55 protein-coding genes and 3 tRNA genes (2 of these 58 cut by a window edge) are annotated in these 53997 nt (G+C 64.3%); 29 read left to right on the forward strand and 29 right to left on the reverse strand.

The window, feature by feature from the left end; all coding sequences use genetic code 11:
- Positions 1–2003, forward strand: the 3' portion of a protein-coding gene (locus ACZ1JX_RS02865; protein ID WP_465125294.1) for a glycoside hydrolase family 3 protein. Its footprint begins 415 nt before the window's first position; only the last 2003 of its 2418 coding nucleotides appear in the window; its start codon lies off the left edge, out of view; it ends in the stop codon at positions 2001–2003.
- 2 nt (positions 2004–2005) lie between these two features.
- Here the strand turns inward: ACZ1JX_RS02865 and ACZ1JX_RS02870 are convergent, their stop codons facing one another.
- Both ACZ1JX_RS02870 and ACZ1JX_RS02875 read right to left on the reverse strand, forming a co-directional pair.
- Positions 2006–2608, reverse strand: coding sequence for a LysE family translocator (locus ACZ1JX_RS02870; RefSeq protein ID WP_465125295.1), 603 nt, complete (start codon positions 2606–2608; stop codon positions 2006–2008).
- A gap of 1288 nt (positions 2609–3896) precedes the next feature.
- Positions 3897–3973: transfer RNA gene (locus tag ACZ1JX_RS02875), tRNA-Arg, on the reverse strand.
- Between the two features lie 61 nt (positions 3974–4034).
- Between ACZ1JX_RS02875 and ACZ1JX_RS02880 the strand changes: the two genes are divergently transcribed.
- The gene (locus ACZ1JX_RS02880; RefSeq protein WP_465125296.1) at positions 4035–4760 is read left to right on the forward strand and encodes a queuosine precursor transporter; all 726 of its coding nucleotides are present in this window, start codon (positions 4035–4037) and stop codon (positions 4758–4760) included.
- A 248-nt stretch (positions 4761–5008) separates the two neighbouring features.
- Here ACZ1JX_RS02880 and ACZ1JX_RS02885 read toward each other — a convergent pair whose 3' ends face one another.
- Together ACZ1JX_RS02885 and ACZ1JX_RS02890 are read right to left on the reverse strand one after the other, a co-directional pair.
- Positions 5009–5236 carry a PspC domain-containing protein gene (locus tag ACZ1JX_RS02885; protein ID WP_465125297.1) on the reverse strand — a complete coding sequence of 76 codons (228 nt, stop codon included), beginning with the start codon at positions 5234–5236 and terminating at the stop codon, positions 5009–5011.
- Entirely contained in the window at positions 5236–5370 is a 135-nt protein-coding gene (locus ACZ1JX_RS02890) for a hypothetical protein (RefSeq protein WP_465125298.1), read from the reverse strand. Before ACZ1JX_RS02890 ends, ACZ1JX_RS02885 begins: the two co-directional genes overlap by 1 nt.
- Before the next feature lie 346 nt (positions 5371–5716).
- Here ACZ1JX_RS02890 and rimP point away from each other — a divergent pair, with 346 nt between their 5' ends.
- From rimP to rbfA, 6 genes are all read left to right on the forward strand, one after another.
- Positions 5717–6277 (forward strand): ribosome maturation protein RimP, encoded by a 561-nt coding sequence (gene rimP / locus ACZ1JX_RS02895; protein ID WP_465125299.1) that lies wholly within the window; start codon positions 5717–5719, stop codon positions 6275–6277.
- 3 nt (positions 6278–6280) lie between these two features.
- A complete protein-coding gene (gene nusA, locus ACZ1JX_RS02900) occupies positions 6281–7924 on the forward strand; it encodes a transcription termination factor NusA (RefSeq protein WP_465125300.1) in 1644 nt (547 codons plus the stop codon).
- Positions 7905–8651, forward strand: coding sequence for a DUF448 domain-containing protein (locus tag ACZ1JX_RS02905; RefSeq protein WP_465125301.1), 747 nt, complete (start codon positions 7905–7907; stop codon positions 8649–8651). The genes nusA and ACZ1JX_RS02905 overlap by 20 nt, the downstream gene beginning before the upstream one ends.
- Positions 8652–8656: 5 nt before the next feature.
- Positions 8657–11242, forward strand: a complete 2586-nt coding sequence (gene infB / locus ACZ1JX_RS02910; RefSeq protein ID WP_465125302.1) for a translation initiation factor IF-2 — start codon at positions 8657–8659, stop codon at positions 11240–11242.
- A 431-nt stretch (positions 11243–11673) separates the two neighbouring features.
- Complete coding sequence (locus ACZ1JX_RS02915; protein WP_465125303.1) at positions 11674–12210, forward strand: DUF1697 domain-containing protein; 537 nt, start codon at positions 11674–11676, stop codon at positions 12208–12210.
- Positions 12211–12212: 2 nt separating this feature from the next.
- Positions 12213–12608, forward strand: coding sequence for a 30S ribosome-binding factor RbfA (gene rbfA / locus ACZ1JX_RS02920; protein WP_465125304.1), 396 nt, complete (start codon positions 12213–12215; stop codon positions 12606–12608).
- A 3-nt stretch (positions 12609–12611) separates the two neighbouring features.
- On the opposite strand, the gene ACZ1JX_RS02925 is transcribed toward rbfA, so the two are convergent.
- Entirely contained in the window at positions 12612–13208 is a 597-nt protein-coding gene (locus ACZ1JX_RS02925; protein WP_465125305.1) for a YceI family protein, read from the reverse strand.
- Between the two features lie 82 nt (positions 13209–13290).
- On the opposite strand from ACZ1JX_RS02925, the gene ACZ1JX_RS02930 reads away from it, so the two are divergent.
- The 9 genes from ACZ1JX_RS02930 (at position 13291) to ACZ1JX_RS02970 (ending at position 19989) form a co-directional block, all read left to right on the forward strand.
- A complete protein-coding gene (locus ACZ1JX_RS02930; protein ID WP_465125306.1) occupies positions 13291–13869 on the forward strand; it encodes a thymidine kinase in 579 nt (192 codons plus the stop codon).
- Positions 13866–14417: a GNAT family N-acetyltransferase gene (locus ACZ1JX_RS02935; RefSeq protein ID WP_465125307.1), complete on the forward strand. Its 552-nt coding sequence runs from the start codon at positions 13866–13868 to the stop codon at positions 14415–14417. Before ACZ1JX_RS02930 ends, ACZ1JX_RS02935 begins: the two co-directional genes overlap by 4 nt.
- Positions 14414–15121 (forward strand): site-2 protease family protein, encoded by a 708-nt coding sequence (locus ACZ1JX_RS02940; RefSeq protein ID WP_465125308.1) that lies wholly within the window; start codon positions 14414–14416, stop codon positions 15119–15121. Before ACZ1JX_RS02935 ends, ACZ1JX_RS02940 begins: the two co-directional genes overlap by 4 nt.
- A gap of 2 nt (positions 15122–15123) precedes the next feature.
- Positions 15124–16035 (forward strand): tRNA pseudouridine(55) synthase TruB, encoded by a 912-nt coding sequence (gene truB, locus ACZ1JX_RS02945; protein WP_465126343.1) that lies wholly within the window; start codon positions 15124–15126, stop codon positions 16033–16035.
- 5 nt (positions 16036–16040) lie between these two features.
- Positions 16041–16310 (forward strand): 30S ribosomal protein S15, encoded by a 270-nt coding sequence (gene rpsO / locus ACZ1JX_RS02950; RefSeq protein ID WP_039337765.1) that lies wholly within the window; start codon positions 16041–16043, stop codon positions 16308–16310.
- A gap of 162 nt (positions 16311–16472) precedes the next feature.
- Complete coding sequence (gene pnp, locus ACZ1JX_RS02955) at positions 16473–18785, forward strand: polyribonucleotide nucleotidyltransferase (protein WP_465125309.1); 2313 nt, start codon at positions 16473–16475, stop codon at positions 18783–18785.
- A gap of 96 nt (positions 18786–18881) precedes the next feature.
- The gene (locus ACZ1JX_RS02960) at positions 18882–19415 is read left to right on the forward strand and encodes a hypothetical protein (RefSeq protein WP_465125310.1); all 534 of its coding nucleotides are present in this window, start codon (positions 18882–18884) and stop codon (positions 19413–19415) included.
- 122 nt (positions 19416–19537) lie between these two features.
- Positions 19538–19762, forward strand: coding sequence for a hypothetical protein (locus ACZ1JX_RS02965; protein WP_465125311.1), 225 nt, complete (start codon positions 19538–19540; stop codon positions 19760–19762).
- Positions 19759–19989, forward strand: a complete 231-nt coding sequence (locus ACZ1JX_RS02970; RefSeq protein ID WP_144901745.1) for a hypothetical protein — start codon at positions 19759–19761, stop codon at positions 19987–19989. The genes ACZ1JX_RS02965 and ACZ1JX_RS02970 overlap by 4 nt, the downstream gene beginning before the upstream one ends.
- Positions 19990–20013: 24 nt before the next feature.
- Here the strand turns inward: ACZ1JX_RS02970 and ACZ1JX_RS02975 are convergent, their stop codons facing one another.
- Both ACZ1JX_RS02975 and ACZ1JX_RS02980 read right to left on the reverse strand, forming a co-directional pair.
- Entirely contained in the window at positions 20014–21180 is a 1167-nt protein-coding gene (locus ACZ1JX_RS02975; protein ID WP_465125312.1) for a GGDEF domain-containing protein, read from the reverse strand.
- An 83-nt stretch (positions 21181–21263) separates the two neighbouring features.
- Positions 21264–21965, reverse strand: a complete 702-nt coding sequence (locus ACZ1JX_RS02980; RefSeq protein ID WP_465125313.1) for a GcrA family cell cycle regulator — start codon at positions 21963–21965, stop codon at positions 21264–21266.
- Between the two features lie 96 nt (positions 21966–22061).
- Between ACZ1JX_RS02980 and ACZ1JX_RS02985 the strand changes: the two genes are divergently transcribed.
- On the forward strand, positions 22062–22940 hold the full coding sequence (locus ACZ1JX_RS02985) for an ABC transporter permease (protein WP_465126344.1): 879 nt from the start codon (positions 22062–22064) through the stop codon (positions 22938–22940).
- Positions 22941–22972: 32 nt separating this feature from the next.
- Here the strand turns inward: ACZ1JX_RS02985 and hspQ are convergent, their stop codons facing one another.
- Positions 22973–23353, reverse strand: coding sequence for a heat shock protein HspQ (gene hspQ / locus ACZ1JX_RS02990; protein ID WP_144901742.1), 381 nt, complete (start codon positions 23351–23353; stop codon positions 22973–22975).
- A 187-nt stretch (positions 23354–23540) separates the two neighbouring features.
- On the opposite strand from hspQ, the gene ACZ1JX_RS02995 reads away from it, so the two are divergent.
- A tRNA-Ser gene (locus ACZ1JX_RS02995) sits at positions 23541–23630 on the forward strand.
- Between the two features lie 161 nt (positions 23631–23791).
- Here the strand turns inward: ACZ1JX_RS02995 and ACZ1JX_RS03000 are convergent.
- Complete coding sequence (locus tag ACZ1JX_RS03000) at positions 23792–24622, reverse strand: 23S rRNA (adenine(2030)-N(6))-methyltransferase RlmJ (protein WP_465125314.1); 831 nt, start codon at positions 24620–24622, stop codon at positions 23792–23794.
- 155 nt (positions 24623–24777) lie between these two features.
- Positions 24778–26151, reverse strand: coding sequence for an alginate export family protein (locus tag ACZ1JX_RS03005; RefSeq protein WP_465125315.1), 1374 nt, complete (start codon positions 26149–26151; stop codon positions 24778–24780).
- Between the two features lie 282 nt (positions 26152–26433).
- Here ACZ1JX_RS03005 and ACZ1JX_RS03010 point away from each other — a divergent pair, with 282 nt between their 5' ends.
- Entirely contained in the window at positions 26434–28392 is a 1959-nt protein-coding gene (locus ACZ1JX_RS03010; RefSeq protein ID WP_465125316.1) for a TonB-dependent receptor domain-containing protein, read from the forward strand.
- On the opposite strand, the gene ACZ1JX_RS03015 is transcribed toward ACZ1JX_RS03010, so the two are convergent.
- Positions 28387–28872 carry a hypothetical protein gene (locus tag ACZ1JX_RS03015; protein WP_465125317.1) on the reverse strand — a complete coding sequence of 162 codons (486 nt, stop codon included), beginning with the start codon at positions 28870–28872 and terminating at the stop codon, positions 28387–28389. The two genes, ACZ1JX_RS03010 and ACZ1JX_RS03015, sit on opposite strands and share 6 nt — an antisense overlap.
- A gap of 366 nt (positions 28873–29238) precedes the next feature.
- Here ACZ1JX_RS03015 and ACZ1JX_RS03020 point away from each other — a divergent pair, with 366 nt between their 5' ends.
- The 3 genes from ACZ1JX_RS03020 to ACZ1JX_RS03030 are packed head-to-tail and all read left to right on the forward strand — an operon-like array spanning position 29239 to position 31834.
- Complete coding sequence (locus tag ACZ1JX_RS03020) at positions 29239–30285, forward strand: LysR substrate-binding domain-containing protein (RefSeq protein ID WP_465125318.1); 1047 nt, start codon at positions 29239–29241, stop codon at positions 30283–30285.
- An 11-nt stretch (positions 30286–30296) separates the two neighbouring features.
- A complete protein-coding gene (gene sorA / locus ACZ1JX_RS03025) occupies positions 30297–31526 on the forward strand; it encodes a SorA family sulfite dehydrogenase catalytic subunit (protein WP_465125319.1) in 1230 nt (409 codons plus the stop codon).
- Complete coding sequence (locus tag ACZ1JX_RS03030) at positions 31523–31834, forward strand: cytochrome C (RefSeq protein ID WP_465125320.1); 312 nt, start codon at positions 31523–31525, stop codon at positions 31832–31834. The genes sorA and ACZ1JX_RS03030 overlap by 4 nt, the downstream gene beginning before the upstream one ends.
- Before the next feature lie 69 nt (positions 31835–31903).
- Here the strand turns inward: ACZ1JX_RS03030 and ACZ1JX_RS03035 are convergent, their stop codons facing one another.
- From ACZ1JX_RS03035 to ACZ1JX_RS03070, 8 genes are all read right to left on the reverse strand, one after another.
- Positions 31904–32893 (reverse strand): hypothetical protein, encoded by a 990-nt coding sequence (locus ACZ1JX_RS03035; RefSeq protein WP_465125321.1) that lies wholly within the window; start codon positions 32891–32893, stop codon positions 31904–31906.
- Positions 32893–33693: a hypothetical protein gene (locus ACZ1JX_RS03040; protein WP_465125322.1), complete on the reverse strand. Its 801-nt coding sequence runs from the start codon at positions 33691–33693 to the stop codon at positions 32893–32895. The genes ACZ1JX_RS03035 and ACZ1JX_RS03040 overlap by 1 nt, the downstream gene beginning before the upstream one ends.
- A gap of 1 nt (position 33694) precedes the next feature.
- A complete protein-coding gene (locus ACZ1JX_RS03045) occupies positions 33695–34117 on the reverse strand; it encodes a DUF6152 family protein (RefSeq protein WP_465125323.1) in 423 nt (140 codons plus the stop codon).
- A 14-nt stretch (positions 34118–34131) separates the two neighbouring features.
- Entirely contained in the window at positions 34132–36549 is a 2418-nt protein-coding gene (locus ACZ1JX_RS03050) for a TonB-dependent receptor (RefSeq protein WP_465125324.1), read from the reverse strand.
- Positions 36550–36581: 32 nt separating this feature from the next.
- The gene (locus tag ACZ1JX_RS03055; RefSeq protein WP_465125325.1) at positions 36582–37913 is read right to left on the reverse strand and encodes an SMP-30/gluconolactonase/LRE family protein; all 1332 of its coding nucleotides are present in this window, start codon (positions 37911–37913) and stop codon (positions 36582–36584) included.
- Positions 37914–38092: 179 nt separating this feature from the next.
- On the reverse strand, positions 38093–38911 hold the full coding sequence (locus ACZ1JX_RS03060; protein ID WP_465125326.1) for a DUF6644 family protein: 819 nt from the start codon (positions 38909–38911) through the stop codon (positions 38093–38095).
- The gene (locus ACZ1JX_RS03065) at positions 38908–39537 is read right to left on the reverse strand and encodes a DUF6644 family protein (RefSeq protein ID WP_465125327.1); all 630 of its coding nucleotides are present in this window, start codon (positions 39535–39537) and stop codon (positions 38908–38910) included. The genes ACZ1JX_RS03060 and ACZ1JX_RS03065 overlap by 4 nt, the downstream gene beginning before the upstream one ends.
- A 148-nt stretch (positions 39538–39685) precedes the next feature.
- Complete coding sequence (locus tag ACZ1JX_RS03070; RefSeq protein WP_465125328.1) at positions 39686–40069, reverse strand: reverse transcriptase-like protein; 384 nt, start codon at positions 40067–40069, stop codon at positions 39686–39688.
- Positions 40070–40198: 129 nt separating this feature from the next.
- On the opposite strand from ACZ1JX_RS03070, the gene ACZ1JX_RS03075 reads away from it, so the two are divergent.
- Positions 40199–41488 carry a cystathionine gamma-synthase family protein gene (locus tag ACZ1JX_RS03075; RefSeq protein ID WP_465125329.1) on the forward strand — a complete coding sequence of 430 codons (1290 nt, stop codon included), beginning with the start codon at positions 40199–40201 and terminating at the stop codon, positions 41486–41488.
- 248 nt (positions 41489–41736) lie between these two features.
- Positions 41737–42549, forward strand: a complete 813-nt coding sequence (locus ACZ1JX_RS03080; protein WP_465126345.1) for a ferredoxin--NADP reductase — start codon at positions 41737–41739, stop codon at positions 42547–42549.
- A gap of 64 nt (positions 42550–42613) precedes the next feature.
- Here the strand turns inward: ACZ1JX_RS03080 and ACZ1JX_RS03085 are convergent, their stop codons facing one another.
- The 4 genes from ACZ1JX_RS03085 to ACZ1JX_RS03100 are packed head-to-tail and all read right to left on the reverse strand — an operon-like array spanning position 42614 to position 46462.
- Positions 42614–44929, reverse strand: a complete 2316-nt coding sequence (locus ACZ1JX_RS03085; RefSeq protein ID WP_465125330.1) for a xanthine dehydrogenase family protein molybdopterin-binding subunit — start codon at positions 44927–44929, stop codon at positions 42614–42616.
- On the reverse strand, positions 44926–45084 hold the full coding sequence (locus tag ACZ1JX_RS03090; RefSeq protein ID WP_465125331.1) for a hypothetical protein: 159 nt from the start codon (positions 45082–45084) through the stop codon (positions 44926–44928). Before ACZ1JX_RS03090 ends, ACZ1JX_RS03085 begins: the two co-directional genes overlap by 4 nt.
- Positions 45085–45447 carry a (2Fe-2S)-binding protein gene (locus ACZ1JX_RS03095; protein ID WP_465125332.1) on the reverse strand — a complete coding sequence of 121 codons (363 nt, stop codon included), beginning with the start codon at positions 45445–45447 and terminating at the stop codon, positions 45085–45087.
- A gap of 19 nt (positions 45448–45466) precedes the next feature.
- Positions 45467–46462 (reverse strand): aldo/keto reductase, encoded by a 996-nt coding sequence (locus ACZ1JX_RS03100; protein ID WP_465125333.1) that lies wholly within the window; start codon positions 46460–46462, stop codon positions 45467–45469.
- 117 nt (positions 46463–46579) lie between these two features.
- On the opposite strand from ACZ1JX_RS03100, the gene ACZ1JX_RS03105 reads away from it, so the two are divergent.
- Entirely contained in the window at positions 46580–47482 is a 903-nt protein-coding gene (locus tag ACZ1JX_RS03105; RefSeq protein WP_465125334.1) for a LysR family transcriptional regulator, read from the forward strand.
- Here ACZ1JX_RS03105 and ACZ1JX_RS03110 read toward each other — a convergent pair.
- Together ACZ1JX_RS03110 and hppD are read right to left on the reverse strand one after the other, a co-directional pair.
- Positions 47479–48021 (reverse strand): VOC family protein, encoded by a 543-nt coding sequence (locus ACZ1JX_RS03110; RefSeq protein WP_465125335.1) that lies wholly within the window; start codon positions 48019–48021, stop codon positions 47479–47481. The two genes, ACZ1JX_RS03105 and ACZ1JX_RS03110, sit on opposite strands and share 4 nt — an antisense overlap.
- Positions 48018–49124: a 4-hydroxyphenylpyruvate dioxygenase gene (hppD, locus tag ACZ1JX_RS03115; RefSeq protein WP_465125336.1), complete on the reverse strand. Its 1107-nt coding sequence runs from the start codon at positions 49122–49124 to the stop codon at positions 48018–48020. Before hppD ends, ACZ1JX_RS03110 begins: the two co-directional genes overlap by 4 nt.
- Before the next feature lie 201 nt (positions 49125–49325).
- Between hppD and ACZ1JX_RS03120 the strand changes: the two genes are divergently transcribed.
- On the forward strand, positions 49326–49559 hold the full coding sequence (locus ACZ1JX_RS03120; protein ID WP_465125337.1) for a hypothetical protein: 234 nt from the start codon (positions 49326–49328) through the stop codon (positions 49557–49559).
- Positions 49560–49568: 9 nt separating this feature from the next.
- On the opposite strand, the gene ACZ1JX_RS03125 is transcribed toward ACZ1JX_RS03120, so the two are convergent.
- From ACZ1JX_RS03125 to ACZ1JX_RS03135, 3 genes are all read right to left on the reverse strand, one after another.
- Positions 49569–49644, reverse strand: a tRNA-Thr gene (locus ACZ1JX_RS03125).
- A gap of 29 nt (positions 49645–49673) precedes the next feature.
- Positions 49674–50546, reverse strand: coding sequence for a hypothetical protein (locus tag ACZ1JX_RS03130; RefSeq protein ID WP_465125338.1), 873 nt, complete (start codon positions 50544–50546; stop codon positions 49674–49676).
- Positions 50543–51865 carry a replication-associated recombination protein A gene (locus ACZ1JX_RS03135; RefSeq protein WP_465125339.1) on the reverse strand — a complete coding sequence of 441 codons (1323 nt, stop codon included), beginning with the start codon at positions 51863–51865 and terminating at the stop codon, positions 50543–50545. The genes ACZ1JX_RS03130 and ACZ1JX_RS03135 overlap by 4 nt, the downstream gene beginning before the upstream one ends.
- Positions 51866–51945: 80 nt before the next feature.
- Between ACZ1JX_RS03135 and ACZ1JX_RS03140 the strand changes: the two genes are divergently transcribed.
- Positions 51946–52581, forward strand: coding sequence for a PadR family transcriptional regulator (locus ACZ1JX_RS03140; RefSeq protein ID WP_465125340.1), 636 nt, complete (start codon positions 51946–51948; stop codon positions 52579–52581).
- A 101-nt stretch (positions 52582–52682) separates the two neighbouring features.
- The gene (locus tag ACZ1JX_RS03145) at positions 52683–53129 is read left to right on the forward strand and encodes a hypothetical protein (protein ID WP_465125341.1); all 447 of its coding nucleotides are present in this window, start codon (positions 52683–52685) and stop codon (positions 53127–53129) included.
- A gap of 272 nt (positions 53130–53401) precedes the next feature.
- On the opposite strand, the gene ACZ1JX_RS03150 is transcribed toward ACZ1JX_RS03145, so the two are convergent.
- Positions 53402–53997, reverse strand: the 3' portion of a protein-coding gene (locus ACZ1JX_RS03150) for a glycosyltransferase family 4 protein (protein ID WP_465126346.1). The gene runs 592 nt beyond the window's last position; 596 of the gene's 1188 nt are visible here — the last part of the coding sequence; its start codon lies off the right edge, out of view — the gene reads right to left on this strand; it ends in the stop codon at positions 53402–53404.

A 53997-nucleotide genomic window follows, 5' to 3' on the forward strand; every position in this document is an offset into this window, starting at 1 on the left:
CGGTCCATGGCCATTCCAATCTGCCGGGCGCGACAATCTTTCCGCACAACGTCGGGCTCGGCGCGGCGCACGATCCCGAACTGATCCACCGCATCGGGCAGGCCACCGCCGCCGAAGTCGCGGGCTCGGGCATCGAATGGACCTTCGCCCCCACGCTCGCTGCGCCGCAGGACTTGCGCTGGGGCCGCGCGTATGAGGGCTACTCCATCGATCCCGCCGTCATTGCCGCCTATTCCAAGGCGATGGTCGAGGGGCTGCAGGGGCCTTTGCGCGCCGGTAAGCCGCTTCCCGCCGCCAAGGTCGCTGCGAGCGCCAAGCACTTCCTCGCCGATGGCGGGACCGAGGGCGGCAAGGACCAGGGCGATGCCAAGCTGCCCGAAGCCGAACTCGTCCGCCTCCACGCACAGGGCTATCCCCCGGCAATTGACGCCGGGGCGTTGACGGTAATGGCGAGCTTCTCGAGCTGGAACGGGGTCAAGAACCACGGCAACCGCTCGTTGCTGACCGATGTGCTCAAGGGGCGGATGGGCTTTACCGGGCTGATCGTCGGCGACTGGAACGGCCATGGCCAGATCCCGGGGTGCACCACCACCGATTGCGCGGCCGCGATCAATGCGGGCCTTGATCTCTACATGGCGCCCGACAGCTGGAAGGGCCTGTTCGACAGCACGGTGCGCGAAGTGCGCGACGGCACGATCCCGATGGCGCGGCTTGACGATGCCGTGCGCCGGGTGCTGCGGGTGAAGTACAAGCTTGGCCTCATGGGGGCAAAGCCCGTCGGGCGGGGCGATCCGGCGGCAGTGGGTGCGCAGGCGCATCTGGATATTGCGCGCGAGGCTGTGGCCAAGTCGCTGGTGCTGCTCAAGAATGAAGGTTCGGTCCTGCCGATCCGTCCGGGGGCAAAGGTTCTCGTGACCGGTCCCGGAGCTGACAGCATGGCGATGCAGGCTGGCGGCTGGACGATCACCTGGCAAGGCACCGATACCTCCGCCGCGGACTTCCCCAAGGGCCGCACCATCGGCCGGGCGATCGTCGAGGCGGTCAGCGCGGCGGGCGGCAAGGCCGAGATCGCCAGCGACGTCCCGGCGACCAAGCCCGATGTTGCAGTGGTGGTGTTCGGCGAGCAGCCCTATGCCGAGTTCCAGGGCGATGTGCCCAATCTCATGTTCCATCCGCGCGAGGGTGAGTTGGAGCTGATGAAGCGGCTCAAGGCGCAAGGCGTGCCGGTCGTCGCGGTGTTCCTTTCGGGCCGCCCGATGTTTGTCGGCCCCGAGCTGAACCTTGCCGATGCCTTTGTCGCCGCATGGCAACCGGGTTCGCAAGGGCAGGGCGTGGCCGACGTGCTGGTGGCGGGCAAGGACGGCAAGCCGGTGCGCGACTTTACCGGAACGCTGGCATTCGACTGGCCGCAGGACGCGCGCTCGCCAATGGTCGAACCGCTGTGGCGCGTGGGCCATGGCCTGAGCTATGCAAAGCCCGCCAAGATTGGCCCGGTCAACGAGGACCCGCGCGTCGAACTCGGCTCGGCACTGAGCGAGACGACGTTCATGCGCGCCGGCAAGGTGATCGATCCGTGGCGGTTGGGGCTCGACAGCACCGTCACGATGCGCGCGGTGGACGTTGCCGCGCAGGAAGACGCGCGGCAGTTCACGTGGAGCGGCAAGGGCGATTTCGCGCTTGATGGTCCGCCGGTCGACATGCAACGTCACCTCAACGGCGGGTTTGCGCTGCGGCTTGACTGGCGCCCTGATGCGCGGGGCACGGGGCCGGTGACGGTCTCGTTCGCAGGCGTGCGGCTCGATGTCAGCCAGAGCCTCGGCGCGGTCGGCAAGCCTGGCACCCTGCGCATTCCGCTGACCTGTTTTGCCGCGCACGGCGCGAAGCTGCAGGCGGTTGGCTCGCCCTTGCGGATGGGCGCGGACAAGGGGTTTGTCGTAAGCCTGCGCAATGCCGGGATCGAGGGTGTAGGCGAGACCTACGCCTGTCCGCCGCTGGCGAATTGACCCTAGCGGACCGGAGCCAGCAGGAACGAGGCGGCGACGCCGAGGATGACGAAGGCGAAGACCCGGCGCACGATCCGCGTCCGTGCCGGGTCCGCCAACCAACCTTGCGCGCGGGCGCCGGCGAGCACGATGGCGCAGTGGATCGCGGTGGCAATCGCCGTGCTGATCGCGGCGAGCAGCAGCGCGTTGCGCAGGCCGAGCAGCTCGCCGCCGAGGAACTGCGGGGCGACCACGACGAAGAACATGTAGGCCTTGGGGTTGAGCAGGTTGATCAGTACCCCTGCGGCAAAGGGGCGGGTCGCGCTGCCATTGCCCGGCGCCTGAGGCTTGCCCGCGCCGCGCCATGCCTCGACCGCCAGCCAGACCATCATCGCCGCGCCTGCCATGCGCAGTGCGTTCCACAAGGCGGGCATCGTCGCCAGCAGTGCGGCAAGGCCGAGCGCCGCCAGCACGCCATTGACGAGCAGCCCGATCGCCACGCCCGCCACCGCCGCAAGGCCGTTGCGCCTGCCCTCGGTCGCGGCGAGGCCTGCCAGCCAGGCCATGTTGGGGCCGGGCGTCAGTTCGATCAGCAGGACGGCTAGGGCAAAACCGGTCAGGTCCAAGCGGGGTGCTTTCGGTGGGTGTTGGCCGGATGCTTGGACGCGACGGTGGCGGAGGGCAAGTGTGGTGTTGGGGGCTGGCTGATCTTCTGTTTCGAGGTTGCGCTGTTTGCCCACCCCGCTGCGACCAACTTCACTGCGTTCAGTAAGTCTCGCGGCCCTCCCGCCTGCGGGAGGGCTGGATGAAGCGCTGCGTGTCTCTCCCCTCCCGCAAGCGGGAGGGGCTGGGGGTGGGCATCGCCGATACGCGATAAAGCAAAGCATCCGCTGGCGAGTGCGGACGGTAACGCCGGGGGAAGGCACAGATCGCGCGACCGGTGCGGTGCCGTCGTGGCACGCGCGGGGAGGGCGCGGGACCGGTTGCGAGTGGCCGGGGGGCGGTTCCGGACCCCTTGTCGGCTCAGCCTGAGGGCGGACATATGTGAAAGGACGAAGCTTTGGCAGCGGCTCGCGTGCTGCCTTGGCTTCTGGCAAGCGGCTGCGTGAAAAGAACCTGTCGTTTGTGCTGACACTGTCGCACAATCATGGCGGGTTCCGCATCCGCAGCGTCGCTCAGGGTTCGGCGCCGTGCTATCAGCCCTGGGGTGTCCTGTCTGTCCTTGGGTAACGACAGGGTTTGCCCGGTGGGTCTGGGCTTTACGCCCCGCATTGAACCCGCGCGCACCTGCCGCACCGATCGCGCCGGAGGCTTCGGCAAAAGCCTGACCTCCGAAGAGAGAGGAGCGGGTTGGCCTTTGGCCCTCTCCTGACCTGTGGGCAGGGCGTATAACCTATATGGTTCGTTTTGTCAAGATGGTACGCAAGCGCCGCTCGTCATTCCCGAGCAGAATGACCAAGTGGGAAGGGGTTTCTCGCAGAGACGCAGAGAAGAAGGGAGACGCGGAGAAGGTAAGGGGGGGGGGAAGAGATTGGGGCCTGCGGCACTGTCGAACAGACATGCGGATCACCCACTTTCTCCTCCCTCTTATGAGTTTGGACCCTAAACCCCGTAGCGCTTCTTTCCGTTGCTCGTGATGCAGTAGCGTCCACCGCGCTTCCCCACGCAAACTTTGCCCCCATTGCAGGGGCATTTGCCGTCGTCGGTTGTGTCGCGTGATGTTGCGCCGCCTGCATATCCACGCCGCTTCTTTCGCCTTGCGTCTGCGTCGTTTGGGATGCCGACAAAGGCGGCTGATAGAATGCCAAAGATTAGTGCTCGGCGGTCCATTGTTCTTACCCCATGTTTACTAGAGGCAAATCAGAGCCACAAATCCAGGTGTCCAAAACAGCTTCAAAACCCCGGTTTATATATTGGCGCGCCCGGCAGGACTCGAACCTGCTGCCTCAAGATTAGAAGTCTCGCGCTCTATCCAGATGAGCTACGGGCGCGCGCCGGGTGTCCCATAAGCACGCTTTGCGGATCGTGCAAACCGGGTTAGCACTTGGCCCCATGAGCGATCCCCAGATTTCGAGAATCGACGGCACCACCAGCGCGCGTCGGCATTTCCGCTATTTCGACTATGTGATGGCCGCGTTCGTGGCGATCCTGCTGCTGTCGAACCTGATCGGGGCGGCCAAGCTCGCGCAAGTCGGCGGGTTCACCTTTGGCGCGGGCATCCTGTTCTTCCCGGTGTCCTACGTGATCGGCGACGTGCTGACCGAGGTCTATGGCTATGCCAATGCGCGGCGATGCGTGTGGATGGGGTTCTTTGCGCTGGTGTTCATGGCGTTCATGAGCTTCGTGGTGGTGGCGATGCCGCCCGCGCCGGGCTGGGACGGGCAGGCGGCCTATGAAAGCGTGTTCGGATCGACCTGGCGGATCGTGCTTGCATCGGTCACGGCGTTCTGGGCGGGCGAGTTCGTCAATTCCTTCGTGCTGGCGCGGATGAAGGTGCTGACCGGCGGCAGGATGCTGTGGACGCGCACGATCGGTTCGACCGTGTTCGGGCAGGCGGTGGACAGCCTGCTGTTCTATCCCATCGCGTTCCTCGGCATCTGGACGACGAGCCAGGTGCTGACGGTGATGGTCACCAACTGGCTGATGAAGGTGGTGTGGGAAGCTGTGCTGACGCCGGTGACTTATGCCGTGGTCGGCTGGCTCAAGCGGCGCGAGGGGGCCGACGTCTATGATACGGACACCGACTTCTCGCCCTTTGCGAAGGCGCCGCAGGTTTAGGTTTCAGCTCTCCTTACCCAATGTGACGTCACCCCGGCGAAGGCAGGGGGCCATTGCGCTTGTTGCTTTGCCCAACTGCCGTTTTGGATCCCGGCCTTCGCCGGGATGACGGGGTGGGGTGGATTTGTGGTGGTGAAAGCAAAGGCCCCGCCTCTCCGGGGGGCGGGAGAGGCGGGACTGGGTTGCGGGGCAGTTAGCAGGGTCGGGGGGGCTGGAAGGCTGACCCGCAAGATTCGGTCGGTCTGGGCTCAGTCGGCGATCAGGCCGATCAGCAGGTAGACGATAATCGCCGAGCCGAAGCCGAACACGGTGGCGAGCGCGAAGGCGACGCGGACCAGGGTGACATCGACGTTGAAGTAGTTGGCGATCCCGGCGCAGACGCCCATCACCTTGCCGCGCACCTTGTCGAGGCGGAAGCCGCCCTTGGTGCTTTCGATCGGGCGAGGGGCCGAATCATCGAAGCGAAGCTGGGTCATCAGATCATCTCCTGCATGGCAGCGGCAGGGGCCGCGCCGGTGTGGACGGGGGTGTGGACAGTGCCGGCGATCAGGGCGAGGCTCAGGGCGAAGGCGCTGGCGGCGGCGGCGATGCGGTTGGCAAAAGCGGTCATGGTGTGGTCCTCATGTGAACTGTTGGAAGCCGGTCTGGCTTATGCGAACAGCACAGCATGGGGCGTGCCAAACTGCGGGAATGGCGGAAATCCGCGGTTCTCAATCCTATGATGCGGATCGAGTATCTTTCTGAACGCTGAACAGTGGTGAAATCCACCAAGTTTTGGCGAGTGCTTGTTCTGCAGGTGATTGCAGGCTTCCGGCAAGCCCGATTGCGGCTTGCAATTTTCCCGCGACGAGCCTATCTGCGCCTCATCCCGACATTGTGAAAGCAAAGTCAGGCTGGCACCAGACGGTGCCGGCGCGGACCGGCTTTTGCACGAACGGGGCGCTTTTGGAGATTGCATGGCTGATATCGTACGCATCACCGAGGTTATCGAGCCCGAGGCAAAGGCCCTTGGCTTCGATCTCGTGCGCGTGCGCTATTTCAAGGGCGGCGAGATCGGTGACGAGGAGCACACGCTCCAGATCATGGCCGAGCGTCCCGAAACCGGCCAGCTGGTGATCGAGGATTGCGCCGCCCTGTCGCGTCGCGTGTCCGACCGGTTCGACGAACTGGAAGAAGCGGGCGAGATGTTGCTCGAGGATGCCTATCGCCTCGAAGTGTCCTCTCCCGGCATCGACCGTCCGCTGACCCGCGCGAAGGACTTCGCCGCATGGATCGGCCATGAAGCCCGCGTCGAGCTGTCCGAACTGCAGGACGGCCGCAAGCGTTTCCGTGGGGACCTCAAGGGGTTCGATGCGGAAACCGGAACCATTTCCATCGAGGATGACGGCACGGTCTATGACGTGCCTTTCGCCCTCGTGGCCAACGCCAAGCTGATCCTCACGGACAAGCTCATCGCCGCTTCCCGCCCGCTCGACACCAGCGGCGCGGACGAGATTCTCGAAGAACAGGAAGACTGACCCATGGCCAGTGCGATTTCTGCAAACCGCGCCGAACTGCTCGCGATCGCCAACGCGGTTGCCACGGAGAAGATGATCGACAAGTCGATCGTCATCGAGGCGATGGAAGAAGCGATCCAGAAGTCCGCCCGCAACCGCTATGGTGCGGAAAACGACATTCGCGCCAAGCTCGATCCGCGCACCGGCGACCTGCGCCTGTGGCGCGTGGTCGAAGTGGTGGAAGTGGTCGAGGACTACTTCAAGCAGGTTGACCTGAAGGCCGCCGAAAAGCTGCAGCCTGGCGCTGCGGTTGGCGACTTCATCGTCGATCCGCTGCCGCCGGTGGACCTCGGCCGCATCGACGCGCAGTCGGCCAAGCAGGTGATCTTCCAGAAGGTCCGCGATGCCGAGCGTGACCGCCAGTACGACGAGTTCAAGGATCGCGCAGGCGAAGTCATCACCGGCGTGATCAAGTCGGTCGAATTCGGCCACGTGATCGTCAACCTCGGCCGCGCCGAGGGCGTGATCCGCCGCGACCAGCAGATCCCGCGCGAAGTGCCCCGCGTGGGCGAGCGTGTCCGCGCGCTGATCATGAAGGTCGAGCGCCAGAACCGTGGTCCGCAGATCTTCCTGAGCCGCGCGCACCCCGAGTTCATGAAGAAGCTGTTCGCGCAGGAAGTGCCCGAAATCTACGATGGCATCATCGAGATCAAGGCCGCCGCCCGCGATCCGGGCTCGCGCGCCAAGATCGGCGTGATCAGCCGCGATTCCAGCATCGATCCGGTCGGCGCCTGCGTCGGCATGAAGGGCAGCCGCGTGCAGGCCGTCGTGCAGGAGCTGCAGGGCGAGAAGATCGACATCATCCCCTGGAGCGAAGACACCGCGACGTTCGTGGTGAATGCGCTGCAGCCCGCTACGGTCAGCCGCGTGGTGATCGACGAGGAAGAGAGCCGCATCGAGGTTGTCGTGCCCGATGACCAGCTGTCGCTCGCCATCGGTCGTCGCGGCCAGAACGTGCGCCTCGCCTCGTCGCTGACGGGCTCGGCCATCGACATCATGACCGAGGCGGAAGCTTCGGAGAAGCGCCAGAAGGAATTCGCCGAGCGTTCGAAGATGTTCGAGGAAGAGCTCGACGTCGACGAGACGCTTTCGCAGCTGCTGGTGGCCGAAGGCTTCACCGAGCTGGAGGAAGTGGCCTACATCGAGCTGTCGGAACTGGCGGCGATCGAAGGCTTCGACGAGGAACTCGCCGAGGAGCTGCAGAGCCGCGCTTCCGAAGCGATCGAGCGTCGCGAGGAGGCACTGCGCGAGCAGCGTCGCAGCCTTGGCGTGGAAGATGCGCTGGGCGAACTGCCGCACCTGACCGAAGCGATGCTGGTCACGCTCGGCAAGGCGGGCATCAAGACGCTCGACGATCTGGCCGATCTTGCGACAGACGAACTCATCGCCAAGAAGCGTGTCGAGCAGCGTCGCCGCAACGACAAGGGTCCTCGCGAAAAGAGCGACCGGCCCGAGCGGTCCGAGCGTGCCGAGGACAAGGGCGGCGTGCTGGGCGAGTATGGCCTGAGCGAAGAGCAGGGCAACGAGATCATCATGGCCGCGCGTGCCCACTGGTTCGAAGACGAACCAGTAGCTGAGGAGGCCGCCGATGCGGATTCCTCACAATGAGCCGCTAAGCTCCGACATCGTTGGCAAGGCGCCGGCGGGCAAGACCCCGCCGGAGCGCAAGTGCGTGCTGACCGGGCGTCATGATGCGCGAGGCGATCTTACGCGCCTTGCGATCTCGCCCGATGGTGACGTGCTGCCCGACGTCATGGCGCGTGCGCCCGGACGCGGCGCGTGGATCGGCGTCAACCGCGAAACACTTGAAAAAGCGATTGCCAATGGCAAGCTTAAGGGAGCGCTGGCACGTGCCTTCAAGGGTGCGCCGCTGAGCATTCCGGCAGATCTTCCCGAACGCATCGAGCAGGCCCTGCGCCGACAGGTGACCGACCGTCTCGGCATCGAACTGCGCGCGGGCAACGTGCTGCTGGGCACTGAGAAGATTGCGCAAGGGTGCAGGGCAGGGGCGGTGACGTTCCTTGGCCATGCCAGTGATGCAGGCACCGATGGTCCCAACAAGCTGGCTCAGGCTTGGCGTGTTGGCGAGGGGGCCGAAGGCACGGGCAAGAAGGGCATGATCTTGCCGCTGGACCGGGCGGCGCTGTCTGTGGCATTGGGCCGCGACAACGTCGTTCACCTCGCGCTGACCGATCCCGCCGCGACCGAACGAGTCGCAGCGCCGCTGCAGCGCCTGATGCATTTTCTCGGCCACGAGACCGAAACCGAAATTGACGCCGCCAAGCCCTATCCGGGCGCGGTTGCGGACGACGATATTGATACGAAGGGCGAATGAGTTCGATGAGCGATAGCGACAAGAAGCCGACGCTGGGCCGCAGGCCACTGGGTCTGAAGACCTCGGTCGAGGCCGGAGAGGTCAAGCAGACCTTCAGCCACGGTCGCACCAACAAGGTGGTGGTCGAAGTGAAGCGGCGCAAGCTGATGGGCCGCCCCGGCGAGGCTGCGCCAACCGCAGCGCCCGTCGCCGCGCCTGCCGCGCCGACCCCGGTTGCGCCTCCGCCTCCTCCGCCGCCCCCGCCGCCGCCGCCTTCGGCAAGCCGCGAAACACGGCAGGAAATGCAGGCTCGCCTGCTGCGCGAAGCCGAGGAAGCCCGTCTCGCCGCGCTTGAAGCGGCCAACCGCCGCGAGCAGGAAGAGCGCCTGAAGGCGATCGAGGAAGAGCGTCGCCGTGCCGAGGAAAAGGCCAAGGCAGAGGCTGCTCCGGCACCGCAACCGGCGCCCGAGCCGGAAGCTGCGCAAGCGCCCGAAGCTACGCCGGTTGCCGCCGCGCCTGTAGCCGCAGAGCCGGAAGTTGCTGCCAAGCCCGAGGCTGCGCCCGCAGCCGACGAGCCCAAGGCCGCAGAAGCTGCGCCTGCCGTGCCTGCGCCGCGCCGGTTCACGCCGGTGGCTTCAGCTGCTCCCGCCAAGCGTCCGGAGCCTGCCGCCAAGAAGCCCGCAGTCAACCCGCGTGACCGCAAGACTGAAGACCGCCGTGGCGGCAAGCTGACCGTCACGCGCGCGCTCAACGAGGACGAAGGTGCGCGCGCCCGTTCGCTCGCCGCATTGAAGCGTGCGCGCGAAAAGGAAAAGCGTGCCCACTTTGCGGGCCAGTCGCAGCCGCGTGAAAAGCAGGTGCGCGATGTTGTCGTGCCGGATGCGATCACCGTTCAGGATCTTGCCAACCGCATGGCCGAGAAGGCTGCGGACCTGGTGAAGGCGTTGTTCAAGATGGGCATGATGGTCACCATCAACCAGACCATCGACCAGGACACTGCCGAACTGCTCGTCACCGAATTCGGTCACAACATCCAGCGCGTCAGCGACAGCGATGCCGACATCGATACTTCGGCAGATGTCGATCCGGAAGAGTCGCTGAAGGTCCGTCCGCCCGTCGTGGCGATCATGGGCCACGTCGACCACGGCAAGACCTCGCTGCTCGACGCGCTGCGCGGGACCGACGTGGTGCGCGGCGAAGCCGGCGGCATCACGCAGCACATCGGCGCCTACCAGATCAAGACCAAGGGCGGTGACTACATCACCTTCCTCGACACGCCGGGCCACGAAGCCTTCACCGAAATGCGCATGCGCGGTGCCAATGTCACCGACATCGTCATTCTGGTGGTTGCGGGCGACGACGGGCTGATGCCGCAGACGATCGAGGCCATCAACCACACCAAGGCCGCTGGCGTGCCGATGATCGTGGCGATCACCAAATCGGACAAGCCCGAGTTCAATCCGCAGAAGATCCGCGAGCGCCTGCTCGAGCACGAGATTCTCGTGGAAGCGATGTCGGGTGACGTGCAGGACGTGGAACTCTCGGCCAAGACCGGCGCAGGGCTCGACGAACTGATCGAGAAGATCCTGCTTCAGGCCGAACTGCTCGAACTGCGCGCCAACCCGGATCGTGCAGCTGAAGCTACCGTGATCGAAGCCAAGCTGGACAAGGGCAAGGGGCCGCTGGCCACCGTCCTCGTCAACCGCGGCACGCTCAAGGTCGGTGACATTCTCGTTGTCGGCACCCAGTCGGGCCGCGTTCGCGCGATGCTTGATGACAAGGGCCGTCAGGTCAAGGAAGCCGGACCTTCGCTGCCGGTCGAGGTTCTGGGCCTCGGCGGCGTGCCGATGGCCGGTGACACGCTGACCGTGGTCGAGAGCGAAGCTCGGGCCCGCGAAGTGGCCGCGTACCGTCAGGAACGCGCAACCGCCAAGCGCACCGTGCAGGCTCCTGCCAGCCTCGAGAACATGTTCTCCGCGCTCGCCGCGAAGAACACGGTCATCGAGTACCCGCTGGTGGTGCGTGCAGACGTGCAAGGGTCGGTCGAAGCGATCGTCAATGCGCTCAACAAGATCTCGACCGACGAGATCAAGGTCCGCATCCTGCAGTCCGGCGTGGGCGCGATCACCGAAGGCGACGTCAATCTGGCCCAGGCCAGCGGCGCGCCGATCGTAGGCTTCAACGTCCGTCCGAACGCCAAGGCGCGTGAGCTGATCGAGCGCAACAAGGTGCGGATGAAGTACTTCGACGTGATCTATCAGCTCACCGACGACATCCGTTCGGAAATGGCGGGCGAGCTGGGTCCGGAGGCAATCGAAACGGTTGTCGGCCGTGCCGAGGTCAAGGAAGTATTCCCGGCGGGCAAGAAGGACAAGGCTGCAGGTCTGCTCGTGGTCGAGGGCGTCATCCGCAAGGGGCTGCATGCACGTCTCACGCGCAACGACGTCATCGTCAGCCGCACGACCATCGCGTCGCTGCGTCGCTTCAAGGACGACGTGGCGGAAGTCCGCGCAGGCCTCGAATGCGGCGTGCTGCTGCAGGACACGAACGACATCAAGGCTGGCGACCAGCTGGAAGTCTTCGAAGTCGAGATGCGCGATCGGACGCTTTGATAAAGGCTTGATGGAGCACCCCGCTCGCCTAATGCGTCGGGGTGTTCTGCCATTTCGGTCGAAGTCGAACTGTTCAACCATTCGCTGACAGTGGACTAGTATCGCACAGGTCTAGTTTTGAAAATTGTCTTTCCGAGGTCGCTACTGGCGACAGATGGGAAGGTGATGTTTTTGAGACTAGAAACTGTAGCGCTTCTGGTTCTCGGCGTGGCCACGTTGATAGTTGGCTTCGTCGGGCTGGTGATCAAGCTCATTGAGCTTGGTCGCAAGTAATCCAGTGAGGGGGCCGACTCTGCAAGGTCGGCTCCCAATACCAAAGAACCCGGACGCTGCAACGTCCGGGTTCCGGGATGGTGAGTTTGAAAATATCAACTGTAGCGATGCTTTTGGTATAGCAAGTTTTCTGAAAATTGCAAGAACGGCCCTCTGCCATGACCCGCTACGTAGCCCTGTTCGGATCGATCAACGTCGGTGGCAATCGCGTGACGATGGCGGATCTGCGCTGGGCTTTCGAGCGGGAAGGGCTGACCGGGCTTGAGACGGTGGTGGCGAGCGGCAATCTGCTGTTCGACTATGATGACCGACCGCTCGATGGGCTGGAGGACCTGTTCTCCCACGTCATGCTCGACCGGTTCGACATCAGAAGCTTCGTTGCGGTGCGTGACCGGGCGGCGATTGCCGAGGCGGTTGAGGGCAATCCTTTTACCGGCATCGGCAAGGACAATCTGGTCCATACCCTGTTCCTCGAGCGCGAGCCGGACCGGGCCGCGTTTGGCAAGCTGGCGGCGGACCAGGCGATGCGAGGCATGGAAAAACTCGCCATCGGCAACCGCAGCATCTATATCGATTTCGCGAACGGCGTGGCCGAAAGCAAGCTGACCGGCGCGTTTATCGAGCGGCGGCTTGGCTGCCGGGGCACGGCGCGCAATGTGCGCTCGATCGCCCGTATCCTTGCAAAGATGAGTTGACCTTGGCCAAGCAGACCACCCCCGAAAACCGCTCCGTCCGCTTGCTCAAGGTGGGCGAGCAGGTGCGCCATATATTGTCGGAACTGCTGACGCGGCAGGAAGTGCACGACGACGTGCTGAGCGCGCATACCGTTTCGGTCACCGAAGTGCGCATGTCGCCCGATCTTCGCCACGCCAGCGTGTTCGTGAAGGCGCTGCTGGGCGAGGACGAGGAACTGGTGCTGAAGGCGCTGCGTACGCACACCGCCTATTTCCAGCGCGAAGTCGCACAGCGCTTGCGGCTGAAATATGCCGCCAAACTCAAGTTCCTGCCCGACGAGAGCTTCGATGTGGCAAGCCGGATCGAGACCCTGCTGAGCGATCCGAAGGTCCGCCGCGATCTCGACCCTCAGGATTGAGGTTCAGGCCGGGACCATCTGCGCGTTGATCGTGATGGTGACCGACTTTGATACGATCAGGCGATAGGCGTTCATCCCGAAATCGGTGCGGTCGATCTTCGCCCTTGCTGAGAGGCGGATCGGCTCGCGCCCGGTGGCGCGGGAGGGCGGATCGGCGAAGCTGACTGTCAGGACCGTCGGGCGGGTAACGCCGCGCGCGGTGAGATCGCCGCTTATCGTGGCGGTGACCGGGCCGGTCATGGTCATGCGCTTTCCGATGAAACGCACCGAGGGATAATGGGCAACGTCGAAGAAGTCGGCGCCTTTCAGACGCTTCAGGGTGACCTGATCGCCTGCTTCGAGCGCGGTGGCATCAAGCATGACGTCGAGGCGGATCGCATCGAGGTGGTTGGGGTCGAGGTCTATCCCGCCGGTCACCGCCGGGAAGCGGGCTGTCTTGCTGGCTATGCCGAAGAAGCCGACTTTGGCGTGGACTTCGCTGCGTGGGCCGTCGAGACGGTATCGAAGCAGGCCTGACGTCGAGGGACTGGCGAACGCAGCGGGCAGGCTTCCCGCCATTACGACAAGCAGCGCAGGCACTTTGCAGAGGTTGCGGTGCATTGGCTGTTCCTTGTCGATTATCCGGAAACAAAGGCCGAAGCCCTCTGGCGTTCCCGGAAGTCCTGCGTATGGCTTGTCGGCCATGGCCAAGCTCTATTTCTACTACGCCAGCATGAACGCCGGCAAATCGACCAATCTCCTGCAGGCGGATTTCAACTACCGCGAGCGGGGCATGGCGACGATGCTGTGGACCGCCGCGATCGATGACCGTGGCGGCGCTCGCGATATCGAGAGCCGTATCGGTCTTCATGCCGAAGCCCATCGTTTCGATCCTGCTACCGACCTCTGGAGCGCGGTGAAAGCTGCCCATGTTGTACAGCCGCTGTCGTGCGTGCTGCTGGACGAGGCGCAGTTTCTGACGCGGGACCAGGTGTGGCAACTGGCGCGGATTGCCGATGAGGCGGGTGTGCCGGTGCTGTGCTACGGGTTGCGGACCGATTTTCAGGGCGAGTTGTTCGAGGGTGCGGCGGCCCTGCTTGGCATTGCGGACTCGCTGGTGGAACTGAAGGCCGTCTGCCACTGCGGGCGCAAGGCGACGATGAACTTGCGGGTGGATGATAGCGGGGCGGCGGTGCGGGCTGGAGTGCAGACCGAGATCGGCGGGAATGACCGCTACGTCGCGCTGTGCCGCAAGCACTTTTCGGAGGCGATGCAGGGATGAGCGGTGACCGGCTGTACGTGCCTCTGGCCGATGGCGAACTTCGGCTCGAGATCCTGCGCGAGGATCATCGCGAGGGACTGCGGCAGGCTTGTGCCCAGGATGACGAGATCTGGGACATCTATCCGTTCAGCTACCGGGGCGAGGCGTTCGATCCGCAGTTCGACAGCCTGCTCAACTCTGCACCGCAGCGGCGACCCTATGCGATCTTCGACGGAGAACATCTGGTTGGCATGACGGCCTGGATCGAGCATGGGGCGCCGGGTTGGTCGGTCGAGATCGGCAACAGCTATATCGTGCCAGCTGTTCGCGGCACCGGGTTCAACCGGCGCTTGAAGCGTCTGATGATCGGCCATGCCTTTGCCTGCGGGCTGGAGCGGGTGGCGTTCAAGGTGGACGCCATCAACCTGCGCAGTCAGGCTGCGGTCAGGAAGGTTGGCGGAGTGCAGGAGGGCGTGATGCGGCATGAGCGGCGCACGTGGACGGGAAGAGTGCGCGATACCGTGCTGTTCTCGATCCTGCGCGATGACTGGATGAGTAGAGACGCATGAATCCCCAAGGCCTGGTCTGGCAGATCGCCACGATCGCAATCCCGATGATCCTGGCGATCGTCTTTCACGAGGTCGCGCACGGCTGGGTGGCGCGGGCGCTGGGTGATCCGACAGCGGCTGAGCAGAAGCGGCTGAGCCTCAATCCGCTGCGCCATGTCGATCCGTTCGGGACGATCATCCTGCCGGGGCTGCTCAAGCTTTCGGGCGCTCCGGTGTTTGGTTGGGCAAAGCCGGTGCCGGTGGACTTCCGCCGCTTGCGCAATCCGCGTTGGGGGATGGTGCTGGTGGCAGCAGCAGGGCCGTTGACCAACTTCGTGCTCGCCTTCATTGCCGCCATCGGGCTGGGTCTGCTGGTGCGGGCGACGGATTCTATGGGTGAGCCGGGGCTGGGCGCGCTTTTCCTTTCGGACAACCTGCGCAACTTCCTGATCGTGAATCTGTTTCTGGGGGCCTTCAACCTGATCCCGATCCCGCCGTTCGACGGGTCGCGCATCATGATGGGCGTGCTACCGGCGCCGTTGGCCCGGGTTTATGGTCGAATGGAGCCGTTTGGACTGCTGGTGGTGTTCGCGCTGCTGGTGATCCTGCCGTATTTCTGGCCGGACCTGCATCTGGTGCAGCGGATCGTCGGCCCACCGGTTGAGTGGCTGGGGCAGCATCTTACTAATCTTGCCGTTGCGGTCGCCGGTCCGGAGCCGATGTGAGCATGGTCGATGGCTGGATCATTCTCGACAAGCCGCTGGAGTTGGGTTCGACGCAAGGGGTTGCGGCGGTAAAGCGCAACTTGCGGCAGGCGGGTTTCGGCAAGTGCAAGGTGGGCCATGGCGGGACGCTTGATCCGCTGGCGACCGGCGTGCTGCCGATTGCGATTGGCGAGGCCACCAAGCTGTGCGGACGGATGCTCCATGCGAGCAAGGTCTACGCGTTTACGATGCGCTTCGGGGTGGAGACGGACACGCTCGACCTTGAAGGCAAGGTTGTGGCGACGAGCGACGTTCGCCCGTCTTGGGATGAGATCGAAGCGGTGTTGCCGCGCTTTACCGGGCCAATTGCCCAAGTGCCGCCAGCCTATTCGGCGCTGATGATCGATGGCGAGCGGGCTTATGATCTGGCGCGCAAGGGCGAGACATTCGAGATCAAATCGCGCGATGTCACGATCTGTTCGTTGGTTGCCGAACCAGTAGACGACGTCGCGCGGGTTGAAGAATTGACACTTACAGCCCATGTATCGAAAGGAACGTACATCCGCAGCCTTGCTCGCGACATCGCTTGTGCGCTTGGTACTGTCGGGCACGTCACTATGCTGCGCCGCCTGAAGGCCGGGCCGTTCGATATCTCCCAAGCGATTTCGCTGGACAAATTGAACGATGTGGGTAAAGGCGCGCCCCTTGAACACGTACTCTTGCCGCTGGAGGCAGGGCTGGTCGACATCCCGGCTCTCTCCCTCGATCCCGAGCAGGCAAGGGCGGTCCGTCAGGGCCGCGTTCTGACGGGATTGCCCTTCGAGGACGGGCTTTACTGGGCGAAGGCTGGCAATGTGCCGGTCGCGCTGGTGGAGCTTTCGGGCGGAAGCCTGAAGGTCTCGAGGGGGTTCAACATACCGGATGTCGCGGAGTAAATGATATGTCGATTACCGCAGAAAAGAAGCAGGAAGTCATTGCAGCACACGCTCGCGCCGAAGGCGACACCGGTTCGCCGGAAGTCCAGGTCGCGATCCTGACCAGCCGCATCCAGACGCTGACCGAGCACTTCAAGTCCAACCACAAGGACAACCACTCGCGTCGCGGCCTGCTGATGATGGTCAACAAGCGTCGTTCGCTTCTCGACTACCTGAAGAAGAAGGATGTGGGTCGTTACAACGACCTGATCCAGAAGCTCGGTCTTCGCAAGTAACCAAGCGAAGCGGCCCCAAGTGGGCCGCTTTTGCTTTCTGGCGTCCTCGCAATTCGGTGAGGTGCCTCCGGGGCAAGATAAACGGCCCCACACCGGACCGGGACGGTACTCCCCGGCAGCAAACCCCGCTCGCAATAGGGCGCGCGGGCTGAAGGATGTAAAATGTTCGACGTCAAAACCGTATCGCTGGAGTGGGGCGGAAAGACCCTCACTCTCGAAACCGGCCGCATTGCCCGTCAGGCTGACGGCGCGGTCCTCGCCACGTATGGCGAAACTGTGGTCCTTTGCGCGGTCACCGCGGCAAAGTCGGTCAAGGAAGGCCAGGACTTCTTCCCGCTGACCGTCCACTACCAGGAAAAGTACTCGGCGGCCGGCCGCATTCCGGGTGGCTTCTTCAAGCGCGAGCGCGGCGCGACGGAAAAGGAAACGCTGGTTTCCCGCCTGATCGACCGTCCGGTCCGCCCGCTGTTCCCTGAAGGTTTCTACAACGAAATCAACGTCATCGCTCAGGTTCTGAGCTATGATGGCGAGACCGAACCCGATATCGTCGCGATGATTGCCGCATCGGCTGCGCTGACCATTTCGGGCGTTCCGTTCATGGGCCCGATCGCGGCTGCCCGCGTCGGCTTTGTCGAGGGCGAATACGTTCTCAATCCGAAGCAAGACGTTGCGCTGGCCGAAGGCCGCCTCGACCTCGTGGTTGCCGCAACCGACACCGCCGTGATGATGGTGGAATCGGAAGCCAAGGAACTGAGCGAAGACGAAATGCTCGGCGCCGTGCTGTTCGCGCATGACGAGATCAAGAAGGTCATCGGCGCGATCATCCAGCTGGCCGAGAAGGCCGCGAAGGAGCCTTGGGAAATCGACCTGTCGGACAACACTGCCGACATCAAGAAGAAGCTCAAGGACATCGTCGGCAAGGATGTTGCTGCAGCCTACAAGCTGACCGACAAGTCTGCGCGCTCCAACGCTCTGAACGAAGCCCGCGCCAAGGCGAAGGCTGCGTTCGCCGATGAAGGCCCGCAGACCCAGATGGTCGCGATGAAGACGATGAAGAAGGTGGAAGCCGACATCGTCCGGGGCGCGATCCTCAAGGACGGCCAGCGCATCGACGGTCGCACCACCACGCAGGTCCGTCCGATCGAAGCGATCGTCGGCTTCCTGCCGCGCACGCATGGTTCGTCGCTGTTCACCCGTGGCGAAACGCAGGCGATCTGCACGACCACGCTGGGCACCAAGGACGCCGAGCAGATGATCGACGGGCTGGAAGGCCTGCGCTACGAAAACTTCATGCTCCACTACAACTTCCCGCCCTATTCGGTTGGTGAAGTTGGCCGTTTCGGCGCTCCGGGGCGTCGTGAAGTGGGCCATGGCAAGCTGGCATGGCGTGCGCTGCACCCCGTGCTGCCGACCAAGGACGAGTTCCCTTACACGATCCGCATCCTCTCGGACATTACCGAGTCGAACGGTTCGTCCTCGATGGCAACCGTCTGCGGTGGCTGCCTTTCGATGATGGACGCGGGCGTTCCGGTGAAGCGTCCGGTTTCGGGCATCGCCATGGGCCTCATCCTTGAAGGCGACAAGTTCGCCGTCCTCTCGGACATCCTCGGCGACGAGGACCACCTCGGCGACATGGACTTCAAGGTGGCCGGTACGTCTGAAGGCATCACCACGATGCAGATGGACATCAAGGTTGCGGGCATCACGCGCGAGATCTTCGAAGTCGCGCTGCGTCAGGCCTCGGAAGGCCGTGCACACATCCTCGGTGAAATGACCAAGGCACTGGGCGAGGCACGCACCGAGCTTTCGGCACACGCTCCGCGCATCGAGACGCTGCAGATCGACAAGTCGAAGATCCGTGACGTCATCGGCACCGGCGGCAAGGTGATCCGCGAGATCGTGGCGACCACCGGCGCGAAGGTCGACATCGACGACGAAGGCCTGATCAAGATCTCGTCTTCGGACCTGACCCAGATCGAAGCTGCACGTCAGTGGATCCTCGGCATTGTCGAGGAAGCCGAGGTCGGCAAGATCTACAAGGGCAAGGTCGTGAACATCGTCGACTTCGGCGCTTTCGTGAACTTCATGGGCGGCAAGGACGGTCTCGTCCACGTCTCTGAAATGAAGAACGAGCGCGTGGAAAAGCCGACCGACGTGGTGAAGGAAGGCCAGGACGTTTACGTCAAGGTCCTCGAGATCGACCAGCGCGGCAAGGTTCGCCTGTCGATGCGCGTCGTAGATCAGGAAACCGGTGCGGAACTGGAAGACACCCGTCCGCCGCGCGAACCGCGCGAGCCGCGTGGCGATCGTCCTGACCGTGGTGATCGTCGTGGCCCCCGTGGCAACGACCGTGGCCCGCGTCGTGAAGGCGGTGACCGTGGTCCTCGTCGCGAGGGTGGTGATCGTCCGCGTCGTGACCGTGAAGACGGCCCGGCTCCGGATCACATGCCGGCGTTCCTCAAGTCCGACGACTGAGGCACGGCCAGCAGGCCAGACAGAAAGGGGCTCCACCGCAAGGTGGGGCCTTTTTCGTTTGCGAAACGGTGAGGAATTGCTGCGAGAGTTCTACGAATGGAGAGCCCACCCGACAATGTGCCCGACAATGTGCCCGGCAATGTGATCGTGTTCGAACGCAGCGCGCGGCGCGATCTTCGGTGGTGGATGATCGGGATTGTCGGCGCGCTGTTTCTGTCAGCCGCGCTCACGGTCCGACCCGAGGACAACTGTAGCGAAGACGGCGCATGCGCGCCGTGGCTGGTGCCGTTGGCAGGCGTGATGGGGGCACTGGCGCTTGCTGGAGCGACAGGGCAATTGCTGGCCAATACCACGGGCGGGAGCAGGCTGGACCTTGCGGCCGGGACGTTGGAGTGGTGGCAGGGACGCACACGAAACCATCCCGGCGATCACGGGGCGATTGCGCTGACCGATATCGCGCGCATTGCCATCCGCCAGCGGGACGAGGATAGCGAGGCCGTCAGCCTCTATGGTCATGATGGCGAACGTCAGGCCTTCTTCGACAGCGACGTGATTCCCTGGCCGCCCGAGGACTGGGCGCGACGGTTGGTGAAGCAGGTTCCTTCAATCGTGCTCGACCTGTCTGACTGACAAGCTTTCCGTTTGCCTTTCAGCGCATTCGGGTCCACTGCCAGAGCATCGGTGAGATGACCAACGTAGGCTTCACCGGCTGAGAGACCTTCGCGCTCCCGCTTACGCAGTGGGAGCCGCTCGTGGACCTCAACCATTTCTATTCGCAGCACCAGATGTTGCTGATGCGGGCCACCGCCAGCACCTCTGAGCGCGTGCGTGCGCGCCATCTCGGCATGGCGCAGGACTGTGCTGCAACCATCAGCGCCTACCAGCTTGGCCAAGGCGCCTCGGCAGCGTTCGACTGGACCAATCCCGTCAAAGAGGCCGGGCACATCGCCGGGGCCGAACAGGAGTACCTCGCATGAGCCGTGCCATGAACCTCAGCGTTACCGAAGCCAAGGTCCGCGCCCGTTGCGAAGCCGCCGGCGTTGCCATCAGTGCGCTTGAAGTGCTGCCCTCGGGTGGCACGCGCCTGGTCTGTACACGCGAAGAAGGAGCCGACGAGATGCGCGTCGTGTTCAAGTCGAGCATGATCGAAGGCCGCGTTCCGCGCTTTGCCTTCCAGCGCAGCCAGAACTCGCAGTACGGCTGAACGCTATGCCCGGATGCTGCCATATCAGGCAGCGTCCTCCATGGGCGGCGGCGGTGTGCCTGCAATGAAGATCTGGTTCCTGCCTGCCTGCTTGGCGGCGTAGAGCGCTTCGTCCGCAGCGCGCAGGGCGTCGCTTCGGGCGGCATAGGCAAAGACGTCGGCAATGCCACCCGAGAATGTCACCCGACCGAACGGCATGTCCGTGGCGCGGTTGATCAGGCGGCGTTCGGCTATCTCCTCGCGTGCGGATTCCAGACGCTCCCACGCTTTTGGCAGGCTCATGCCCCTGAACAGCACGGCGAACTCTTCGCCACCATGCCGGGCGACGTGGCAACGCGAGTCGGAAATGCGCGAAAGCGTATCGGCCACAGTCTTGAGGACTCGGTCACCTGCCGCATGGCCGTGACTGTCGTTGATCCGCTTGAAGTGATCGATGTCGCAGAACGCGACGTTGAGTTCGTCGCCTGCCTCGCGCGCGGCGGCGGTTTCGCGGTCCAGCAGGAGTTCGAATGCGCGCCGGTTGGGCAAGCCGGTGAGGTGGTCCTCGTCGGCGATGCGGCGGGCTTCGTCGAGGTTCTTCTGCAGCGCCTTGGTGCGCTCCTCGGACTTGTTCAGATCAAGCTCGATCTCGCGCGTGCGATGGATCATCGCCTTGGCGAGGGCGGCAAGTTCGGTGATGACGATTCCGGCGCGGCTTACCTGTTCGAGATCATCGACATGCTGTTGCAGCGCTGCGCCATAGGCGCTGGTCGCGTCTCGAGCAGAGTTGGCGGTCTTGCTGAAGTCCTCAAGGCTTTCCTCCAGCCGTGACATCAGCGCGGCGAGGATCTGGTCCGAGGTGTCGCCCTCTTCCTGGTGCAGGACATTTTCGAGCCATTGCAGGGTGATGGGTTTGCCAGCTTCGGTCCGCTCGAGGATCATCTGCGCGAGCTTCGGCTTGGCGCCGGTAACGCAGTCGTAAGCGACCTCCAGCGTCCAGGGCATGACTTCGAGGTCATGATCGATCAGGAAATCGGCAACCTTGCCCAGGAGGCGTCGCTTGGCCGGTAGCCAGATCTCGCGCGGGGTGATTGCCGGGGCCGAAGCCGCATTGCCGTTGCCTTGGGCTCCATCATTGTCTTCGCCCGGTGCAATGCCGAGCCATTGGAGCAGACGCGAACGCGAACCGCGCGCCGAGGGATCGTGTGTCATGTTCTCCAGAACGGCAAACGCCGCGCGGCATTAACCACGCGGCGCTGCAGTTATGGCGAGCTAAGGGTTCGCCCTGAGTTCGATCAGCGGACGCGCGGACCACCGAAAGGCATCGGCGGCGGAGGGCGGCGATGGCCACGCGGAAGCTGTGCCTGATAGGCGCGGCCGCAATGCTCGACGCAATAGGGGAAGCCGGGATTCACCTTCTCGCCGCAGAAGTGGAAATCCGGTTCGCCCGGATGGCCCATCGGCCAGCGGCAGATGCGATCGTTGAGATCGAGTAGGCTGGTCTTGTCGGCGATTTCGGGGCTGGGCCGAGCTGGCACGAGGCGGCGCGGCGGCGCGGGCGGGATCGGAGCCTGCTGATCGCCCGGACCCTGGCGCAGGAATCCGCCGGGGCCGACCGAAACGATGCGCGGCTGGGGTGCGGGCGTCGGTGCGTCGCTTGCTGCCTTGGCTTCGGGTGCAGGCGCAGGGGCTGCCGCGCGGGGTGCCGGGGCAGGGGTAACCGGAGCTGCGGGCGCGGCTGGACGAGGTGCTGCAGCAATCTTGGGTTCGGGCGGCGGCGCTGCGGGCTTGGCCACCTTGGGCGCAGGCGCGGCTGCAGCATCGGGCTTCTCGTTGGCCTTGACCGGGGATGGACGTGCCTTGAGGCCGAGGCGGTGAGCCTTGCCGATAACCGCATTGCGGCTGACCCCGCCGAGCTCTTCGGCGATCTGGCTGGCGGTTGAACCACCCTCCCACATCTTGGTCAGCTTCTCGATCCGCTCTTCGGTCCAGCTCATGCCTTCACGTTTCCTTCAAAGCCGAAAGGTCGGCCGTTAAAATCTGCCCGGTCGGCAACCTTGCCAATGGCGAGCCAGCGCGATACCGCGATGGCCATGGCCAATCAACCGCTACCCCGTGACGGGGCGACTACCCGCAACGCCGGAACTTTCACCCCGCCCGGACAACCGGTGTTCCGTGGCTTCAACAGGCTGGGGCTGTGGACCCTCTATATGAAGGAGGTCCGCCGTTTCTTCAAGGTCCAGACCCAGACGATCTGGGCTCCGGCTGTCACGACGCTGCTTTATCTGATGATATTCACGCTGGCACTGGGCGGTGGAGCCAATGGCGGGCGCATGGTGCTGGGCGTCAACTTCGCCAGCTTCGTCGCGCCGGGGCTGATCGCGATGGGCATGATCAACAATGCCTTCGCCAATTCGAGCTTCAGCCTGCTGGGCGGAAAGATCCAGGGAACAATCGTCGACTACCTGATGCCGCCGATTTCGACGGGCGAGCTCATGGCCGCGCTGGTTGGCGCTGCGGTGACGAGAGCCGTGCTTGTCGGCCTTGCCGTGGCCGGTGCGATGATGCTCTGGCCTGGCGTCTCGCTCAAGATCGCGCATCCCTGGGCGGTAGTCTGGTTCGGCCTGATGGGTTCGATCCTCCTGGCGATCGTGGGTGTGCTGACGTCGATCTGGGCGGAGAAGTTCGACCACAACGCGGCCGTCACGAACTTCGTGATCACGCCGCTGTCGATGCTGTCGGGCACGTTCTACGTGATCGACAATCTGGCACCGGCGTTCCAGGCGGTGAGCCGGATGAACCCGATCTTCTACGTGATCTCGGGCTTCCGCTTCGGCTTCCTTGGTCAGAGCGACATCGGCGACACCAACACGGCCGTCCTGCACGGCGCGATCGGACTTGGCGTGCTGAACCTTGCGGCGGGTGCGCTGCTCTATGCGCTGCTGCGCTCGGGCTGGAAGCTGAAGAACTGAGAAGGCGTTGGGGGGGCGTTTCCCCCGCCGGTTCAGTGCGAGAGGCTGCGGCGCAGGCGGTAGCGCCCGTTGCGGAAACCTTCGAACATCTCGTCAAGCGAGGGATGCTCGACCGGGCCTGCTTCGGCATCGGCCTGAAGGTTCTGCTGGCTGACGTAGGCGACGTAGCTGCTCTCGTCGTTCTCGGCGAGGAGGTGATAGAACGGCTGTTCGCGCAAGGGTCGGATGTCTTCGGGGATCGACTCGTACCATTCCTCGCTGTTGGCGAAGACAGGGTCGATGTCGAAAACGACGCCGCGAAAGCCGAACACGCGATGGCGCACGACATCGCCTATAGAAAAACGAGCCGTTGAAACGGGGGGGGCCGAAATGTCGCGTCCGGCCTGAGGCGAATAGAAGCTCGCACGGTCCATGGCTGCCGATATAGGGCTTCGCTGCAGCGCAAACAAGCGCGGAGCGAAGAAAGACGGCGGGTGGCCGGATGGGGACGCGGACAGGGACGCGGCGGGGCATCTTTTCCGCTTGGCAAGCCCGCCACCATGCGCTAACGGCGCGCTACCTCGACCGGGAACGCCCTTGCGGCACCCTCATTGGCACCATGGAGAGGTGGCAGAGTGGTCGAATGCGCCGCACTCGAAATGCGGTGTACGGGTAACCGTACCGTGGGTTCGAATCCCACCCTCTCCGCCAGCCATCCAACGCAACGATAGGGTTCCCGACTGTTCGCCGTGCCGAACGCTGCGTCTATCGTCGATCAATGTGCACTAGCATAATCCCCGCGTTGCGCGCCGATGTGGGCACGCGGCCAGAATCAGCTTTGTCCCCGGCAGCCAGACGGAGAGGAATTCTCCTCAATCGCTCAACCAACCATTTGTAATCTCGCCCTTGTGGCCCTCGGGCATCAAGGCGGCACGCAGGGCTTCCAGCAGTGGCGGCAGCGCCTGGGTGAATGCGTAGGGCGGATTGACGATGAACAGGCCCGCGCCGTTGTAGATGCCGGTTTGATCGCTGTCGTAGAGCCAATGCTCCACACACAGCATCTTCGGGATGCCGAGCTTGCGCAACTGCTCCTTCCACCGCGAATGCGTGGTGCGGTCTTTCAGGGGATACCAGATCACCGTCACGCCATGCGCCCATTTGCGATATGCGGTGGCAAGGGTGGTTGTGATACGCGCGCGTTCGTCCGTCTGCTCGTACGGAGGGTCGACCAGTACCACGCCGCGAGGCGTTCGGGGCGGCACCATGGCCAGCCAGAGCTCGTAGGCGTCGCGCTCGTGCACGGCAGCGGACGTGCCGCGCATCACGCGGCGCAGCGTCTGGACGTCTTTAGGATGTTTCTCATTCAGGATGAGCAAATCCTGAGGGCGCAGAAGCTGCGCCAGTATCTGCGGCGAGCCGGGATAGAACTGGCATTTGCCCCCGACATTCAACGGGTGGACGGCGGTGCGATAGTCGTCAAGCAAGCGGTTCGGGTGGTCCAATGCCCGCAGCACGCCCTGAGTAGCCTCGCCCGTGCGTATGGCATCTTCGCCGCCAAGGTCATAAAGCCCGCAACCGGCGTGTGTGTCGATGAAAGTGAGTGGGCCGGGTTTGTGCTGCAAGGCCTGCACAAGGGCAATCAGCAGGCTGTGCTTGACGACATCGGCGCTATTGCCGGCATGAAAGGAGTGGCGGTAATTCATCGTGCTTCAAGAATCCTGACGATCTGCCTTCATATGAGCTGCTGGGCGGGAAACCCGGGCGCGAGGCGATCGAAGTAGAAAACCCGGTGCTCGCCCGCGATGGTTCGGTTCGTTCCAGAGCGACCGGCTGGCAATAGCGGCAGCAGGACCAATTTTCAAAACGTCGCGATGATGGCCGTGCTGACGTAAGTCGTGTCGGACGTACGCGGGGCATTCAGGGCACTTGTCAGGAACCGGCCTTTGGCCAGCCAGAAGGCGTTGATCTCGCCGCGCAGGAAGGATGGGATGAGCCAATAGCGGGCACGTCCTTCCAGCTGATGTCCGGCAAAGCGGCCGGACTTGCCGGAGGCGTCGCGCACTCCCGTGGAGGCGAAGCTGTCGGTCTTTTCGGCAAGCCACATCGGGCGGTAGGAGACGAAGGCATCAAGCCGCTTGCCCGGCGCCACTTCGGCGCGAACGCCGGGGCTGTCGATGTTGCTGCGACCGATGGCCGCGAGCACGCCGGCAGGACTGAAATCCGCGCGGCGCATGCCGAACAGCGTATCGAACCGGCCATAGGACCGGCCGGGACCATCGCCGCTCGCGCGGTCATACTCGATCGAAAGGCGCAGGCGGGCAGGGCCGGGGAAGGTGTATCCGGCATCGGCGTGGATGAACCAGGCATCGACGTCGAGCGTGCGTGCGCCGGGGCGCGTCGTCTCGCTGATGTCGCCAAACTGCCATGCGCCCTCGATCTCGAAATCGCCCTTTCCCGCCTTTGGTTCGCGGATCAGGCGGGCAGCTATCGTATGCAGGTCCCGGTCGCGCGTGGCGCGCGTCGGGCTGTCACGTTCCTGCAGGCGGACATAGGATGCTTCCGTAGTTGCCCCGAACACCGTCTTCGGCCGCCAGACGAGGCCGCCCCACAGGCGCAGGTCGAAGCTTTCCTTGTCCAGCCCGTACCGGTTGGCCAGAACCGAGGCCTGGTCGTCAGGCTTGCGGATCTGGGGCAGCGTGTAGATCAGCGTGGCACTTGTGCCGTCGCGCGTCTTCAGGTCGGCGCGCAGGCCGGTGTAGCCGTTGGTCGTGTTGCGATAATCATCTGCGGCAATGAGGCGGCGCGAGCCGAGGTTGAGGACGAAGCGCCCGGCTTCGAGCGTGACCTTGGTGCCCTTTGATGGAGCCAGATCGACGGCGACATAACCCTGGACGAATTCAAGCGTGTTGACGTCATTGGCGCTGACCGAGCTGCCGGGCCTGCCGAGCCATGCACGGCTGTCGAACATTTCAGCCCCGATCCGCAGGTGTGGTGCGGCCTTGTACTCCACCGCTATGGTCGAGCGCAGCGCGATCTGCCGGTCATTTGGCGGAAGGTTCACGCGTGCCTGCCCCGTCAGGGTCTCGTAGCGCAGGCGGACCGAACCGGTGACCGTCACGTTTTCCGGATTGCCGAGCAGCGACTGGAGGCGCGGCGCTTCGGCGCGGGCCTGGGCCGAGAAGGCGAGGAGAACGGGAAGCGCGAACGGCACTGCGCGGGAAAAAGGCTTCAAGGCATGCTCCATCACGGCCTTGCGACCGTGCAATGAAGCAACGCTTGGGCGCACGCTGCGCTTGACCGGGAGGTTGCACGGCCCCGGTGATCCGGGCTGATGCAATATTGCTGAACCGAAAACAAGCATGTCCAGCCGCCCATAGCGGCAATTCCCGCAACCCTTTGCGACATTATGGAACAAGGATGTGGCGAAGCGTTCGTTCTCCGGCCATCTCTCCGTTCCTAACGCGCGTGGCGCAGCTTGGCTAAGCGCTCAAACTGCGGGGCCTGAGGGGGCGGGATGCAGGGAAAACGAGGCACTTACCGGAGCAACGACAGTCTGGGGCTCGTCCTCGCGTCGATGGTGGTCAGTGCTGCCCTTTCTGGAGAGGCCCGGGCTCAGCGCGTCGACGACAACGTCATCACCAACGCAAACGACGCGTTCGGCCAGTCGGTCGGGAACGAGCGGGTGGGGCTCTACGGTACCGACGACGTGCGCGGCTTCAACCCGGTCGATGCCGGCAATGCGCGGATCGAGGGGCTCTACTTCGCCCCGGTCGACCGCCTGCCCAACCGCCTGACGCGCGGCAGCCGCGTACGCGTCGGCATTGCCGCGCAGGGCTACCCGTTCCCCGCGCCGACCGGCATCGTCGACTTCGAGCTTTCGGCTTCGGGCGATGCGGACCAGTTCACCGTTGGGCTGGAACGGGCGCAGTTCGGCTCGTTGCTGGGCAGCGTGGATGCCAATTTCGCCTTGGCCGGTGACCTGCGCGCCTACCTTGGCGGGACTGTCCGGCGGCAGAACCGCCACGAGGGTGGCAACTTCAAGTCGTGGATCGCATCGGGCGGGCTGGCATGGAAGCCCTATCAGGGTGCGAGTGTGATCGCCTTCTGGGGCCGCACCCGCACTTATGACGACGAAGCGGCGCCCGCGCTGTTCCCCGGCGGAGACTACCTGCCGCCGCAGATCAAGCGCCGCGAGATGATCGGCCAGAGCTGGAGCGACCGCGACAACGCCCATGAGATATACGGCGCGCTGGCCAAGCTCCCGGTGGGCGATTGGCGCATCGAAGCCGGGCTGTTCCGCGCCGAGCGGCGCGTCGATGCGAATTTCACCGACATCTTCGCCAACCTGCGGCCCGATGGTGCCGTTGCCAACCGGGTCATGGTCGTCGATGGCAACAACCGCGATCTGACGGTTTCGGGCGAGGCGCGGGTGGTGCGCACCTTCGCCGACGGACCGCTGGCCCACCGGCTGACCTTCAGCTTTCGCGGGCGGACCGGCGACCGCCGGTTTGGCGGGGTACAGCGCATTTCGCTCGGCCCCAGCAGCCTGAACTTCGCTGACGAGCGGCCGAAGCCGGCGATTGCGCTCGGCGTGGATGACACAGACGATTCCTCGCAAGGCACGCTGGGTCTGTCCTATTCGCTGACGCAGCCCGGCCGCTTCCTGGTTGACGCGGCGATTGCCGGATCGCGCTACAGCAAGACGATCCGCTTCGTCAGCGCGGGGCTGATCACCTCCAACCGCGACCGGCCCGTTACCGGCAGTCTGACCGCAAGCTATACGATCAGTCCGTCACTGTCGCTTTATGGCGGGCATGTACGCGGATTCGAGGAAGTGTCCGTCGCGCCGCAGAATGCCACCAATCGCGGCGCGGTGCCGCCGGCAATCCGCACCCGCCAGACCGACCTTGGCTTGCGCTATGCCGTCACGAAGAACCTCAGCCTCGTGGCAGGCGTGTTCGAGATCAGCAAGCCCTACTACAATCTCGACGATCAGCTGCTCTATCGTGATCTGGGCTCGTCTTCGAACCGAGGCGTGGAGATGTCGTTGACCGGAACGCTGCGCCCCGGTCTTTCGGTGGTGCTGGGCAATGTCCTGATCGATTCGCGCATCAGCGGCGAACTGGTGAACGAGGGCCGGATCGGTGCGCGCCCGGTCGGCACGATCCGCCGCCGCTCGATCGCCAACGTCGACTGGCGGTTCAACGAGGGCAGGAGCCCGCTGTCCTTCGATCTTGCCTTCGAAAGCCTCTCGGCGCGCGTCGGCAATCCTTCCAACAGCCTCTACGCCCCACCGCGAGAGATGCTCGATCTGGGGATGCGCTATCGCTTCTCGGTCGGGTCGACCCGCGGCCTGCTGCGGTTGCAGCTGGCCAACGTGTTCGACGACTATGGCTGGCAGGTCTCGTCGAACGGTGCATTCCTCTATTCGGCGGGCCGACGCCTGCTTGCGGAATTGCGTTTCGATTTATGACACCGGAACAGGAGGGGGTGCTTCCTCGAGAGCCGGGGCGAAAGCCCAGTGGCAGGACACGCAGCGTGCGTTGATCGCCTCCCCGGCTGCAGTAAGGCCAGCAAGATCCTTGCGCTCGGCGGCCTGCGCACTTGCTGTAGCGGCAGCTTCCAGATCGCCCGCAAGCTTGTCCCAGCGCGGGTCTTCCTGTCGGTAGGGCGCGCCGCGCAGCACTACGGCAAGCTGACGCAGCGTCAGTGCATCACTTTCCGCATCTTCCCACTCCTCGTCCGTCTTGGGCGCACCTGAATGCTCACCGGTCTGATCAATCGTGACGGCAGTCCACCCCCACAGCTGATAGGCGTTGCGCTGCATCACATGGCCCATCAGCTCGGGCAACGGCAGTGGTTCGGGAGCAGCGCCTTGCGCGCGCAGGGCGGTCGATGCGATGGCGCCGCTCGCAAGGCTGGCTGCCAGGAGAAGAATGGTACGGTGTTTCACAGGTGTCCTCATGTGCGGAGCCAAATGCATCTCCGCACGCCCCTGGGCAGGCCTTACTGCTATGGGCAGCGGTAACTAAGGCACGGTTTCTCATATGCTCATGCCTTGCTGTTGCAAGCTGTAGCCAAGCAGGATTTGTGCTTTCGATAGAACATTTTGTCGGTTCAAACTGGTGCCAGACAAGGTGAAATACACGCCCCCGCTTGTGAATCGCGGAAATCTCTACTAAAGAGGTAGAGACGGCTGCTACCCTGCGCAGGATGCTTCGCCAAAGCGAGCGAGGGGAACGCGCATCATGCCGATTTCACACGATACCCGCGTCTCGTCTCATGCCGGTCGGCCAAGTGTCGGGCAGCGGAGGCGGACATGAACTTCCAGCAACTGCGCTATATTCGCGCGGCGGTGAAGAACGACCTCAACCTGACCAAGGTTGCGAACGAGTTGTTCACCTCGCAATCGGGCGTGAGCAAGCAGATCCGCGAACTGGAGCAGGAACTGCGCGTCGACATCTTCGTGCGCCGGGGCAAGCGGCTGGTTGGCCTTACCCCCGCCGGGGAGAACGCCGCCCGCGTGATCGACCGGTTGCTGCAGGAGGCAGACAACCTCAAGCGCCTGTCTGACCAGTTCGCACAGGCCGACAAGGGCCGCCTGATCATTGCCGCCACGCACAATCAGGCCAACTACGTCCTGCCGCGCCTGCTGCTGCAGTTCGGGCAACTTTTCCCGAAAGTGGAGGTCGAACTGCTGCAGGGCAGTCCGAGTTTTGTTGTCGATGCGCTGGTGCGCGGCGAGGCGGACATTGGTGTGGCGACCGAGGCGGTGGACGGCAATCCCCATCTGGAGACGCATCCCTGCTTCATCTGGCGGCACGTGGCGATCGCGCCGAAGGGACACCCCTTGCTGGCATTGGAAGCCCCCAAGCTGGCAGACATCGCGCGCTATCCGATCATCACCTACAATGCGGAGTTTTCCGGCGGTTCGCGGGTGCTGGAGGCTTTCGAGCAAGCCGGAGTTGAAGTCGACCTGCGCCTGCGGGCCATGGATGCGGATGTGATCAAGACTTATGTCCGCCTCGGCGCGGGCGTCGGCATCGTTGCGCAGATGGCGGTTGAGGGCGGAACTGACAGCGAGTTGCGGGTGGTTACCGGCTCCGATGAGCTATTTGGCACAGGCACGACCAAGATCGCGCTGCAGAAGGGCACCTTGCTGCGCAACTATGCCTACCAGTTCGTCGCGAAGCTCGCCCCGCATCTCGATGCCGATGTGTTGAGCGGCAAGAAGCGCGCATCAGGACTTTCGCAGGTGCCCGAAATTGCGCCATTTACCGATCGTCACGATCTTCACGTGCCCGGAGGGGCGGGGGCGGCTCCATTCGCCATTCCCGCATCTGCCGTGCCGCAATTGCACCACTGACTGGACGATTGATGAAAGATCTGACGATGAAGGACCTGACCGTAAACGGTGTTGGACGCCGCGATTTCCTGACCGCAACCGGTCTTGCGCTCGCTGCTGTTCCAGCCGCGGGCCTCGCGCGGTCGGTAGAGCTGCCCTTCGGCAATGGCGCGCGCCCGCTCGTGCGCTTTCCGCAGAAGCGCGAGATGATCCTGCTTACGACGCGCCCGCCGCAGCTGGAAACGCCGTTCGAGGTGTTCAACCAGGGGCTGATCACGCCGAACGACGCCTTTTTCGTGCGCTATCACCTCTCGGGCTTGCCCGACGTGATCGACCCGGCGACGTTCCGTCTGAAAATCGGTGGCCACGTCGGCAAGCCGCTCGAACTCTCCCTCGCCAGCCTGAAGCGCGATTTCCCGGTGCAGGAAATCGTCGCGGTAAACCAGTGCTCGGGCAACAGCCGTGGCTTTGTCGAGCCGCGCGTTGGTGGCGGGCAACTTGGCAACGGTGCGATGGGCAATGCGCGCTGGCGCGGGGTGCCGCTCAAGGCCCTGCTCGACAAGGCAGACGTGCGCGAAGGCGCGCGGCAGGTTACGTTCAATGGCCTCGACAATCCGCCGCTCGACGGCATCCCCGATTTCGTCAAGGCGCTCGACCTCGATCATGCCCGGGATGGCGAAGTGATGGTGGCGTTCCAGATGAACGGGCAGGACTTGCCGTTCCTCAACGGCTATCCGCTGCGCCTGATCGTGCCGGGGCATTACGGCACCTACTGGGTCAAGCATCTGAACGAGATCAACGTGGTCGATGCCCAGTTCGACGGTTACTGGATGAAGACCGCCTATCGCGTGCCCGACAACGACTGCAATTGCCTGATCCCCGGCCAGAAGCCGGACAAGACCAGGCCGATCGGCCGGTTCAACGTGCGCTCGTTCGTGACCAGCCATGTCGATGGCGCGAAGGTCGCGGCAGGGCGGACGGTCGAGCTTCGCGGCATTGCCTTTGCGGGCGGATCGAACATCGCGCGCGTGCTGGTTTCTCCAGATGACGGACAGAGCTGGCAGGAAGCGCGACTGGGTGAGGATCTGGGGCGCTATTCCTTCCGCGAATGGCGGCTGGGCCTTGTCCTGCAGAAGGGCGCGCACGCGATCAGGGTCCGCGCGCAGACAGTGGATGGCGAGACGCAGCCGCTCGAACAGCGCTGGCAGCCTGCGGGCTACATGCGCAACGTGGTGGAAACGTTGAAGCTGGAGGCCGCATGATGCGCCGCGCACCGATTATTCTCGTGGGCGCTGCGGCGCTGCTGTCCACGGCAATTGCCGCAAAGCCGGTGACGTTCTCAGCTCCGGCAGAGAGCACCCCGGCAGAACTGGCCGATGCTGAGGGCGAGGTGGTGGTCAACGCCTGTTCGACCTGTCACTCGCTCGAATACATCGTGACCCAGCCTCGCGGGAAGGGCGCTCAGTTCTGGAAGGACTCGGTGGTCAAGATGATCAACGTCTACAAGGCCCCGGTCGAGCCTGCTGAGGCCGACGCGGTGGCGGCGGTGCTGGCGAAGAAGTTCGGCTGAGCCAAAAGCTAAACGCAAAAGGGGCGGGGCGCATATCGCACCCCGCCCCTTTTCATGCTGGTCGGGCGATCAGCGGTCGATAACCGCCTCGTCCGAAGGCACGCCAACCGCGCCGCCGCCGAACGGACCGTTGTTCTCGGCGCAGATGCGTTCGTAGTGCTCGTATTGCAGCGGCTTGCCCGGGGCGTTGACCGGCTTGACGTCGAAGTGCCAGCCGTCGGGCTTGTCCGCCACCGTGTAGCGTCGCGCAGGGATCGTGGCTGTCCAAGGCTGCGAGTAGACCGTGGGATCGGTGAAGGTCGCCACGTAGTTGAAGCGCTTGCCATCGGCATCGAACACGAAGCGTTCGGCCACGGTCGCGTTCTCGCTCATGAAATCGCCATAGCGGCCGAACAGCGCCTTGCCGTTGTTGTTGCGCGTGTCGACGACCAGCGTGTTGCCTTCCCAGTGGCCGCGCGAATCCCCGTTCCACAGCTTGATCTCGGGCGAGAGATACGGCGATCCGTCAAGCCGGATGATCCGCGTGCCGGAATCGAACAGGAACACGACGTATCCGGGATACTGCCGCACTTCATAGCCATGCCACATGAACGACTTGGGCACGCCCGCAGGGGCGCAGCGCGCCAGCGGTTCGATGTAGCGGGGCTTGATCGGGTTGGGGAAGTTCTTGGCAAAGTCCTCCTGCAGCGCACGGGCGGCGGGGAGGTAGGGGATCTGCCCGTCCCCCGGATCGGACACACGGCTCGGCGCGCGCTGGTCACGCGGGAGCTTGGCCGCTGCAGAAGGCTCGCCCGGAGGCCCGGCTTGTGGATCGGTGAAGTTGCTGTGGTTCGAGATCGTGTTCGACCAGAACCCGCTGACATCGGGCTGCCCATCGGCCAGCCGCGCGCCAGTCCACTCTGCCGAGACGATGGTAGGCACTTCCTTCTGCCAGCGGATTCCCGGAGCAGTCGGTTGCGCAGTCGGTTGTGGGGCGGGGGTAGCTTCCTGAGCCGAAGCCACGGGCGCGACCCCGGCGAGCAGCAGCGCTGTGGCGGCGCAAACGGTCTTGCGGTTCATCACTTGCCGTCCTTGTGCGGATAGAACTGCTCGTATTCGAGCGCGTAGCAGTAGTCCTCGATCAGCTGGAAACCCTTGTCGCGGCGGCGATGGAGGAGGACATTGATCGTCCATGGCTTCGTGTAGATGCCCGGCTCGTCGAGCGTGGCGCTGTAGGAAATCGTGTTGGGATCGACGAAAGTCCAGCGCTCCACCACGTGCAGGTCCGGCCCGTGGAAGTTGCCCGCACGGTCGAGCCAGGTCTCCTCGTTGAAGTCCGCCACGTCGACGACGAGCGTATCGCCTTCCCAGTGGCCCCGGCTGTCGCCCAGCCAGAATTCCTGATGCTTCTCCTCCGGATGGTCCGAACCATCTGTGCGGATGGTGCGCACCTGGTTGCCGAACTGGTGGACCAGCGTCAGGTCCTGCGCGCGCTGGAACACCTGGAACGGCGCCGGGTAATAGACCCCGCGCGGCACGCCCAGCACCCAGCACTTTAGGCGCGGATCGTCCTTGGTCCGCGCGGCGAAGTTGCGGGCCCGCCGCTCCAGAGCCTCGGGCGTGTAGGGAATCTTGCCCCCCTCGACCACACCCGGCCCCGGCGGCGCGTCGCGACGGCCGGCATGGGGTTCGAGATCGTAATCGGCCTCGCCCAGCACCTGCCAGATGCCGGAGAAATCGGGCTTGCCATCGGCCTGACGCGGGATCGCGGGCGCGGCAGGGGCGGCGGCCACTGCCGGTTTGGCAGGTGCCGCCCCGGCAAGCGCAGGCATAGAAAGTGCGGTCGATGCCGCCAGCAGGATCGCTGCCTTACGGATCATCTCACTTCCCCACGGGCGGCGGCGGCGCGTCCGGCGCACTGCCGGTCTGCACCTTGCGGCCACCGGGCAGGACCACGGTGGTGGCATAGCCGAACGGCCCGCCATTCTTGGCCTTGTACCCGGCCAGGCGGATCGGCACGCCGGCATGGACATTGTCGCGCGTGATGTTGCTGGCGCGCAGCGAGGTCGGCGTGCCGAACTCGAAGCCCCAGTTGGTCACCGACCCGTCCTTGTTCTTGACGTCAAGGTAGATCCAGCTGTGCGGATTGACGAAGCGCACCTTGGTCACCACGCCATCGATCACCAGCGGCTTGCTGGAATCGAACTCGGCGGCGAACGCGTGGTGGGCAAGGCTGGCGGCTGGCAGGGCAACCAGCCCTGCCAGCGCCGCAGCCCCTGCGATCAGAAGCGACTTGCGGTTCATCTCTCTGGCCTCCTTCAGTATTTCACGCGCAGCAGCGCGCCCACGTAGCGGCGGGGGCCGATACCGTCGTAGCCGACCGGGGCGGTGTTGCTGAAATCGTTGACGCTGGTGGTGTACTGCGTGTCGAACAGGTTCTTGGCGACGATGCTGAACTCGGTCTCGACCCCGTTCAGCTCCTTCGACACGCCGATGCCGGCGTCGGTCAGGTGGTAAGCCTTCTGGAACCCGTAGGGCGAAAGCAGCTGCTCCAGATTGTGCGACGAACGCCATGTGTCATTGGCAAAGAGGCGCAGGGTGAAGCCGCTGTCACCGATCGGCTGGTCATAGTTGAAGCCGAGGATCACGTTCCACTTCGGCGCGCCGACGACCTGCTTGCCGGTGTTGTTGCAGACCGGGATAGAGGACGGCACGTTGCGTGGGCAGGTGGCCGTCGACCAGTCGGTATAGACCGCGTCGTTGTAGGCCCCGCCGAAGTTGAACGAAAGCGCATCGCTCACCCGCAGGTGCCCGTCCACTTCCACGCCGCGCGCGCGCAGGCCCGGGATGTTGCCAAGGCGCGAGCTGAAGCCGCTGGGCGAGGCCGCATCGGCAAAGCTCGTGACGTTCTGATAATCGCGAACCTTGGTGTGATAGAGGTTCACGTTGAGCTGCAACGCTTTGTCGAAGAATGCACCCTTCACGCCCAGCTCGAAGTCCGTGGTGCGCTCGGGCAGGATGTTGGCGCGGGTGCCATCGTTGAGGAAGGCCACCGCACCTGACTTGCCCCCGCCACTGGCCGAGGCATAGAGCAGCATGTCGTCCGCCAGCTTGTAGTTCGGGTTGATCAGCCACGAGACCGAGCCATCGCGGATCGGCGTGCCGAGCAGGTCGGTGTAGGCGGCACCAAGCTGGGTGTTGCGGATAATGTCCGCCGTGGCGTTGCCCGTCGAAACCAGGGCACGGCCATCGACGAAAGTCGCGCCGCGCGTGGTGATGCTTTCCTTCTGTTCCCAGGTGTAGCGCAGGCCGCCGGTCACGGTCAGCCGGTCGGTCAGCTTCCAGTCGACCTGGCCGAACACGGCCTGGCTCTTGGATACAGGGTTCTGGTAGGTCGTCGAAAACACGTTTTCGAGCGACGCGCGCAGGAAGGGCAGGTTCGCCGCCGTGTTCAGCGTGTTGTACTGGCCGTTCGTTGCATAGAACGCACCGGCATCGCGGCCAAACAGGTTGCGGCTGGTCGTGTCGGTATCGATCTTGAACAGGTAAAGCCCGGCCTGGAAATGCAGGGCATCGGTGAGGTTGCCGCTGAAGCGCAGTTCCTGCGAGAGCTGCTCGGTGTCGACCAGCGTGCCGCCGCGCGCGATGGCAAAGCGGGTCTGCTCGCTGTCGTTCTTGGCATCGAAGTGCAGCTTGCGCCATGCCGAGATCGACTTGATCTGGATGGGGCCGACATCCCAGTCGGCTACCAGCGAAACGCCGCTGTTGCGGGTGATCAGCGGTTCGGCCTGATCCATGTCGATTGTCGTCAGAGAACCGATTATCGGGGTATAGCCGCCGAAGTAGCTGCGGGCGAGGCGGGTCGTGTAGGTCGTGCCGCGCACCGAACCATCGTCGAGCGTCCTGGGATCGATGGTGAAGGGCTTGGTGTTCGAGTTCTCGTTGGTTTCGGCGCTGTCGGCGTTGATCTTCACCGAGAAATTGTCGGCCGGCTTGAATAGCAGCTGCACGCGCCCGCCCCAGCGGTTGCGCTCATGCCAGCGCCCGCCGCGCGCAGGATTGACGTTGAGGATGTCGCCATCCTGCTTGTCGAGGAAGAACGAGGCGCGGAACGCTAGCACGTCCTCGATGATGCCGGCGGAGTAGGAACCGCGCGCCTTGAAGGCCTTGCGGGTGAAGCCCTTCTCCAGCTCCAGCGTGCCTTCGGGATCGAAGCTCGGCGCCTTGCTGGTGTACTTGATCACGCCGAGCGAGGTGTTCTTGCCAAGCAGAGTGCCCTGTGGCCCGCGGATGATTTCCACCTGCTGCAGGTCGGTAAAGTCCTGATAGGTCATGCCGACATGGCCGAGGAACACGTCGTCGACGATGGTGCCGACCGCGGCCTCCATGTTGTCGTTGCCGCTGGTCTTGCCGATGCCGCGCAGCGACACGCCGGTGCGGCGGGCGTTCGGTGTCGTCGCGGTCAGGCCCGGCGCGCGCTGGGTCAGATCGGCAATGGTGAACACGCGCTGCTGGGCGATGGTCTCGCCGCTGAGCACGGTGATCGGGATCGGCACATCGTTGATGTCCTCCTCCCGGTTGCGGGCGGTGACGACGATGCCACCGGCATCGTCAAAGGCAGCAGCGTCCGCCGCGTCGACGGCAGCAGCGGGTGCTTCCTGCGCATAGGCGGTGGAAGCGGTCGAAAGGAGCAGCGCAGCAGTGAAGGCCTGCGCGCGCGTGGAGAGGATGCGCATGTGTGGGATTCCCTGAGATCGTTCTGTTCTGATTACTTGCCGGGGCGGTCGACGCCCTTGGTCAGCGTGGCGATGCGGTAGGCCGAACCACGGCCCACGGCGTAGAGGTGGGCGTGCTCCTTGCCGCCGAAGGCAAGGTTCTGCGGCTGCTTGGGCAGCTTGATCACGCCAAGCGGCTGGCCTTCGGCCGAGAACACCTCGATGCCGAGCGTGCTGGTCACGAAGACCCGGCCGTCCTTGTCGACGACAATGCCATCAGCCCCGCTGGTCGGGCCGGTCGGTGTGGTCTTGAATCCTGCAAGCTTGGCGAAATCGCGGCGCCCGGTCAGGCTGCCGTCGGCGTTGACCGTCCAGGCAAGGACGTATTCGCCCTGCGTGTTGGCAACATAGACGGTCTTTTCGTCCTGGCTGAGCGCCACTCCGTTGGGGCGGCGGATATCGTCGGCGACGAGGTGAACCTTGCCCTTCCTGTCGAGCCAGTAGAACCCGGTCTTGGGCGGCGTGGCAGGAGCAGCCGCGCCGGGAGCGGGGTTTGCGCCGGGATCGGAGAAGTAGATGTTGCCGTTGCGAGCGAGCGCAAAGTCGTTCGGGCGGCCGAGCGGCTTGCCGTCAAACTTGCTCGCCAGCACCTTGGGCGTCGGCTGCAGCACGGCAATGCCCGAAGGCGCGGTCTGGACGGCGAGCAGTTCGCCCTTGGCCGAGAGCGCCAGCGCGTTGGCACCGCCGGTCTTCTCGAGGTAGGTCGAAACCGAGCCGTCGACGCCAAGCTTCACGATGCGGTCGGCGCGGTTTTCAGTGAACAGGATCGAACCATCGGCCAGCGCGATCGGCCCTTCGGTGCCCTCGAAACCTTCGCGGACCACTTCGACGCGGGTTCCGGCAGCGACCACGCCTGCAATCTCGGGCGTCACGATCTTCTGGCCGTAGAGGAAGCCACCTTCGGCAGCATAGTCCTCGACACCGACGGCACCAACCACGTTGAAGCCCTTGGCTGCGAGCAGGCCTGCTGCCTTCTGCGCGCGCCCGGCGTGGTTGGAGACCGTCACGATCTGGCGGTCACGCGGAATGTAGGAAAGGAAGCGATCGAGTTCGCTGATCTGGATGTTGAGGAACACCGGCAGCCCGCCGAGCTGACTGATTTCGTCGGCGCGGCGCACGTCGATGAACACCACCTTGTCGGGTGTCGCCAGCAAGGCGTCGATCTTCGCCTTTTCGAGCTTGGGTGCAGCAGGGGCTTGCGCTGCGGGTGCGGCGGCCTGGGCGAGTGCGGGCTGCGTCGGCGCCATGGCTACGAGCGAAGCGCCGAGCGCGAGAAGCGTGACCGTGCCGTGCTTGCGCGCAGCCTTGAAGTTTTCGATCGGCATTGTGACCCCCATCTGGAAATGAATTCGATGGGTGGCGCTTAATCATTCAACACATAGGCAAAAACAAACGAATCGGAATATGCTTATGCATCCAAAACGTCACTTTTCCGGAACGCAGAAAAGCCTCCTCTTCAAGTATATCTGAAGAAGAGGCTCTATATTCTGCAATGATTTTTCTATCAGCTGAAGCCGATCCACCGCCCTGCTGCTGCCACCGTGATCCATGCCAGCGACGAGGACAGCGCCGCAACCTGGATTCGGCCAAGAACTGGTGCCGTGTTGCTCCGGTTCTCGAACCAGCCTGCCGCAATCGCCGCGCCCAGCGCGAGCACTACGGCAACGAGTCCCGGCAGCGCGCTGCCTTCAGGTGCAAACTCCAGCGATAGCAGCACCGCCAGTACCACCACGCCGCCCAGTGCTGCCAGATAGGCAGCACGGTAACGGGCAAGGCTGGCGGCGAACAGCAAGAAGCCAGCGAAGGCCACGATCAGCGAGCCTGAGGAAAGTTCGCTCGTTGCGGTGAACAGCACCAGCGCGACCAGCCACAGCGTGCCCGCGGCAATAGCAAGGCCGAGCGGCTGCGGGCCGTCGGTGCCTGCATTCTCGCGCACCTGCCGCGAAACGGCGATGCTCAGCAGGATCGCGGCGACCAGCGCGATCATCTTCACGAAGAACGCGCCGCTCGGCAGCAGGGTGACGATCGTCGCCACGCCCATGTAGATGCCGGTGGCGATCGTGCCGACAATGCCGATGCGCAGCCACGGGCGGGTGGCAGCCTCGACCGTGGATGCAGGGACGTCCTTGAGGATTGCCCCGAGCAGGCGCAGGTTCAGCACCAGCACCGCGCCGCCGAGGATGACCATCGAGAGCAGGTGCGCAGTTTCGACAATGGCGAAGAGCCAGGTGGTCTGGTTCAGGTCCTTGATCCACCCGATCTGGGCAAAGCTGTCGAGCGGGGCCTGCAAAGTGGGCAGGGCATCGCGGAAGTTGACGCTCATTGTGCGATCTCCTCGTCAATCTTTTCAAGCGTCTGGTCATAGACCTCGCACTGCGCCACCGCGCCGACCAGCGGGCCGGGGTTCATGCACTTGGTCCAGTCGTAGGCCATGTAGCGGCCGGCGAAGATCACCACGAACCACAGCGCGATGGAGGTTGCCCCGGATACGCGCACCGGGCGCGGCGGCACCGGCGCTTCGTCCCATTGCGGGCGGTTGGCCCGGACTCGGTAATGACACCAGAAGATGTTGATGGCCGCCACCACGAGGAAGCCGAGCTTCAGGCGGAAGGCGAAATTGTGCCAGTATTCCAGCGGATTGGAGAAAAACAGCAGGCTCCCCGTGACCAGCAGCACGGCAAATCCGCACACCGTCCAAGGCAACACCTGGTCGGCCACGCGCGATACCGGCACGTTGCGGAAGGCAACCCCAAGCAGCCGCAGGTCGACGAACAGGATCGTGCCGGCAAACAGCATCAGCGTGAGCACGTGCGTGCCCTCAAGCAGCATCCACAGCCGCTCGGACGATAGCAGTTGCGCGCTCCACGAGGTATCGGGAACGATCTTGCCGGTTGCGTCGAGTGTTGCGCCGAGCCGGTATTGCAGCTCTGCCAGCCAGTGCGAAATCATCGGTTTCCTCGTTCCATCCATCCGCTGCCGCAACCGCTGCTGAAGGGCGCACGCAAGCGTGCTGCAGCGGGTGGCAACGAGGCGAGGGTTACTGCGCTAGGGGGCCTGCCGGAACGATGCTTTGCTCATAACCTTGACACCGTCAGTGCTAACGGGCCGCTTGCCGTCTGGCTTCAAGAGCGATGCCCGCAAGGTTCTGTTCGCGCTTGATCCAGCGAATTCTGCGCGGGCGGCACTGCGCGGTGAGCGCAAGCAGGGCCTGCGTCCGGTCGCTTGTCGCCACACCGCTCGACAGCGCGGCATTGGCTTCGCGTACCGCTTCCAGCGAGTCACCCAGCAGATCGAAGTCCTGCAGTCCCAGATTGCGGGCGAGGTACAGGGCGCAGAGCAGGGCCTGCCATTCCGCCGAAGTGTTGGTCCCGCTGCCAAGGTCGTCGAAGTAGTGTCGGTCCCCGCGGATCACCACTGCGGCCTCGATCAGGCCGGGGTTGGGCCGACAGCCACCATCGAAGAATATCTTGAGCCCGCGCATCGCGCCAGACTAGCCGGTACTGCAAACGGGACGCAATCCTGCCGCATCGAACGGGGCTGAAACCTCCTGCTGCCAAGAACGTTTGCGCAATCAGAACGTGGGGTAAGCACCTGCGAGGAGGGCAATGCCATGAATGCACCGCGAGAGAGCAAGATCGCCATCGGGAGCCATGTGCTCCATCCCGAAACCCTGATGCTAAACTACGGCTACGACCCCTTGCTGTCCGAGGGTGCGGTCAAGCCGCCGGTGTTCCTGACTTCGACCTTCGTCTTCCCCACGGCCGAGGAAGGCCGTGACTTCTTCGATTATGTCGCCGGCCGCAAGGAGCCGCCGCCGGGGCAGGGCCGGGGTCTTGTCTATTCGCGCTTCAACCATCCCAACAGCGAGATCGTCGAGGATCGTCTGGCGGTTTACGAAGGCGCCGAGGCCGGCGTCGTCTTCTCGTCAGGCATGTCCGCCATCACCACCACGCTGCTCGCTTTCGTCCGGCCGGGCGAAGTCATCCTCCATGCGCAGCCGCTCTATGGCGGGACCGAGACGCTGCTGGCCCGCACTTTTGCCAATCTCGGCATCGGCGCCGAAGGCTTTGCCGATGGTCTCGACGAGGGCGCGGTCATGGCCTCGGCGCGGCGGGCGATGGCGCGTGGGCCGGTGGGCATCGTGCTGATCGAGACGCCGGCCAATCCGACCAATGCGCTGGTCGACATCGCGATGCTGCGGCGGGTCTGCGAGGCTATCGGCCTTGAGCAGGAACGGCGGCCGCTGCTGGTCGTCGACAATACCCTGCTCGGCCCGGTCTATCAGCAGCCGCTGCGCCATGGTGCTGATATCTCGGTCTATTCTCTGACCAAGTACGTCGGCGGTCACTCGGATCTGGTCGCCGGAGCAGCGCTCGGACCGGCGGCGCTGATGCGCGACGTGCGCCTGCTGCGCAGCGCCATCGGCACGCAGCTTGATGCGCATAGTTGCTGGATGCTTGGCCGTTCGCTCGAGACCTTGGGCCTGCGGATGGAGCGCGCCAATGCCAACGCGGTGGCTGCGGCACAATTTCTGGTGCAACATCCGGGGGTAAAAAGCGTGGCTTCTCCGTTGTTTGCAGCTGAGGGATCGGTCGAGGCCGAGGTCTTTGCGCGGCAGTGCGGGGGTGCCGGGTCGACGTTTTCGTTCGATATTGCCGGCGGGCAACCGGCAGCGTTCAAGTTTCTGAATGCATTGCAGATTTTCAAGCTGGCCGTCAGCCTGGGCGGGACGGAATCGCTGGCGAGCCATCCTGCAACGACGACGCATTCGGGTGTGCCGCAGGACGTGCGCGAGCGCTTCGGCGTGCGCGATGCGACAGTGCGTCTTTCGATCGGAATCGAGCATCGCGATGATATCATTGCAGATTTGCGCCAGGCTCTGGAGGTGGCAGCCGCGTAGCAGCGATTTCCAACTCTACCCCAACTCTACCCCAACTCTCGCGAACTCTCGGGCAACTCTGCGAGGCAAAGGGGGAACCCGGGCAGGCAGACGGGGGGCAAACGGCAATTGACGACATAGCTGCGCCGCCTTCACTTGCCTGTCCCTAAGTTCATATGGCCAGTGCCCCGACAAAGGTGTTTCATGGGAGCATAAGGACACTGCAAACCGCAGGCCTTTTTCCCCATTGACGGGATGCCCCTTCCATGATGAGCGACCGTAAAGCCGCGCTGGCTGCGCTTGGCCAGTCCAGTGCCCTTACCATCGAGACGGTGCTGTCGGTCCGACATTGGAACGAGCACCTGTTCAGCTTTTCGATCACCCGACCGGCGTCTTTCCGATTCCGCTCGGGCGAGTTCGTGATGGTTGGCCTGCCGCTTGAGGGCAAGCCCTTGCTGCGTGCCTATTCGATCGCCAGCCCGGCTTGGGCAGAGGAGCTGGAGTTCCTTTCGATCAAGGTGCAGGACGGTCCGCTTACATCGCAATTGCAGCATGTCGAGGTGGGCGATCCGATCCTGCTGGGCCGCAAGCCGACGGGGACGCTGGTGGCCGATGCCCTGACGCCGGGGCGGCGGCTATTCCTGTTTGCCACCGGAACCGGCCTTGCGCCGTTCCTGTCACTGATCCGCGATCCGGATATTTACGAGCGTTTCTCGCAAGTTGTCGTGGTCCATTGCGTGCGGCAGGTCTCGGACCTTGCCTTCCGTGAAGAGCTTGAAGGACATCTGGCGGGCGATCCGCTGGTGCAGGATCAGGCGCTGCTGCAGCTGATCTACGTGCCGACAGTCACTCGCGAGGCGTTCCACACGATGGGCAGGATCAACGATCTGGTCGAGAACGGCCGCCTGTTCGAAGGCCTCGAAGGCCCTGCCGCGCTCGACCCGGAGACCGACCGCGTGATGCTGTGCGGCAGCATGGCGATGATCAAGGGGCTGACCGGGATGCTAGAGGAGCGCGGCTTCGTCGAAGGCTCCAACAACCGCCCCGCCGATTTCGTGATCGAGCGCGCCTTCGTAGGATAGATCGCGCCGGTCTTGACCCTAAGCGCGAAGGCTCCGGCGCCGCATCGCGCAGCGCCGGAACGGATCAGGCGAGCGCGGCCTTCACGTATTCAGGGCGCAGCGGAATGCGGCGTACCGGCTTTCCGGTGGCATCTAGCACTGCACCAGCGATGGCAGGCGCGGCGAGCGCGTTGGCGCTTTCCGAGCCTTGGCCATAATTGCCCGCAGCAAGGTTGGTTTCGAACACGATCTTGAGTTGCGGCATCTCTGCCATCGTCAGGATCGGGTAGGTCGCCCAGTCCACCGAGGTGATCGCGCCCTGATCGAACGCGACTTCCTCATGCAGTGCCTGACTGACGCCCATCAGGCACCCGGCCTGAATCTGGCGGCGCAGTTGCAGGGGATTGATCACGATCCCGACGTCGGCGACCATCGTCATCCGCTCGACCTTCACTTCGCCGGTCTCCGGCGTCACCGCGACGTGTGCGGCGCAGGCCCAGTAGCCGTTGTCGCGCAGCATGATCGAAAGACCGCGGCCCTTCACCGTGCCCTTGCCGCTGGCGCGCGCGCCGGGGGCGGGGGAGGGACGATTGTCCCAGCCGCTCTCGATGCGCAGCTTTTCGAGGATTGCCTTGAATCGCGGATCGGTGACGTGGTCGAGCCGGAACTGCAGCGCGTCCTTGCCTGCAAGCATGGCGGCTTCGCTGATCGCTAGTTCGCGAGGAAAGTTCTGCTGGAACTGGATCGGCGTGCGCATCGAATGGTCACGCAGGCCGACGGCGAGGGGGGACTCCTTCTCGCCGATCTGCCAGGTGCTGAGGCCCTTTTCTCGCACGGCGGGCACCGAGCCATAGACCCACGTGTCCTGCACGTCAGTGATGCCGACCTGAAACGGATCGTTGCTTGCAGGCGCGGGGGAGTCGATCACCGGCAGTCCGGCGAGAATCGCGCCGACCAGACGGTCGTCCTGCATCGGCGGGACGTGGTGCTGCGCGCTGTAGCCCGCAATGCGGCCGTCCTTGTCCAGACGGATGTCGATGTCTGCCAGCGCGCAGGAGGACTGCGTCGTCCACTGCATGTCGTCTGCGCGCATCCACTGCACGCGCACCGGACGGCCCAGTTCGCGTGAGAGCAATACAGCCTCGTCCTCGGACCCGGCGCTGCCGCCGTTCGAGCGGCCATAGTGGCCCGAACCGGGGTAGGTGCGCACGACGACCTTGTCCTCGCCCGTTCCGAGCATCTTGGCGATCATGTGGCGCAAGTGCTGCGGGTTCTGGCTGAGGGTGTGCAGCGTCACCGAACCGTCCGGGCGGTAGTCGGCCAGCGTCACCATCGGGCTGATCGGCGCGTGCTTGTGATAAGGCAGGAAGTACGAGGCCTTGTGCTCGCGCGCGGTGGCGGCCATATCCGGCTCGCCCTTGTTGGCGGCACCGTCCCTGACCGGGAAGGCAGACCAGTCGGCCTTGGTGCGCAAGTGCTCGGCGAGGCCTTCGTGGCCGGGCAGGCCCTTCCATTCGCTCCACTGCGTTTCGGCAGCGACCGCTTGTGCTGCCTGAACGGCTTCCCATTCATCTGGTGAGACGACCGCGAGCAGGTTGCCGATCGTGACCAGACGCGCACCTGGGAACTGCGCACTGTCGAGCTTGCCCGCCTTGACCAGCTTCGAGCCGAGGGTTGCCGGGTGGATCGTGCGGGCATGGAGCATGCCGGGCAGGGTCACGTCTCCGACCCATACCGCTTCGCCCGATACCTTGGGCCGGGTCATCGGGTTGGCCGAGGGCTTGCCGATGATGGTGTATTCCGACACCGGCTTCATCGGCGGATCGCCCTTGACCATCAGGCCCATCGGGCTGGTCAACGCGCCTTCGACCGGGATCGTAAGCTTCAAGTCCTGACCCTTGACCAGCTGCGCATAGCTGATCGACTTGCCGCCGCCCGAGATCACGCCGTCCTTGACCGAGAGCGCCTTGCGATCGACGCCGAGCTTGCCTGCCGCCACTTCAAGCGCAGCTTCGCGCATGTAGGCCGCTACCTTGCGCAGGTTCTGGACGTAGCCCAGCAGCCAGAAGGTGCCGCCACCATCGGGCGTGCGGTCGGTGTCGCCGGTGATGACCGTGGTCATCGCCGAAAGCGGGACGCAGAGTTCCTCTGCCACGATCTGGCGATAGGCGGTGTTGACGCTGCTCTGGCCGAAATCGCATTTGCCGGTGCGGATCGTCACCGCCCCTGTCGCGTCGATTTCGATCCAGTTGGCGGGAATGGCTGCATCGAGCGAGGCTTTCGCCCCTGCCTCGGCCGAAGCCTTGACCGGCAGGCTCACGGCAACCGCGAGAGCGCCGCCAGTGCCGATGAAGGCGCGGCGCGAGAGCCTTGCGCCGTGGATGTCGACAGCCGCGCTCATGCCGCGCCCCCTTCGGCCATAAGCTTCGCGGCGCGGTGTGCGCCTTCGAGGATCGCGGCGTAGCTGCCACAGCGGCACAAGTGCGGCGAGGGGCCGGAGGTGGTGAGCGCTTCGGTGATCTGCGCATCGGTGGGCTTGGGGTTGGTCTCGAGCAATTAGGTGACCTTGATCATCATGCCGAACTGGCAGATCCCGCATTGCGGCACCTGCTCATCAACCCAGGCCTGCTGGACCGGGTGCAGCCGCTGTGGATCGGGCTTCAGTCCCTTCTTCTGCGCCCAGCGCGCGGGCAGGCCGTCCACTGTGGTGACAGGCTTGCCTTCGAGCGCGGCAATCGGAGTGACGCAGGCGCGCACTTCCTCATCGCCCAGCAGGACGGAGCAGGCCCCGCACTGGGCAAGCCCGCAGCCGAACTTGACGCCTTTCACGCCAAGTTCGTTGCGCAGGACGTATAGCAGGGGCGTATCGGGCGAAGCCTTCACTTCGCGCTCCTGCCCGTTGACCACGATCTTTGTCATGCCCCTGAAATCCTTCCGCTCAAAGCCCCGTGGCAGCTTCAGCTTGCGGCGTGTAACGCGCGCCTTCAACTGTGACCGTTGCCAGCAAGGCTTCGATATCCGCAATGTCCTGCGGCGTCAGCACAATATCTGCCGCGCCAAGGTTTTCTTCCAGCCGGTGCAACTTGGTGGTGCCCGGTATCGGCACGATGAACGGGGCCTTGGCGAGCAACCACGCCAGTGCAATCTGCGCGGGCGTCGCATCATGCTGAGCGGCGATGGTCTTCACCACGTCGAGCAATTTGAGGTTATGGGCAATGGCATCGGCCTGAAAGCGGGGAAGCGTGCCGCGAAAATCGCCCTGCGAGACGTGTTCCGCGCTGGTGATTCCGCCTGCGAGGAAGCCCTTGCCGAGCGGCGAATAGGGCACGAGGCCGATGCCGAGTTCGGTGCAGGCTTCAAGAATGCCGTTGGTTTCAACCTGCCGCGTCCACAGCGAGTATTCGTTCTGCAGCATGCTGACCGGCTGTACCGCATGGGCGCGGCGCAGGGTGGCGGCACCCGGTTCGGACATGCCGAAGTGGCGAACCTTCCCCTCGGCAATGAGGTCACGCACCGTGCCTGCGACGTCTTCGATGGGAACCTTGGGATCGACGCGGTGCTGGTAGAACACGTCGAGCACATCGACGCGCAGTCGCCTGAGCGAGGCTTCGCAGACGCGGCGTATCTGTTCGGGGCGGCTGCAGGGCCCGCGCATTGCGCCAGTATCCGGATCGATGTCGAAGCCGAACTTGGTGGCGATGACGACCTTGCCCTTGAACGGTTCGAGTGCTTCGCCGACCATCGCTTCATTGGTCCACGGGCCATAGACTTCGGCAGTATCGAAAAAGGTAACACCACGTTCAACGGCTGCACGGATCAGCGCAATGCCATCCTGGGGCGAGAGCTTTGCGGCGTAACCGAAGTCCAGCCCCATGCAGCCATAGCCGATGGCGGAAACGGAAAGGCCGGACTGGCCAAGGGGGCGTTGCTTCATGGGTGGTCCTTGCTGGCTGCGGCGGCTGGGCCGCCATGGCTGAATGCCGCAATACCCTTGTTTGGCTCATACGATTAGACGTATATTGCTGCATGAATTTATATCGGAAGAAAATAAATGATGCGCGACGAACTCGGTGATCTGGCGGTGTTCGTTGCCGTGGCCGAAGAGCGCAGCTTCACCCGCGCTGCCGCCCGGCTGTCCACGTCGCAATCGGCGGTGAGCAATGCGATGCGCAGGCTGGAAGACCATCTCGGCCTGCGCCTGCTCGCGCGAACCACCCGCAGCGTCAGTCCGACCGAGGCGGGGGACGCGCTGCTCGCCACGCTGCGCCCGGCGCTGGGTGACATTCGCGCATCACTCGATGCTCTGGCGCATTTCCGGGGGACACCTGCGGGGCTCGTGCGGATTACCACCAGCCGCCATGCGGCCGAGACAGTGCTTTGGCCTGCGGTGGACGCAGTGCTGGCCCGCTATCCCGAGATCGAGGTGGAGCTATGCGTTGACGGCGCGCTGACAAACATTGTGGCCGACCGGTTCGATGCTGGCGTCCGGCTTGGCGAAAGCGTGGAGAAGGACATGATCGCGGTGCGGATCGGTCCGGACCTGCGGCTGGCGGTTGTCGGCTCGCCTGCCTATCTCGGCCGGACCGGCGTACCGCAATCCCCCCGCGAGTTGCCCGATCATCGCTGCATCAACTTGCGCATGGCGACGCGAGGCAATCTCTACGCGTGGGAGTTCGAGCGCGGGGATCAGACGCTCAACGTGCGCGTGGAAGGGCCGCTTGTTGTCAACGATAGCGCGATGGCGGTGAGTGCAGCACTCGCCGGGCATGGCCTTGCCTGCGTGATCGAGGACGACGCGCTGAAGGGGCATGTTGCGGCTGGGCGGCTGGTCCGGGTGCTGGAGGACTGGTGCCCGCCATTTGCCGGGCACCACCTCTATTATCCGAGCCGCCGCAATCTCTCTCCTGCGTTTCGCGTGGTCCTTGACGAACTGCGGGCAAGAGCGCGGGGCTAGACTTTCTCCGGGTCCTTGTGCAGCCAGTCGGCATGGCGCGGGGCGCGCTTGGTCTGGCTCCATTCCTCGAGCATGACAGGAGCGAGTTCGGCCAGTTCAGCGTGCTGCTCCGCCGTGCCGATGTTGCAGGCCAGTTCCAGGCGGTGGCCGTTGGGATCGAAGAAGTAGATCGAGCGGAAGATGCCGTGGTAGGTGGGGCCGAGAACGTCGATGCCCTGCGCTTCAAGGTGCGCCTTGGCGGACTGCAGTGCGGCTTCGTCTTCCACCTCGAAGGCGATGTGCTGCACCCATGCGGGCGTGTTCGGGTCCTTGCCCATTTCCGGCTGGTTCGGCAGTTCGAAGAAGGCGAGCACGTTGCCCCCGCCGCAGTCGAGGAAGACATGCATGTAGGGATCGTCCTCGCCGGTGGAGGGCACCTTGTCCTCGGCAAAGGCGGTGGTGTAGTGCATGCCCATCACGCGCTCGTACCAGTCGACCGTCTCCTTCGCGTCGCGACAGCGGTAGGCGACGTGGTGGATGCGCTTGATCTGCGGGATCATTCTGCCGTTTCCTCCACCTTGAGGACGCCGCGCCGCATCTGGTCGCGCTCCATCGACTGGAACAGGGCGGTGAAATTGCCCTCGCCGAAGCCTTCGTCCTTCTTGCGCTGGATGAATTCGAAGAACACCGGACCGATCTGGGTTTCGGAGAAGATCTGCAGGAGCAGGCGCGGATCGCCCTCCTGCGTCGAGCCATCGAGCAGGATGCCGCGCTTCTGCAGCTCATCCACCGGCTCGCCATGGCCGGGCAGGCGTTCGTCGAGCATCTCGTAATAAGTGGCAGGCGGCGGGGACATGAACGGGGTGCCGATGGCCTTGAGCTTGTCCCACCCGCCGATCAGGTCATCGCAGGCAAAGGCGATGTGCTGGATGCCCTCGCCGTTGTAGGCGCGCAGGAACTCCTCGATCTGGCCGCCACCCGCCTTTGCTTCTTCATTGAGCGGAATGCGGATCTTGCCATCGGGCGCGGTCATCGCGCGGCTGGTGAGGCCGGTATATTCGCCCTTGATGTCGAAGTAGCGGATCTCGCGGAAGCCGAACACGCGCTCGTAGAATGCCGCCCAGTGCGCCATGCGCCCGCCATAGACGTTGTGCGTCAGGTGATCGATGGTGTGGAAGCCCGCGCCGACCGGGTGGCGATCGACGCCGGGCAGGTACTCGAAGTCGATGTCGTAGATCGACAGTTCATCGCCGTAGCGGTCGATCAGGTAGATGATCGAGCCGCCTATGCCGCGAATGGCGGGCAGGCGCAGTTCCATCGGCCCGGTGCTGACTTCGACCGGTTCGGCCCCGCGTTCGATCGCGGTGGCATAGGCCCTTGCCGCATTGCGCACGCGCCAGCCCATGCCGCAGGCCGAGGGGCCGTGTTCGGCGGCGAAGTAGGCTGCGGGGCTGCGCGGCTCGTAATTCGCGATCAGGTTGATTCCGCCTTGCCGCCAAAGTTGCACCGCCTTCGACCGATGGTTGGCGATGTGGGTGAAGCCCATGCGCTGGAATACGGGTTCGAGCGTGCCGGCCTCGGGCGCTGAAAATTCGATGAACTCGAACCCGTCGAGCCCAAGGGGGTTTTCGAACAGGTCCGTGGTGTGCTGGGGGTGGCTCAAGGCTATCTCCGGTAAATCCGCATTGCAGGCGATCCTGCGAAACTGGTTTCATTTTATACCAGATTCGGGCCGGGATGTCGCGCAGAATCTGCGCAGGACCAAATGCAAGCGACTCAGCGGGTCATCGGACCGCGCAGGGAGCGACATTCGCAGGCTCAGGAAACTTTCGGCATTTCAGTATTCTATGATATCGAAGAGGGTATGGCAGACAGCGGCCCGTCATTCCCCAGCGAAAAACGCCTGCGTGAGATCGCGGCGCATTTGCGCGATGCCTTCTGCATCGTCGAGGATCATGACATGGCCTTGACCGACCTGACCCTCGCGCTGGATTCGCCTGAACTCACAGCGATCATGCTTGAGATCCGTGCCTTGCGCGAAGAGGAGCTGCGGCGTCTGGAGCGCGCGCTCTCGCTCATCGCGGCGAATGATCGGTAGGCTGGGACATGGTGCCGGCTACAGGATTCGAACCCGTGGCCCCCTGATTACAAATCAGGTGCTCTACCAACTGAGCTAAGCCGGCCCGCGCGTGACGCGAGACGCGCCTTAGCGCTAGACAGCCCCGAACGTCCAGCCCTCGGTGCGGGCAATTTCGTCGGAAAGTTCGCGCGGGTGCCACAGCTGCGGATCGTGCGCGGCGTTGCGCAGCCAGGCGGCAGTGACGAGCGCGTCGCAGGTGTGATCGTCGAGCGGTCCCGAGAGGCCCGAGGGTGCCGAACCCAGCGCGACCAATGCCTCGTCCAGTTCTGCGGCAGAGCGCATCTTCGAGCGGGATGCGGTGCGTCCGGCGGCCATGGCGGCGATGGTGGTGTAGATCTCGCAGATCACCGCGCCTCGGTCGGGCAAGCCATCGACGGGCCAGACGCTGGCGCGGTCCCCGAGGCGGTGCAGCAGGCGCATGCCCGAGAGGCTGGACTTGCCGACTTGCGCCGCGCCGACGAGGTTGAAGTTGGAGTAGGGCTTGCACCCCATCCGGCGCTGCGCGGCTTCGGTGACGCGGAACCTGCCCTGACCGCCGCCGAAGTGCTTGCCTTCGCGCCCGCCGTGGCGGCGGAAGTAGCTGTTGAGATCGGGGTGGTCGACCAGAGCGGAGACGCCGACGTGGGGCTCATGCGCGCAAATGCTGTCGATCAGCGCCCACAGTTCGCGCGCGGTTGCGGGGCTTTGCGGCCAGCCGGGGAAGAAGCCGCCCTTGTCTGCGAAAGGCAGCGAGATGCCGAGGTCCATGCCTACCAGCGTGTCGTCCGGCAATTCGTCGCGCAGGTAGGCGAGGACTTCCTCGCGCGACCAGCGGTGGCCGGGGCGGAAGATTTGCGGCGCTGCCTTGCCCCGTTTGGCAAAGGCCAGCGCGATGCCCTTGTGCCGCTCGCCAGCAGCGCCGGACCAGTCGATGGCGATGAAGTGGCCGAAGCGGGTGGGCGTCATTCCCCCTGGCGCTCTCGGCGTTTGCGGTCCCACCATTCGAGCCGCTTGGCCACCTCACGCTCGAAGCCGCGTTCGACGGGTGCGTAGTAGGTTTGCGGGGCCATGCCTTCGGGCCAGTAGTTCGCTCCGGAAAAGCCGTCCTCGGCGTCGTGGTCGTAGGCGTATCCCGCGCCGTAACCGATGTCCTTCATCAGCTTGGTCGGCGCGTTGAGGATGTTGGCAGGCGGCATCAGCGAGCCGGTATCGCGGGCCGATTTCCACGCTGCCTTGTGCGCCATGTAGGCCGCGTTCGATTTGGGCGCGGTGGCGATGTAGAGCAGGGCCTGGACGATCGCGAGTTCACCTTCGGGGCTGCCGAGGAACTCATAGGCGTCCTTGGCAGCAAGGCACTGCACCAGCGCTTGTGGATCGGCGAGGCCGATGTCTTCCACCGCCATGCGCACCAGCCGCCGGAGCACGTAGAGCGGCTCCTCGCCTGCCACCAGCATTCGCGCCATGTAGTAGAGCGCGGCCTGCGGATCGGAGCCGCGCACCGCCTTGTGCAGCGCGGAGATGAGGTTGTAGTGCCCCTCGCGGTCCTTGTCGTAGACCGCCACGCGCCGCATCAGGAACTTGCCGAGGCCTTCGGGATCGAGCGGCGCAGGCAGCGATACGTCGAACAGCATTTCAGCCTGGTTGAGCAGGAAGCGCCCATCGCCATCGGCGGAGGCGACTAGCGCCTCGCGTGCGGGCGGGGTGAGGGGGAGGCGCAGGCCGGTGATGTCCTCGGCGCGATCTAGCAGGGTGCCCAATGCGGCGGCATCGAGACGGTGCAGGATCAGGACTTGCGCGCGCGACAGAAGCGCGGCGTTCAAGGCGAACGAGGGGTTTTCGGTCGTCGCGCCGACGAGCGTGACCGTGCCGTTCTCGACAAAGGGCAGGAAGCCGTCTTGCTGCGCACGATTGAAGCGGTGGATTTCGTCCACGAAGAGCAGCGTGCGCCGTCCGGCAGAGGCCATGGCATCGGCTTCGGCAAAGGCCTTCTTGAGATCGGCCACACCCGAGAACACTGCGCTCAAGGCGACGTAGCGCATGCCAACGGCCTCGGCGAGGAGGCGGGCGATGCTGGTCTTGCCGGTGCCGGGTGGCCCCCACAGGATCATCGAGGTCAGCTTGCCCGCGGCAACCATGCGCCCGATCGCGCCATCGGGACCAGTGAGGTGGTCCTGCCCGATGATTTCCGACAGGTCGCGCGGGCGCAACCGGTCGGCCAGCGGCGCTTCGGCGCTGGTTTCGGGCGGAGGGCGGTCCTGCGGTGGCGGGGCGAAGAGGTCGGCCATTGCTGCCGAGATAGGGCGCTTGCAAAAAAATTGCACCCGCCTCTTGCCAGATCGTAATTAAGATATATCTTAGACGCATCATGAAAGGATATATGCACATGCATTTCGAACATGGCCGCCATCCGCGCGGCCGACATATGATGAAGATGATGGCCGGTCGCCTTGGTGCGCCGTTTGGCCGAGGAGGTCCGTTCGGTGAGGACGGGCCGTTCGGGAGTGGACGCGGTAGGGGCGGTGGCGGCGGTGGCCGTCGTGGCGGACGGATGTTCGCAGGGGGCGAGCTTCGCCTGCTGCTGCTTCACCTCGTCGCCGAACAGCCACGCCACGGCTATGACCTGATCCGGGCCGTGGGCGATCTGGCGGGCGGCGAATATGCCCCGAGCCCGGGCGTTGTCTATCCCACGCTCAGCCTGCTGGTGGACGAGGGCCTGATCGTCGAGGAAGCCGGAGACGGACCGCGCAAGGCCTTTGCCGTGACCGGTGCCGGCCGCGCCGAGCTGGCCGACAAGGACGCCGAGATCAAGGCGGTCGTTGCGAGGCTCAAGGCCCTTGGAGAGCAGCGTGACCGGGCCGAAAGCCCGCCGGTGCGCCGGGCAATGGGCAATCTCCACGCCGTGCTGCGCAACCGTGCGATGGAAAAGGGCTTCGATACCGAGACTGCCCACGCCGTGGCTGACATCCTCGACGAAGCAGCACGCCGGATCGAACGTCTTTGATGCTCATCGAATCCGCGCTTTCGCGGCGCTTTGATGAAGCGATGCTCCATGGTATCTTTGCCCCGGAACCCTTGCAGAGCGGTTCCGGGGGGAGACCCGTTATGGGGCAGAAAAGACGATCAGCGTCCGTCCAGACGCCAGCCCACCTTTGGGCCATCGGCGTGATCAGCCTGCTGTGGAACAGCTTTGGCTGCTTTGACTATCTGATGACCGCAATACGCGATCCGGCAACCATGGCGGCGATGTCCGCTCCGGCGCGCGCCTATGTCGAGGCGCTTCCGGGGTGGCTGATCGCGTTCTGGGCACTGGGCGTGTGGGGGTCGCTGGCAGGTTCGCTCCTGCTGCTTGCCCGCTCGCGCCATGCGGTGACTGCATTTGCGGTCTCGCTGCTGGGACTTGCAGTCAGCCAGGGGTACCAGATGCTGACCTCGCGACCTGCCGAGATGAGCAGCACCGCGATGGCGGTGTTCACGGTGGTAATCTGGGGGGCGCTGGGCTTCTTCCTGCTCTACGCAAGGCGCATGGCAGCAGCGGGAGTGCTGCGCTGAGGCTCTAGAGCCACATGACATTAGGTTGCACCACCGTGACGGAGCCAAATTTGGCCCAGCGCGAGGAATGAGGAGGGAGCCATGCCGTCGCATCGTGACCGACGATTGACGCTGCGATGGGCCAAATTTGGCCCGCCGCTTGCGGTTGTGTCAGGAAGCCCCTCGGACAGCGTCGCGTTGCTTGGACGGGCAACCAGCCCGCCCTGCACAACGCTCCTTGCCGAGAAGCTTCCTGACACAATCCCGGCGGTGCAACCTAATGTCATCTGGCTCTAGCGTTTGCGCGCTTTCGCCTTCTGGCGCACCAGCCGCAGGTAGGTGTCCGCCACCGCCTGGTTTATCCGGTCCCACGAGAATTCGAGGCTGCGCTCCTCGCCAGCAGCGCCGTGCCGTGCGCGCAAGCTTGCGTCCTCGGCGTAGGCGCGCAGGGCTCCGGCGAACTGCGTTACCGCTCCGGGGGTGATCAGGCGGCCCGAGACATTGTCGTCGACAAGGCTCTGGCTCCCGGTCGCTGCCGCGGCCACCACCGGCACGCGGCAGGCCATGGCTTCCAATGTGACGTTGCCGAAAGTTTCGGTGACCGAAGGGTTGAACAGCACGTCCATGCTCGCCACCGCGCGGCCGAGATCGTGTCCGCCCTGAAAGCCTGCGAAGACCGCGTCGGGCAGGCGCGCGGCAAACCATTCGCGTGCCGGACCTTCGCCGACGACGAGCACGCGATGCTTCACGCCCTTGCGGATCAACTGGTCGATCGAGTCCGAGAAGACGTCGAGGCCCTTTTCCATCACCAGCCGTCCGAGGAACCCGATCACAACCTCGTCGTCGGCAATGCCGAATTCGCGCCGCCATTCGAGGCTACGCGCGCCGG

Source organism: Novosphingobium sp. BL-A-41-Hi4A-0G (genome assembly GCF_055521735.1).

Excerpts from the sequence above, each read along its gene's own strand:
- infB (WP_465125302.1), top strand. The coding sequence starts at position 8,657 with ATGAGCGATAGCGACAAGAAGCCGACGCTGGGCCGCAGGCCACTGGGT.
- ACZ1JX_RS03070 (WP_465125328.1), bottom strand. The coding sequence starts at position 40,069 with ATGCGCGGGCTCAAGATATTCTTCGATGGTGGCTGTCGGCCCAACCCC.
- ACZ1JX_RS03000 (WP_465125314.1), bottom strand. The coding sequence starts at position 24,622 with ATGAATTACCGCCACTCCTTTCATGCCGGCAATAGCGCCGATGTCGTC.
- hspQ (WP_144901742.1), bottom strand. The coding sequence starts at position 23,353 with ATGGACCGTGCGAGCTTCTATTCGCCTCAGGCCGGACGCGACATTTCG.
- ACZ1JX_RS03080 (WP_465126345.1), top strand. The coding sequence starts at position 41,737 with ATGAGCGACCGTAAAGCCGCGCTGGCTGCGCTTGGCCAGTCCAGTGCC.
- ACZ1JX_RS03050 (WP_465125324.1), bottom strand. The coding sequence starts at position 36,549 with ATGCGCATCCTCTCCACGCGCGCGCAGGCCTTCACTGCTGCGCTGCTC.
- ACZ1JX_RS03065 (WP_465125327.1), bottom strand. The coding sequence starts at position 39,537 with ATGATTTCGCACTGGCTGGCAGAGCTGCAATACCGGCTCGGCGCAACA.
- ACZ1JX_RS03055 (WP_465125325.1), bottom strand. The coding sequence starts at position 37,913 with ATGCCGATCGAAAACTTCAAGGCTGCGCGCAAGCACGGCACGGTCACG.
- sorA (WP_465125319.1), top strand. The coding sequence starts at position 30,297 with ATGAAAGATCTGACGATGAAGGACCTGACCGTAAACGGTGTTGGACGC.
- ACZ1JX_RS02905 (WP_465125301.1), top strand. The coding sequence starts at position 7,905 with ATGCGGATTCCTCACAATGAGCCGCTAAGCTCCGACATCGTTGGCAAG.
- ACZ1JX_RS03030 (WP_465125320.1), top strand. The coding sequence starts at position 31,523 with ATGATGCGCCGCGCACCGATTATTCTCGTGGGCGCTGCGGCGCTGCTG.
- rpsO (WP_039337765.1), top strand. The coding sequence starts at position 16,041 with ATGTCGATTACCGCAGAAAAGAAGCAGGAAGTCATTGCAGCACACGCT.
- truB (WP_465126343.1), top strand. The coding sequence starts at position 15,124 with ATGGTCGATGGCTGGATCATTCTCGACAAGCCGCTGGAGTTGGGTTCG.
- ACZ1JX_RS02890 (WP_465125298.1), bottom strand. The coding sequence starts at position 5,370 with ATGACCGCTTTTGCCAACCGCATCGCCGCCGCCGCCAGCGCCTTCGCC.
- ACZ1JX_RS03060 (WP_465125326.1), bottom strand. The coding sequence starts at position 38,911 with ATGAGCGTCAACTTCCGCGATGCCCTGCCCACTTTGCAGGCCCCGCTC.
- ACZ1JX_RS03110 (WP_465125335.1), bottom strand. The coding sequence starts at position 48,021 with ATGATCCCGCAGATCAAGCGCATCCACCACGTCGCCTACCGCTGTCGC.
- ACZ1JX_RS03040 (WP_465125322.1), bottom strand. The coding sequence starts at position 33,693 with ATGATCCGTAAGGCAGCGATCCTGCTGGCGGCATCGACCGCACTTTCT.
- ACZ1JX_RS03085 (WP_465125330.1), bottom strand. The coding sequence starts at position 44,929 with ATGAGCGCGGCTGTCGACATCCACGGCGCAAGGCTCTCGCGCCGCGCC.
- pnp (WP_465125309.1), top strand. The coding sequence starts at position 16,473 with ATGTTCGACGTCAAAACCGTATCGCTGGAGTGGGGCGGAAAGACCCTC.
- ACZ1JX_RS03140 (WP_465125340.1), top strand. The coding sequence starts at position 51,946 with ATGAAAGGATATATGCACATGCATTTCGAACATGGCCGCCATCCGCGC.
- ACZ1JX_RS02885 (WP_465125297.1), bottom strand. The coding sequence starts at position 5,236 with ATGACCCAGCTTCGCTTCGATGATTCGGCCCCTCGCCCGATCGAAAGC.
- ACZ1JX_RS02975 (WP_465125312.1), bottom strand. The coding sequence starts at position 21,180 with ATGACACACGATCCCTCGGCGCGCGGTTCGCGTTCGCGTCTGCTCCAA.
- ACZ1JX_RS03105 (WP_465125334.1), top strand. The coding sequence starts at position 46,580 with ATGATGCGCGACGAACTCGGTGATCTGGCGGTGTTCGTTGCCGTGGCC.
- ACZ1JX_RS03120 (WP_465125337.1), top strand. The coding sequence starts at position 49,326 with ATGGCAGACAGCGGCCCGTCATTCCCCAGCGAAAAACGCCTGCGTGAG.
- ACZ1JX_RS03075 (WP_465125329.1), top strand. The coding sequence starts at position 40,199 with ATGAATGCACCGCGAGAGAGCAAGATCGCCATCGGGAGCCATGTGCTC.
- ACZ1JX_RS02915 (WP_465125303.1), top strand. The coding sequence starts at position 11,674 with ATGACCCGCTACGTAGCCCTGTTCGGATCGATCAACGTCGGTGGCAAT.
- ACZ1JX_RS02960 (WP_465125310.1), top strand. The coding sequence starts at position 18,882 with ATGGAGAGCCCACCCGACAATGTGCCCGACAATGTGCCCGGCAATGTG.
- ACZ1JX_RS02925 (WP_465125305.1), bottom strand. The coding sequence starts at position 13,208 with ATGCACCGCAACCTCTGCAAAGTGCCTGCGCTGCTTGTCGTAATGGCG.
- rimP (WP_465125299.1), top strand. The coding sequence starts at position 5,717 with ATGGCTGATATCGTACGCATCACCGAGGTTATCGAGCCCGAGGCAAAG.
- ACZ1JX_RS02940 (WP_465125308.1), top strand. The coding sequence starts at position 14,414 with ATGAATCCCCAAGGCCTGGTCTGGCAGATCGCCACGATCGCAATCCCG.
- nusA (WP_465125300.1), top strand. The coding sequence starts at position 6,281 with ATGGCCAGTGCGATTTCTGCAAACCGCGCCGAACTGCTCGCGATCGCC.
- ACZ1JX_RS03095 (WP_465125332.1), bottom strand. The coding sequence starts at position 45,447 with ATGACAAAGATCGTGGTCAACGGGCAGGAGCGCGAAGTGAAGGCTTCG.
- ACZ1JX_RS03035 (WP_465125321.1), bottom strand. The coding sequence starts at position 32,893 with ATGAACCGCAAGACCGTTTGCGCCGCCACAGCGCTGCTGCTCGCCGGG.
- ACZ1JX_RS02880 (WP_465125296.1), top strand. The coding sequence starts at position 4,035 with ATGAGCGATCCCCAGATTTCGAGAATCGACGGCACCACCAGCGCGCGT.
- ACZ1JX_RS03135 (WP_465125339.1), bottom strand. The coding sequence starts at position 51,865 with ATGGCCGACCTCTTCGCCCCGCCACCGCAGGACCGCCCTCCGCCCGAA.
- ACZ1JX_RS03045 (WP_465125323.1), bottom strand. The coding sequence starts at position 34,117 with ATGAACCGCAAGTCGCTTCTGATCGCAGGGGCTGCGGCGCTGGCAGGG.
- ACZ1JX_RS02980 (WP_465125313.1), bottom strand. The coding sequence starts at position 21,965 with ATGAGCTGGACCGAAGAGCGGATCGAGAAGCTGACCAAGATGTGGGAG.
- ACZ1JX_RS02970 (WP_144901745.1), top strand. The coding sequence starts at position 19,759 with ATGAGCCGTGCCATGAACCTCAGCGTTACCGAAGCCAAGGTCCGCGCC.
- ACZ1JX_RS03010 (WP_465125316.1), top strand. The coding sequence starts at position 26,434 with ATGCAGGGAAAACGAGGCACTTACCGGAGCAACGACAGTCTGGGGCTC.
- ACZ1JX_RS02985 (WP_465126344.1), top strand. The coding sequence starts at position 22,062 with ATGGCCAATCAACCGCTACCCCGTGACGGGGCGACTACCCGCAACGCC.
- ACZ1JX_RS02930 (WP_465125306.1), top strand. The coding sequence starts at position 13,291 with ATGGCCAAGCTCTATTTCTACTACGCCAGCATGAACGCCGGCAAATCG.
- ACZ1JX_RS03020 (WP_465125318.1), top strand. The coding sequence starts at position 29,239 with ATGAACTTCCAGCAACTGCGCTATATTCGCGCGGCGGTGAAGAACGAC.
- ACZ1JX_RS03100 (WP_465125333.1), bottom strand. The coding sequence starts at position 46,462 with ATGAAGCAACGCCCCCTTGGCCAGTCCGGCCTTTCCGTTTCCGCCATC.
- ACZ1JX_RS03145 (WP_465125341.1), top strand. The coding sequence starts at position 52,683 with ATGGGGCAGAAAAGACGATCAGCGTCCGTCCAGACGCCAGCCCACCTT.
- ACZ1JX_RS02935 (WP_465125307.1), top strand. The coding sequence starts at position 13,866 with ATGAGCGGTGACCGGCTGTACGTGCCTCTGGCCGATGGCGAACTTCGG.
- ACZ1JX_RS03130 (WP_465125338.1), bottom strand. The coding sequence starts at position 50,546 with ATGACGCCCACCCGCTTCGGCCACTTCATCGCCATCGACTGGTCCGGC.